Consider the following 56,962-nt stretch of genomic DNA (forward strand, 5'->3'; position numbering starts at 1 on the left):
CGTGGCCGAGCACGGGCAGCATCTGAAGGCCGATCACCGCGGCCGAACCGTGGGTGTAGTGGCGCAGCTGCGCGAACGTGGGGTAGTCGGTGACGGTCAGGTCGGCCCGCATCGAGGCCATGAAGTCGGTGAAGTGCCGGTGGTCGATGCGGTGGACGGCGGCGGTGTGCGCGAGCGCGCGGACGACCGGCTCGTCGCTGCGGCCGGTGCGCAGGGCCCGGGACAGCTCGTCGGCCAACCGGTCCAGGCAGGCTTCGCGTGGCGCGCTGCCGCCGGAGCCTTCGAGGTCGTCCACGATGTCGTCGGCCCAGCGGGCGAAGCCGTAGAGCGCGTGCACGGCGGGGCGCCGGGCGGCGGGCAGGAGCCGGGTGGCCAGGAAGTACGTCCTGCCGTGGCGGGCGTTGAGCTGTCTGCACCGCAGGTAGTCGGTGCGCAGCGCCGGGTCGTGGATACCGGCGGCGTCGAGTTCGTGTCGGGTCATGGGAGTCCTTGCCGATGGAGGACCCGCGGCCGGGTGCGGCGGGGGTCGGGGTGGACGTGGCGGGGACCGGGGCGGGCGGGGCCGGTGATGCGGGCGGCGGCCAGCTTTCCGGAGATCAGCACGGTCGGGACGCCCACCCCGGGGGTGGTGCCGCAGCCCGCCAGCACCACGTTCTCCGTTCCGCGGACGAGGTTGGCCGGGCGGAACGGTCCGGTCTGGCCGAAGGTGTGGGCGAGCGAGAACGGACTGCCCGCGGCGTGCCCTTGGGCGGTCCAGTCGGCCGGGGTGACCAGGCATTCCTGTTCGATGGCCGCGCCGAGCCCGGCCAGGCCGCGGCGCTCCAGTTCGGTGAGGACGTGGTCCCGGTAGCGCGGGCCGAGGGTGTGCCATTCGGCGGCGCCGGGCCCGATGTCGGTGTTGGGGCAGGGCGCGAGGATGTAGTGGACGTGGCGGCCGGGCGGGGCGAGGGCGGGGTCGTGGGTGGTGGGCCGGGTGATGAGCAGCGAGGGGTCGCTCATCGGCCGCCCGGATACGGTCAGTTCCTCGAACGTGGCGCGCCAGGCGGCGCCGAAGGAGAGGGTGTGGTGGGCCAGTTGCGGCCAGGTGCGGTCGGTGCCGGTGTGCAGGACGACGGCCGAGGGTGAGCGCCGGTGGCGCAGCGGGCGGCGCGGGGCGCGGCCCAGCAGCCGGTACGCCTCCGTCAGCTCGCAGCTGAGGACGACGGCGTCGCAGGGAACGCGGCCGTGCGTGGTGACGACGGCGGTGACCCGCCCGGCCCGCCGCTCCAGCCCGGTGACCCGCTGGCCGTAGCGCAGGTCGGCACCGGCGTCGGCGGCCGCGGCGGCCAGCGCGCGGGGCACGGCGTGCATGCCGCCGCGGGGGAAGTACACGCCCGCGACGGTGTCCATGTAGGCGATGACGGCGTACGCGGCCAGGGCGCGGGCCGGTGGCACGCCCGCGTAGAGGGCCTGGAAGGTGAACACGCGGCGCAGCCGCTCGTCCCGGAGGAAACGGCCGATGCCGGGGTCGAGCCGTCCGAAGCCGCCGAGCGCTGCCAGCCGGGCCAGGTCGGGGTGGAGCAGCTGGAGCGGCGAGTCGAAGTTGGCGTCGATGAAGCGGGACATCTGGGCGCGGTGGAGTGCCTCCAGCCAGGCCCGCAGCCGCCGGTATCCGGCCGCTTCGCGCGGTCCGGCGAAGGCGCGTACGGACTCCTCCATGGCGTCCGCACCGGTGTGGACGTCGAGGCTGCTGCCGTCGGCGAACCGGGCCCGGTAGGCGGGGTGCAACGGGATCAGGTCGAGCCGGTCGGACACCTCCTCCCCCACGGCGGCCAGCGGCTCGGCCAGCAGGCCCGGCATGGTGAGCACGGTGGGGCCGGTGTCGAAGCGGTACCCGCCCCGCTCCAGGCACCCGGCCCGGCCGCCGGGCCGGGTGGCGCTTTCCACGAGGGTCACCCGGCGCCCGGCGCCGAGCAGGTGCAGGGTGGCGGCGAGCCCGGACAGGCCCGCGCCGACGACCACGACGTGGCTCGTGGGCCCGGGGACGAGGCGCATGGTTTCAGTCTTCTGACGTCCGGGCCGGGCACCCGCGCGAGGGGCCGTACGGCCGAACGAATTCGACCGTGCGTGAGCCGCGCCCTGCCGGACCGACCCCCGACACGCTTTTGGTTATCATTTTCATTTAACTGCTACGGTGGAGCTCACATCCCAGAACACCACCAGGACGACCGGAGAGGCCCCATGTCCGCCCACTGCCAACTCACCGGCCGACAGCCCGGCTTCGGCAACCATGTCTCCCACTCCCACCGCCGCACCAAGCGCCGGTTCGACCCCAACATCCAGCGCAAGCGGTACTGGCTGCCCAGCGAGGGGCGCCACGTCCGGCTCACCCTCAGCGCCAGGGCCGTCAAGACCGTCGACAGCATCGGCATCGAAGCCGCCGTGACCCGCATCCGCGCCCGGGGAGGGAAGGTCTGATGGCGAAGCAGAGCAAGATCGCCAAGAATGAGCAACGGCGCGCGATCGTCGTCCGTTACGCCGAGCGCCGCGCCCAGCTGAAGGCGCTCATCGCCGCTCCCCACACCCCGGAGGAGGAACGCCTCGCCGCCGAGCGGGAGCTGCGCCGCCAGCCGCGCGACGCCAGCGCCACGCGCGTACGCAACCGCGACTCCGTCGACGGCCGCCCCCGCGGCCATCTGCGCGCCTTCGGCCTCTCCCGCGTCCGGATGCGACAGATGGCGCACGCGGGCGAGCTTCCCGGGGTGACCAAGAGCAGCTGGTGACCGCGCCCGCGCGGCGCACGAAGGTCACGAAATACGCCACCACCCCCGGCCGGGCCGGGGGTGGTGGCGTGATGTGCGGGGTGGGTCAGCCTGCCCCGGCCGTGGCTTCGGGCTGGATCCGGGGCGCGGGGTCCGGACGTTCCGCGGTGCGGGTGGCGGCGGAAACGGCCAGCATCACCACGGTGTTGAGGACCAGGGCGATGACACCCACGTTCAGGTCCTTGATGGCCTGCGGAAGAGCCGGCATCAGACTGCCGACCGTGACACCGGAGAGGGTGACGACGGCGACCGTGACCACACCGACGACGATGCCCGCGGCGGCCCCCTGCTTGGTGACGAACCGCCGCGCACTCAGGCTCGAGAGCAGGGCGGGGAAGAGCTGGGTCACCAGGGCGTAGCCCATCAGCAGCAGGGACACGATCGAGTCGCCGCCGTTGAAGGTGAAGTACAGGGAGACCAGCGCGAGGGTGGGGACCAGCCACTGCGCCAGGCGGGTCACCTGGCGGTCGGTGCTCTGCGGGCGGGCGAGGCGGTAGACGTTCTTCGCCAGGCAGGTCGCGGACGTCATGAGGAGCAGCGATCCGGGGACCAGCGCGGTGAGCAGTCCCGCGCCGCCGACTATGCCCACGAACCACGACGGGAACGTGGCGGTGGTGATGCGCAGCAGCGAGAGGTCGGCGTCGGCGCCCTTGAGGCCCGGTACGACGAGGATGGCCGCGAAGCCGGCGAAGAAGACGAAGAGCAGGATGAGCTGGTAGAGCGGCATGAAGATGGCGTTGCGGCGGAAGACACGTTCGTTCTGGGCAGTGTAGGAGGCACTGAAGGTGTGCGGCCACATGTAGAAGCCCAGCGCGGAGAGCAGCACGGTGGAGGAGAACCACGAGGTGCTCATGCCGCTGGTGGGCAGCGTGATGAAGTCCGGATGGGCCTTGTCGACCGCCTGGAACATGTCCTCGAAGCCGCCGAAGTAGTGGATCGGCAGGTAGATGCCCAGGATCAGGACGACCGCGAGGATGGCGACGTCCTTCATGACGGCCGTCCACGCCGAGCCGTGGATGCCCGAGATGGTGACGTACACGGTCAGCGCGACGGTGCCGATCAGGATGGCCCAGTGCGAGGGGATCTTGCCGTCGGAGGAGACGGACACGATGATCCCGAGCCCCTTCAGCTGCAGCACCAGGTACGGCACCATCGCGATGACGCCGACCAGGGCCACGAGCGCGCCGAGCAGCGGGCTTTCGAACTTGGCGACGAAGAAGTCGGACTGCGAGATGAGCCGGTGCTGTTTGGCGTACCGCCACACGGCCGGGAGCAGCCAGTAGGACAGCACATAGGCGAGTGAGGCGTAACAGAGGATGTAGTACGCCGGGGCGCCCTTGCCGTACGCCCAGCCCGAGGCGCCGAGGAAGGTGAAGGTCGTGTAGATCTCACCGGCCAGCAGCAGGAAGACGAAGATCGTTCCGAAGCCGCGGCCACCGACCGACCACTGCTCGAGGTCCATGTCCCGGCCGCGGCGGGCGCGCAGGCCCAGCAGGAGCGAGGCGGCGAGGAAGACGAAGATGATGCCGAGGGCGATCACGCGGCGTCCTCCTCACGGTTGGCGGGGTCGAGCCGGTAGATGACGGCCATGGTCGCCGAGATCAGGACGACCCACAGGACCAGCCAGAAGAGGATGAACGGCATGCCGAGGACATAGGGCGTCACCCGGTTCACGAAGAAGATCCCCCCGAGGATCCCGAGAAACGGGATCGCGCCGAGCAGATGGATGGGTTTCACGTCTTGAACCTCCTGGGGCGGGCCAGCACTCCACAGACGGGGCGGGGCTCCTCTGGGGATGACACGAGCGTGGGACGGTCCCGCCGGGGCGATGCCACCGGGGGACGGCTCGGCCCATGAGGAGGGGGTGGGCACCTCTCCTCGATCCAGGCCATTCCACTTCGCGGAAAACTTTTTTCAACCTGGGAGATGTATAGGTCGGCCGCGAAGCCATGTCAACGCCTCACACGCAGCGGCTTGATCAAACATTTTGTTGAAGTGGGACCCATCGGCATCAACCGCCGCCAGGGGCTTGACGCCGACGCACCACAAGAGTTGTTATTCCACTAAGCAAAAACAGTTATCCGCATCGTGGAAGTTACGATGCAGTGGACGTAGCAGCCCGGCGTTCCAGAGGCGCCCCCACCGTGCGAGGTCAGCCCCATGCCCACCCCGAGTCCCGGATTCGCCCTCACCCTGCGTGCGGAAGCCCCCGCCGACGCCACCTCCACCCGGCGGCTGGCCACGGCGGTGGGCGACGCCGGGGGCGTGCTCACCGCGCTCGACGTCGTCGAGACCGGCCCCGACCACATCCTGGTCGAGCTCACCTGCGACGCCGTCGACAGTGACCACATCCAGGTGATCGCCGACGCCGTCGCGGCGCTCGACGGGGTGGCCGTGCGCACGGTCGGCGACGCCACGTTCCTCATGCACATCGGCGGCAAGCTGGAGGTCACCCCCCGGGTCGAGCTGCGCCACCGCGACGACCTCTCCCGCGCCTACACCCCCGGTGTCGCGCGCGTCTGCCGGGCCATCGCCGACGACCCGGAGGAGGCCCGGCGCCTCACCGTGAAGCGCAATACGGTCGCGGTCGTGACCGACGGATCGGCCGTGCTCGGTCTGGGCAATCTCGGTCCCGCGGCGGCCCTCCCCGTCATGGAGGGCAAGGCCGCCCTGTTCAAGCGGTTCGCCGACGTGGACGCGTGGCCGGTGTGCCTGGACACCCAGGACACCGACGAGATCGTCCGGGCCGTGGAGCTGATCGCCCCGGTGTACGGAGGCGTCAACCTCGAGGACATCTCCGCACCGCGCTGCTTCGAGATCGAACGGCGGCTGCGCGAGAAGCTGGACATCCCGGTCTTCCACGACGACCAGCACGGTACGGCCGTCGTCGTCCTCGCCGCCCTCACCAACGCCCTGCGCGTGGTCGGCAAGAAGCTCGCCGACACGACGATCGTGGTGAGCGGGGTGGGCGCCGCGGGGACCGCCATCATCCGGCTGCTGACCGCCGAGGGCGCCGGTGACATCGTGGCCTGCGACCGGGTCGGTGTCATCCACCGCGACCGGGACGGTCTGGACGCCTCCCGCCGTCGGCTCGCGGAGCAGACCAACGCCGGAAACCGCTCCGGCAGCGTGGCGGACGCCCTGCGCGGCGCCGATGTCTTCATCGGCGTGTCCGCGCCCGACATCCTCGACGGAGCGGACGTGGCGGCGATGGCGGACGACGCGATCGTCTTCGCCCTGGCCAACCCCGACCCCGAGGTCGATCCGGTCCAGGCGCGGCGCTACGCCACCGTCGTCGCGACCGGCCGCAGCGACTACCCCAACCAGATCAACAACGTCCTGGCCTTCCCCGGAATCTTCCGCGGACTCCTCGACGCGGGCGCCCACGAGATCTCCGACGCGATGCTCATCGCCGCGGCCCGCGCCATCGCCGACACGGTGGCGGCCGACGCGCTGCACGCCGGACACATCGTCCCCAGCGTCTTCGACCCGGAGGTCGCGCCCGCGGTCGCCGCGGCGGTCCGGGACGCGAGCCGCACCGCCTGACCTGTTCCCTCCCCGTACGAAATCCGATCCGTAAAACCACTTCCCGGGATGTGAGAAATGAGCGCCCACCGTCTCCCGTACACGGTCAACCTGTCGATCCTCTTCACCGAGCTGCCGCTGCTGGAGCGCCCGGCCGCGGCGAAGGCCGCCGGGTTCGACGCGGTCGAGTTCTGGTGGCCCCACAGCGTGGCGGTGCCGGAGGACAAGGACGTCGACGCCTTCGTCGGGGCGGTGCGCGACGCCGGGGTCCAGCTGACCGGGCTGAACTTCTTCGCCGGGGACATGCCGGGCGGCGACCGCGGCCTGGTGTCCTGGCCCGCCCGCAGCAAGGAGTTCCGCGACAACATCGACGTGACCGTGGCGATCGGCGAACAGCTCGGCTGCCGCGCATTCAACGCCCTGTACGGCAACCGCGTCGAGGGAGCCGACCCGGCGGAGCAGGACGCCCTGGGCGCCGAGAACCTGGCGCTGGCGGCCGAGGCGGCGCAGCGCGTCGGCGGCGTGGTCCTGGTGGAGCCGGTCAGCGGCGCCCCCGCGTACCCGCTGCTCACCGCGGCGGACACGCTCGGCGTCATCGACCGGGTGGAGCGCGCGTCCGGCGCCCGCAATGTGCGCTTCCTCGCCGACCTCTACCACCTGGCCGTGAACGGCGACGACGTGGCCGGTGTGATCGCCGACCACGCCGAAACCATCGGCCATGTGCAGATCGCGGACGCGCCCGGCCGGGGCGCGCCGGGCAGCGGCGGGCTGGACCTCGACGGGCTGCTCGCCGCGATCGAGGCGTCGGGCTACGACGGCTGGGTGGGCCTGGAGTACAAGGCCCAGGGCCCGACCGTCGACAGCTTCGACTGGCTCCCGCGCGAGCGGCGCGGCAGCACCAGCCACGCCTGACCCCGCTTACGGAACCGGCGAACCGCGCCCCAAAAACAAGGAGGACAGAATGACCACGCATCGGAAGATCGCCTTCATCGGCCTGGGCATCATGGGCGGCCCGATGGCCGCCAACCTGGTCAAGGCCGGGCACACCGTCACCGGCTACAACCGCAGCCGCGCCGCCGTCGACACGCTCGTCGCGGCCGGTGGCAAGGGCGCGGACAGCATCGCGGAGGCGGTGCGCGACGCCGAGGTCGTCATCACCATGGTCCCGGCCGACCCGCAGGTGAAGGAGGTCGTCCTCGGCGAGGGCGGCGTCCTGGCGAACGCCGCGTCGGGCGCCCTGTTGATCGACATGAGCAGCATCACCCCGCAGACGTCCCTGGAGGTCGAGGCTGCCGCGAAGGAGAAGGGCATCCGCACGCTGGACGCCCCGGTCTCCGGCGGCGAGGCCGGGGCGATCGAGGCCGTGCTGTCCATCATGGTCGGCGGCGAGACGGACGACTTCGCCGAGGCGGGGCCGGTGTTCGAGGCGCTGGGCACCACCATCGTGCACGTCGGCCCGCACGGCGCCGGGCAGACGGTCAAGGCCGCCAACCAGCTGATGGTGGCCATCCACCTCGAGGCCCTGGCCGAGGCCGTGGTGTTCCTGGAGAACGCCGGGGTGGACCTCAAGGCGGCGCTGGATGTCCTGGGCGGCGGCCTGGCCGGGTCGACCGTGCTGGCCCGCAAGAAGGACGCGGTGCTGAGCCGTTCGTTCCAGCCCGGCTTCCGCATCGACCTGCACCACAAGGACATGGGCATCGTCACCGACGCCGCCCGGGCGGTCGGCGCACCGCTGCCCGTCGGCTCCGTCGTCGCCCAGCTGGTGGCCTCCGCCCGCGCGTGCGGCGACGGCGGCCTGGACCACTCCGCACTGCTGCGCGGCGTCGAGCGCCTGGCCGGCCGCGACAACCACTGAATCCCCCGGAACCACAGGAGAACCCCATGGCGCGTATGACAGCGGCTCAGGCGGCGGTCGAGATCCTGAAACGTGAGGGCGCTACTCACCTCTTCGGCCTCCCCGGCGCGGCGATCAACCCCTTCTACGCCGCGATGCGCAGCAACGGCGGCCTCAACCACGTCCTGGCCCGGCATGTCGAGGGCGCCTCGCACATGGCCGAGGGCTACACCCGGGCCAAGGCCGGGAACATCGGAGTCTGCGTGGGCACCAGCGGCCCCGCGGGCACCGACATGATCACCGGTCTGTACTCGGCGAGCGCCGACTCGATCCCGATCCTGTGCATCACCGGCCAGGCGGCCGTGTCCAAGCTGCACAAGGAGGACTTCCAGGCGGTCGACATCGCCTCGATCGCGGCGCCGCTGACCAAGATGGCCATGACCGTGCTGGAGCCCGCCCAGGTGCCGGGCGCGTTCCAGCAGGCGTTCCACCTGATGCGGTCCGGCCGCCCCGGGCCGGTCCTGATCGACCTGCCCATCGACGTCCAGATGGCCGAGATCGAGTTCGACCCGGACACGTACGAGCCGCTGCCGATCCACAAGCCCGCCGCGACCCGGGCGCAGATCGACAAGGCGATCGGCATGCTCCAGGCCGCCCAGCGGCCGCTGCTGGTCGCCGGTGGCGGCATCATCAACGCCGACGCGGCCGATCTGCTGGTGGAGTTCGCGGAGCTGACCGGGGTGCCGGTCGTGCCCACCCTGATGGGCTGGGGCACCATCCCGGACGACCACCCGCTGATGGCGGGCATGGTCGGCCTCCAGACCTCCCACCGCTACGGCAACGCCACCCTGCTGGAGTCGGACTTCGTCCTCGGCATCGGCAACCGCTGGGCCAACCGCCACACCGGTGGCGTCGACACGTACACCAAGGACCGTACGTTCGTCCACGTCGACATCGAGCCCACCCAGATCGGCCGGGTGTTCGCGCCCGACTACGGGATCGTCTCCGACGCCCGGGCCGCGCTGGAGCTGTTCGTCGAGGCCGCCAGGGAACTCAAGGCGGCCGGAAAGCTCCATGACCGTGCCGACTGGGCCGACAGCTGCCGTCGGCGCAAGGGCTCGATGCTGCGCAAGACCCACTTCGACCAGGTGCCGGTGAAGCCGCAGCGGGTCTACGAGGAGATGAACAGGGCGTTCGGGCAGGACACCCGCTATGTCTCCACGATCGGCCTCTCCCAGATCCAGGCCGCCCAGATGCTGCACGTCTACCGCCCCCGGCACTGGATCAACGCCGGTCAGGCCGGGCCGCTGGGCTGGACCGTCCCGGCCGCGCTGGGCGTGGCGACCGCCGACCCGGACTCCCCCGTCGTCGCCCTCTCCGGCGACTACGACTTCCAGTTCATGATCGAGGAACTCGCCGTCGGGGCCCAGTTCCAGATCCCCTACCTCCATGTCGTCGTCAACAACGCCTACCTGGGGCTGATCCGCCAGGCGCAGCGCGGTTTCGACATGGACTACTGCGTCCAGCTCTCCTTCGACAACGTCAACGCGCCCGAGGTCGGCGGCTACGGCGTCGACCACGTTAAGGTCGCCGAGGGGCTCGGCTGCAAGGCCATCCGGGTCTTCGAACCCGACCGCATCGCGCCCGCGCTGGAAGAGGCCAAGAAGCTCATGGCCGAATTCCGGGTCCCGGTCATCGTCGAGATCATCCTGGAGCGCGTCACCAACGTGTCCATGGGCACCGAACTCGACAACGTCAACGAGTTCGAGGAGCTGGCCACCAGCCCCGAGCACGCTCCCACGGCGGTCCGCACCGCCCTCGGATGACCCCCGGGCAGCACCGCCCGGCACCCCACAGCTCCTCCCGGCGGCGTGATCCACGCGGTCGAAGCCGCGCCGCCGGGAGGTCTCAAGGCAACGGCTCCCCAGCCGAGGAGAGATATGACGGACTTCACCCTTCTGCCCGACCTCGCGGCCCGTGCGCTCGGCGGCGGTGTCATCGCGGCCAACGACGAGTTCTTCGCCGAGAAGGAGAACCTGCTGCGCCCCGCGGCACCGGTCTTCCAGGCCCACACCTTCGGCCACAAGGGCCAGATCATGGATGGCTGGGAGACCCGGCGCCGTCGTCCCGAGTTCGAGGACGGGGACCACGACTGGGCGATCGTCCGTCTCGGCACCCCCGGTGTGGTCCACGGCGTCGTCGTGGACACGGCCCACTTCACCGGCAATTACCCCGAACACTGCTCGGTCGAGGCGTGTGCGGTCGAGGGCCATCCCACGCCCGAGGCCATCGCCGGCGCCACATGGGTGACCATCGTCCCGAAGAGCGCCCTGCGCGGCGACAGCGAGCACCACTTCGCCGTGGACGTGGAGCAGCGCTTCACCCATGTCCGGCTGAACATCCACCCCGACGGCGGGGTGGCCCGGCTGCGCGTCCACGGACAGGTGGTGCCGGACCCGCGGTTCCTCACCACCACGTCCTTCGACCTGGCCGCCGTGGAGAACGGCGGGCAGGTCGTCGACGCCAGCAACCGTTTCTACTCCTCGCCCAACAACGTCCTGGCCCCCGGGCTGCCCAGGGTCATGGGCGACGGCTGGGAGACCAGCCGGCGCCGCGACGACGGCAACGACTGGATCGTCGCGCAGCTCGCCGCACGCGGGCGCATCACCCACGCGACGATCGACACCTCGTACTTCATCGGCAACTCCCCCGGCTCGGCCCGGCTGCAGGGCATCGACGCCACCGCCGGGGATCTGGACTCCCCCGACGCGTGGTTCGACCTGCTGCCGCGCACCCGGCTCCAGCGCGACACCCCGCACCGCTTCCGGGTCACCACCACCCAGCCGGTCACCCACATCCGGCTGGACATCCACCCCGACGGCGGCCTGGCCCGCCTCCGGCTCTCCGGCAGCCCCACCCCGGACGGCCTCGCCGCGCTCGGGCTGCGCTGGTTCGATCTGCTGCCCGCGACGCAGGCGGCGGCCGTCCTCACCGCCGAGTGTGGCGCCCCGGCGGACCGGGCGCGGGACCTCGCGGCAGCCCGGCCGTTCTCCGACGCGGCCGGGCTGCACAAGGCGCTGGAGGGCGCCGACCCGCTCATCGCCGGGCGGGTACGCAGCCTCCTGGGCGTGAACCCGGCCTGATCCGGGGCGGGTTCACCAGGCCACGGGCAGTTCGTAGACGCCGTAGACCGATCCGTCGTGCTTGAACGGGATCTTCTCCAGACCGGTGGCCAGCCGGAGGGTGGGGATGCGGCGGTAGAGCGTGCTGTAGACGACCTGAAGCTCCATCCGGGCCAGCGGCTGGCCCAGGCACTGGTGCACCCCGAAGCCGAAGGCCACGTGGCGGCGGGCGTCCCGCCGGATGTCCAGCCGGTCGGGGTCCGGGAAGACCTCCGGGTCGCGGTTGGCGATGTCGTTGGCCAGGATGATCCCCTCACCGGCCCGGATGACCCGGCCCCCGACCTCGATGTCCGCCAGCGCCACCCGGCGCCGCCCGCTGTGCGTGATGTTGAGGTAGCGCAGCAGCTCCTCCACCGCGGAGGCGACCAGCTTCGGATCGTCGCTCTCACGCAGCAGGGCGAGCTGGCCGGGGTTCTCCAGCAGGGCGAGGGTGCCCAGCGCGATCATGTTCGCGGTGGTCTCGTGGCCCGCGAGCAGGAGCAGCACGCCCATCTGGGCCGCCTCCTCGCGGGTCATCTCGCCCGCCGTGACCCGCCTGGCCAGCCCGGACAGCAGATCGTCCACGGGGTGGGCGATCTTCTCGCGCATCAGGTCGTCCAGATAGCCGAGCAGCGCTCCGTGGGCGGCCGTCCGCCGCTCGGGGGCCACCTCACGGTTGATGAGGACCTGGCTGTTGTCCTGGAAGAAGTCGTGGTCGGCGTACGGCACTCCGAGCAGCTCGCAGATCACCAGCGACGGGACCGGCAGGGCGAACGCCCGCACCAGGTCGACCGGCGTGGGACCGGCCAGCAGCTCGTCGATGAGGTCGTCCACGATCTTCTGCACGGCCGGGCGCATCGCCGCCACCCGCTTGATGGCGAACGGTGCCGTGACCATGCGCCGGAGCCGGGCGTGTTCGGGGTCGTCCATCAGGATGAAGCTGATGGCGGTGCCGCCCTTGGGCAGCGGCGCCTGACTCGGATATCCGGGCCGGGTGACGTCGGCGCTGACCCTCGGGTCGCCCAGCAGGGCCCGCTGGTCGGCGTGCCGGGTCACCAGCCACGGTGTGCTGCCGTCCCACAGGCGGACCTTCGCGAGTGACCCTTCCTCCGTCGTCTCCCGCAGGGCGGGCGGCGGGTCGAACGGGCAGCCCGCCGCCCTGGCCATCGGAAACTCCGCAAGCGTCATGCCTGTTTCTCCCTCTGCTGTGTCTCGCACCTTCTCCTCCGATTCGGGCGTCATCCGGTGATCAGGCAACCTGATCCGGTATCTTAAGTCAACCAGCTGATTTAATTTTGCCCGAAGCACCAGACGGAGGCCCCGCCATGCCCGACGCCGCTCCCAGACCCGCCGCCGGGGTCTCCGGCCCGCCGCCGCGGGCGAACACCGTCGTGGCGGTTCTGGCCTTCGCCGGGATCGTGGTCTCGCTGATGCAGACCCTGGTGATCCCGCTGATCCCCGAACTCCCCCGTCTCCTGGACGCCTCGGCGGCGGACGCCACCTGGGCGATTACCGCCACCCTGCTGGCGGGCGCCGTCGCGACCCCGGTGGTGGGGCGGCTGGGAGACATGTACGGCAAGCGGCGCATGCTGCTGATCAGCCTGTGCCTGCTGGTGACCGGCTCGGCCGTCGGCGCCCTCAGCGACTCCCTGGCCCCCATGGTCGTCGGACGGGCCCTGCAGGGCCTGGCGGCCGGGGTCATACCGCTCGGCATCAGCATCATGCGCGACGAACTGCCCGCGGAGCGGCTCGGCGCGGCGACCGCGCTGATGAGCGCCTCGCTCGGGGTCGGCGGCGCCCTCGGCCTGCCCGCCGCCGCGCTGCTGGCCGAACGCGCCGACTGGCATGTGCTGTTCTGGACCGCGGCCGGTCTCGGCGCGGTCGCCACGGCGCTGGTGGCGAAGCTCGTACCGGAATCAGCGGTGCGCAGCGGCGGACGGTTCGACGTGGCGGGGGCGGCCGGTCTGTCGGTCGCGCTGGTGTGCCTGCTGCTGGCGATCTCCAAGGGCGCCACCTGGGGCTGGACCAGCGGGCTCACCGGCGGGCTGTTCCTCACCTCCGCGGTCACGCTGGCGCTGTGGGGCCGGTGGGAGCTGCGCTCCGCGCGCCCGCTGGTGGATCTGCGCACCACCGCACGGCGTCAGGTGCTGCTCACCAACCTCGCCTCCGCGGTGTTCGGCTTCTCCATGTTCGCGATGTCCCTGCTGATGCCGCAGCTGCTCCAGCTGCCGAAGGCCACCGGCTACGGCCTCGGCGAGTCGATGCTGACCGTCGGCCTGGTGATGGCGCCGTCGGGCCTGGTGATGATGGCCATGGCGCCGCTGTCCGCGCGCATCTCCAAGAACCAGGGCCCCAAGGTGACGCTGATGGCCGGCGCCGTCGTGGTCGCCGCCGGTTACGGCCTCAACATCGCGCTGATGTCCGCCCTCTGGCACCTCGTCCTCGTGTCCTGCGTCATCGGCGCCGGAATCGGGCTCGCCTACGGGGCCATGCCCGCGCTCGTCATGGCGGCCGTGCCGGTCTCCGAGACGGCCGCGGCCAACAGCCTCAACACCCTGATGCGGTCCATCGGCACCTCGATATCCAGCGCGGTGGCGGGCGTCGTCCTGGCGGAGATGACTCTCACGCTCGGCACCGTCGAACTCCCGGCCCAGAACGGCTTCCGGGTGGTCATGGCCGTCGGCGCCGGGGCCGCCCTGCTCGCCTTCGTCCTCGCCTCGTTCCTCCCCCGGCAGCGCCCGGCGCCCGCCATGGCGGCCGCGACCGCGACGGCCGGGCATGAGGCGTCGCGTGCCGGGTAGGCGGATGCCCGACCAGTCCGCTGTCCGGCAGTCACACCACCCGAGGAGAGCCCCCATGCTGATGGCCCACCCCGCCGTGTTGCGCAATCTCATCGAGCAGTACGAGACCCTGCACGCCCTGCACGCCGACGTGGGCAGCCCGGAGGTACGGCAGCGGATGGACGACGTGGCCTACTCCCTGTGCGTCTCCACCGGGACCCGGGACGTGGACACCGCCCTGATCGCGGCCCGCCACCAGCTCCCCGGCGCCCGCGTCGAGGACGACTCCGTGCTGAGCGGCTGACGGTGGGCACCTGACGCCGGGCATGAGGCCCGAGGTGATGCGCCGGGGCGCGGTACGGAGCGTCCCGGCGTCGCGTGGGTCCGCCGCTAGCGGCCCACGGGGACCTCGGCGAGAACGCGGGCCATGGTGCGTTCCGCCAGGGCCGTGATCGTCACGAAGGGGTTGACGCCGATGGAGCCCGGGATGAGGGATCCGTCGGTCACATAGAGCCGCGGGTAACCGGCCACCCGGCCGTAGGTGTCCGTGGCGCGGCCCAGTACGCAGCCGCCCAGCGGGTGGTAGCAGAAGTCGGCGGCGAAGGCACGGGTGTCGCCGAAGAGGTCGTAGCGGTAGATGGTGACGTTGGCCGCGTTGACCCGGTCGAAGAGGGACTTCGCGGCGGCGATGGCCGGTCCGCTCTGAGCCGCGGTCCAGTTCAGTACGGCGGCGTCCTTGGCGGCGTCGTAGGTGAAGGTGCCGCGCTCGGGGTTCTTGGTGATCGCCAGGTAGAGACTGGCCCAGGTCTCGGTCCCGGCGGGCAGCGGGGCGATCTCGGCGAAGACCGGATTGGCCGCGTTGGACCAGTCGTCGATGGCCGTCACCGGGATCGTGGACTGATGGGCCCCGGTGGGGTTCCAGATGTGGTTGGCGCGGCCCAGCATGACATTGCCGTTGCCGCCCCAGCCCCGGCCGATCTCCGCGTTCAGCCCGGGCAGCGTGCCGGTCTCGCGGGCGCGCAGCAGGAGTTCGGTCGTACCGAGGCTGCCCGCGCCGAGGAAGAGGGCGCCGCAGCCGATCTCGTCCGTCGCGGTGACCGCGCCGGTCTCGTCGATGCGGTCGACGGTGACGACGTACGTCCCGTCGGCCGCCCGCCGCACCGCCCGGGCGCGGCTGAGGGTGTGGATGGTGACGTTGCCGGTGCCGAGGGCGGCCGCGAGGTAGGTCTTGTCGAGGCTGCGCTTGCCGTAGTTGTTGCCGTAGATGACCTCCTGGGCGAGCGCGGACTTGGTGGCGGTCCCGGCGGCCTCGCGCCGCATGTAGCCGAAGTCGTAGACGCTGGGCACGAAGACGGTCTTCAGCCCGGCCGCGCTCGCCTGGGCGCGGGCGACCCGCGCGTACTGGTACCACTCCGTGGTCTCGAACCAGTCGGAGGGGATGGTGGCGGTGCCGAGCATGCGGTTGGCACGGGGGAAGTACGTCCCGTACATCGCGTCCGCGTCGACGCCCGGCAGCACCTCCTCGAAGTACGCGCGGGGCGGGGTGACCGCGATACCGCCGTTGACCAGCGATCCGCCGCCGACCCCGCGCCCGACGTAGACGGACATGTTCGGGTGCCGGACACGGTCCAGAACACCGGGGTAGGGGGTGATGTCCTTGTTGATGACGTCCAGCCACAGGAACGTGGACAGCGGCGCCTCGGTCCTGCGCTTGAACCACATGGAGCGCTGGTCGGGGGCGGTCATCGAGCAGAACACCGACCCGCCCGGGGCCGGTGTCTCCCACAGCCGCCCCATCTCGATGACGAGGGTCCGGATGCCCGCCTCGCCCAGCCGGAGCGCGGCGACCGCCGCGCCGTAGCCGGATCCGATGACGAGGGCGGGGGCGTAGTCGGCGCTCTCGGCGGCGGCTGCCGGGGTGAGGCCGATCCGCCTGAGTCCGAGGGCGGCGGCCGCCTGGAGGGCCGCCAGCCCTAAAAAGTGACGACGCGTCAGTTTTACTTCCATGGCCGCATCATGGGCGGAATGAGCTACTCCGCCCATCCTGCGCGCACATGGTCTTTTGACGCTACGTCAGATCCTTTTCGAGTGCCTCGGGTGACCGCTTGCGCCGCATCTCTCGGACCAGGGCGACACCGAGCACGAGGGCCGCGGCGAGCAGCGACAGAATCATCTGCTCACGGCCGGTCGAATCGGTGAACATGTAGCCCACCACGAAGACGATCATGCCGATGGTGACCCAGGTCAGATACGGGTACGCCCACATCTTCACGGTCAGCCGCTCGGGGGACTCACGCTCCAGGGTGCGGCGCATCCGCAGCTGGGAGAAGCAGATCACCAGCCAGACGAAGAGCGCCACCGCACCGGAGGAGTTCAGCAGGAACTGGAACACGGTGTCGGGGTAGGCGTAGTTGAAGAAGACCGCGACGAAACCGAAGACGACCGAGGCGAGGATCGCCGTGGCGGGTACACCGCGCCCGGTGGTGCGGCTGAATGCCTTCGGCGCGTCCCCGCGCCCGCCGAGCGAGAACGCCATCCGGGAGGCCGTGTACAGACCGGAGTTGAGACAGGAGAGCACGGCGGTCAGCACGATCACGTCCATCAGCTGACCGGCGTGGGCGATGCCGATGTGGTCCAGCACGGCCACGTACGGGCTCTTCTTCACCTCGGGGGAATTCCACGGCAGCAGCGTCACCACGATGGCGATCGAACCGAGGTAGAAGACCGCGATCCGCCAGATCACACTGTTGGTGGCGCGGGCGACCGCCTTGCGCGGGTTGGCGGACTCCGCCGCCGCGAGCGTGACGATCTCACTGCCCATGAAGGAGAACACGACCATCAGCACCCCGGTGAGCACGGCACCGGGCCCGTTCGGCAAGAAGCCACCGTGGCCGGTCAGATTGGTCGCTCCGACCGCGCCGCCGGAAGTACCCGGCAGCAGACCGAACACCGCCAGCCCGCCGACCACGATGAACACGGCGATCGCGACCACCTTGATGCCCGCGAACCAGAACTCGAACTCCCCGTAGGAGCCGACGGAGAACAGGTTCGTCGCGGTCAGCACCACCATCACGATGAGCGCCCAGGCCCACTGCGGCACCGCGGGCACCCATCCGGTGAGAATGGCCGCCCCCGCGGTGGCCTCCACCGCCAGCACCACGACCCAGAAGAACCAGTACAGCCAGCCGATCGTGAACCCCGCCCAGCGGCCGAGCGCCCGGTCCGCGTACGACGAGAAGGAACCGGAGACCGGATCGGCCGCGGCCATCTCGCCGAGCATCCGCATCACCAGCACGACCAGGGTGCCCACCAGGGCGTACGAGAGCAGAATGGCGGGGCCCGCCGCGGCGATGCCCGCACCGGAGCCGACGAACAGCCCGGCCCCGATCACCCCGCCGATGGCGATCATCGACAGATGACGGTTCTTCAGTCCGGCCTGCAGGCCGTTGCCGTTGCCACTGCCGGAGCCGGTACCCCCGGGCGGGGATCCCCCCGGCGGCGAGTCGGCGCCACCGGGGGCGCGGGCGTCCGTGGTGATCGGCTTCTGGGCGCTCATGATCATTCCTCGTCTTTCATGACGGCGGGAGGCCGGCGCCACGGACGAACCCCTGTGGGGGCGCGAGGGGCGTCACCGGCAGTGAGCCGTGTCCCCGATCGGTGACACGAAAAGGGGGTCCCGAGCAGGACCGGAGCCCGGTGAAGGCGGATGTGGGGTGGGTTGCGGTTCAGTGGAATCTAGGTGTCACGCCAGACCCCGGCCATCGACAGACGTCACGCATCGACCCCCCCGGTTTCATACAGATGTAATAAAGCGAGCCCTTCACTCCGGGGAACCGGCACTCGGCAAAAGTGGCGCGCGCCCGGCCGCTTTATACATCGAAGGATGTACCGGCCTTTCATCATCGATCACGAGGCCCGGAGCGGCGCGGGGCATGAGGATGGCGGGGATATCGTCCATGGCTCGACGCAGCGCTTGAGGATCCCCATGCCCCGGCTTCACCCTGCCCCGCCCGCCCCCACGGCCGCCCTCGCCCTCGGCCGGGCCCTCCTCGGCGGGCTGGTGATGGCCGTGGCCCTGGGGGTGGGGACCGGGGTGGGCGCGGCGGTCGGAGCGGCGGGGTTCACGGGGCGGCTGGTGGCGGCCGCGCTGGTGAGCGCGGTGGCCGTACCCGTGGTGTGGCTGCTGATGCGGCGGGCGGGGCGACCATCGGCGTCGCTGGGGTTCGGCGGGGCGCGGGCGAGTGCGCGAGCCCTGCTGACCGGGGTGGGGGTGACGGCCGGGGCGGCCGCGCTGGTCCTGGGGGCAGGGACGGCGGCGGGCATGCTGCGGTGGTCCACGGCCGACCCCCTCGTCCTCGCCCGGTTCCTGCTCTCCAACGCGGTGGTGGCGCTGCTGCTCGAAGCGCTTCCGGAGGAGACGACGCTGCGCGGCTACGCCTGGTCCTCGCTGCGGGAGCGGTTCGGCGGCGCGGTGGCGGCGCTCGGCACGACGGGAGTGTTCCTGCTGGTGCCCGGGGCCTCGACGGTGGTGGAAGCCGCGACGTCGCGGCTCCTCGGCGGGGCGCCGGGGCCGGTCGGATGGGCGCCGGACGGGCAGAACCCGGTGGACTACCTGATCCTGCTGACCGTCTTCGGGCTGACGCTGGTCGCGGCGAGGGCAGCGGTGCGGCAGGCACCCCTGTGGGCCGCCATCGGCACCCATCTGACGTTTCTGACCGTCAACCGCGTCGCGCTGGACGGCGAGCGGCGCGACACGGGCTGGCCCGTCGAGGCGACGACACCGGACGCGGTGCTGCTGGTGCCCGCGTATCTTCTGGTGGCCGCTGCCGGGTTCGCGCTCTACAGATGGGCCGGGAGGGGCAGTTGGGCTCGCGCCGCCATGACCGAATTGGGGTGACGGGCCCTTCCCGGACCCGTATGAAGGGGACATGAACACGACGCATGATGCCGCGGGCCCCCGAGGACGGCTCGGGGTGCTGAGGCAACGGGACTTCCGGCTGCTCTGGCTGGGCGAGACCACCAGTGGGCTGGGCGCCAGCATCACCACGGTCGCGCTACCCCTGGTCGCGGTGGTGGAGCTGCGGGCCGACACCTTCGCCGTCGGGCTGCTCGCCGCCGCGGTGTGGCTGCCGTGGCTGGTCATCGGGCTACCGGCGGGGGCCTGGGTGGACCGGGTCCGGCGGCGGCCGCTGCTGATCGCCTGCGATCTGGTGTCGGCGGCGCTGTATGTGAGCGTCCCGGTGGCGGCCTGGTGCGATGTGCTGACGCTTGCCCACCTGCTCGTGGTGGCGGTGATGTGCGGGGTGTCGGCGGTGTTCTTCGACACCGCGTACCACGCGTACATACCCGCGGTGCTGGACGAGCGCGATCTGCTGGAGGGGAACGCCAAGCTCCAGGGCAGCGAGGCCGGTACCCGCGTGGTCGGCCGCGGAACGGCCGGGCTGATCGCCCAGGCGTTCGGCGCGGTCGCCGGACTGCTGATCGACGCCATGACCTTCGCGGTCTCGGCGGTGTGCCTGCTGATGATCCGGGTCCGGGAACCGGCCCCGTCGGCCCCCGACCCGTCGGCCACGCTGCGGCGGCGGATCGGCGAGGGGCTGCGCTTCGTCCGCCATGACCCGTATCTGCGGCCGATGGTGATGTACGGGGCCATGCTCAACATGGCGCTGATGGGGTATCAGGCGGTGCAGATCGTGTTCCTGGTCCGCACGGTGGGGGTGTCCGAGGCGACGGTCGGCGCCCTGATCATGGCCGGGAGCCTCGGCGGTGTCCTCGGCGCCCTGCTGGCCACGGCCGTCGGCCGCCGCTTCGGATCGGCCCGCGGCATGCTCGTTCTGCAGGCGCTCACCAGCCCGTTCGCGCTGCTGATGCCGCTGGCCACGCCCGGCGCCGGGCTGCTGCTGTTCGCGGGCGGGGCGTTCATGGTGGGGACGGGCGTCGCGGTGTGCAACGTGGTGCTGGGCAGCTTCCGGCAGCGCTACTGCCCGCCCGAACTGCTGGGCCGGGTGGTCGCGACGACGATGATGCTCAACCACAGCACCATTCCGCTCGGTTCGCTGCTCGGCGGGCTCCTCGGCGGCGCGCTCGGGCTGCGCCCCACCATGTGGATCATGACGGGGCTGGTGGCGTGCTGCTGGCTGATCCTGGCGCTGGGGCCGATGCGGCGGCGCCGCGATCTGCCCGACGCGTACGAGGCGGGGCCGGAGCCGGGAATCCGGCTCAGCCCTCGCGCAGCAGCGCCAGCGCGAACGCGAACCGAACGTCCAGCCAGTCGGCCTGAGGCCGATACGTCCTGATGCCCTGGGGGTGGCCGGAAACGAGGGCCACTTCGTCGTCCGCCCGCCAGGTCACGGGCCTTGCACCGCGCCGATCCCTCGTCGGGCCGGACGATGTGCACGGCGGGCGCGAAATACCGGTCCCCCTCGACCACCGTGTGGACGCGCACGGCGCGCCCGCCCGTCAGCCGTCGCCCAGCTGCCGGGAGAGGACGGTGGCCAGCTCGACGCTGTGCAGATAGCCGTAGCCCTGGGTGCGGAGGGTGCCCAGCCCCAGCCCCTCGCACTGGATGTTGACCGAGATGCCCTCGAACCGCTCCGTCAGATCGCGCGGGACGGCCAGCGGATCGTCGATGCCCGCGAGGTTCACCCAGCGCCGTACGCCCGGGGGGCGTCGGCCTTTGCCGTCGACGGGGGCGGGTTCCAGCCGCTCGAAGACCGCGTCCGGACCGAGCGGCGCGCCCAGGGTCACCAGCAGGTCCACCGAGAGGTCCGGCCGCTCCCAGAGCGCCTCGTAGGCGACCAGGCCGCCCAGGGAGTGGGCGATCACCACGTCCGGCCGCTGTCCGGCGATGGCCTCGGCGACGATGTGCCGCGCCCGGGCCCGCTGCGCGGGCTCGTTCAGATAGGTGTGCAACTCCCGCCCGATGCCGGGCAGCAGGGAGTTCGGCAGGCCCACGGCCCGCGCGAGGGCGTCCGCGAGGCGGCGCAGCCGTCCGCGGCCGTAGCCGCTCTCGGTCTTCTCGCCCGTGGTGCGCAGGGCGTGGCCGTAGTGGGCGACGCTCATGTCGAACGGCGCCGGGGGCCCGGTGTGGCCGACCCGCTCCAGGCCATCGCGCAGGGCCAGCAGCCACTGCTGCGACAGCTCCGTGGGGCTGTGCCGGCCGTGGCCGAAGCCATGGACGCCCAGCACCCTGGGCACGGCGGTGAACGGCTCACCGGCAGGGGTACGGTCGTCCAGATGCCAGGCCCGGGGGGCGCCCTTCTCGTTCACCGCGGCCGCCAGGGGGCGCCCGCCCACGCTCATGGTGGCGGTGAACGCCTCGATGGGGCCCAGGTCTTCGGGCATGCGGATCTCCAGGTGCGCCGAACCGGTCAGCGGCCACACGGTGCAGTACTGCCGGGAGCTGCGCATCAGCGCCCGTTGGCCCCGCCAGTCGACGAACCGCAGCCGCGGAAGAGGCTGGGACGGCCCCCGCGCGACGGGCACCGTCCGGGGCACCTCGCCCGGGGCCACGGAGGCGCGCATCAGCAGCGGGGTGCCCGATCCCATGAAGTAGAGCGCAGGTCCGGGCCCGGCCGCGGCGGCCATCGCCGCCACCGGGCCCGGGCAGGACCCCAGGCCGACCGGCTCCGACCACAGCCGCCGGGGCGACGGCTCGCCCGCGGGGCCGATGCCCTGTGCCTGCCGTATCTGCGCCGCGACGGACGAGGCCGCCAGGTGGTACAGCGTCCTGCCCCGGGAGTCGGTGACGGAGGCGAGCAGCCCGCGTACGGGGGCCAGGGCCTCCCGTACCTCGTAGAGCGAGAGCGGTCCGCAGCGCCGCTGGATATCGATGTCCGTCAGCACCTCGTCCCCGGCCGCCGCCAGCGTGGTGAGGACCGGCAGGGTCCAGGGGTTACGGGCGTCCGCGAGCAGCAGGGCCGCGACATCCGCGCTGGTGCGCGGCACACCGGAACCCACCCAGCGCGCTTCCTCGGGGTCCTCCAGGGGGTCGCCCCGGGAGGCGATGAAGCCGGTGTAGGCGCGGGCGATGAGGACCTGTTCGGGGAACGCGCTCCGTTCGACGAGCGCCGTGGCGACGGCCTCGCCGAACGCCTCGCGCACGGGGGCGGCGGAGGCGGCACGGTAGGCGGGGGCGTCGGCCAGCACGCGGTCGCACATCTCGCGCAGGGAGCGGTGCCGGAACGCGGGGAAGGGCGCGAGGGTGATGTGGGCGTACTGGCGGACGCCGCGCGTCAGCGTGGCCGTGGGGCGGTCCGGGCGGGTGGCGACCACCAGTCGGCACGTTCCGGAATCGAGGAGCGGGCGCAGCAGTCCGGCCATGACGTCCTCGGGGTCCCGCGCCTCGTCCAGGGCGTCGACCACGATGACGGGCGGGATCATGAGGCGGCGGAGCCGCGCGGCCAGATCGTCGGGCGTGCCCGGGACCGGGTCGTCGGACATGGCGATCTCTTGCGCGAGGACCCGCGTCAGCTCCGTCTCGTCACGTCCGTGGGCGGAGACCGTCAGGGGGGTGGGACGGCCGGCCTGGCGCCGCATCCGCGTGTTCAGCGCGGCCAGCAGGGTCGTCTTGCCGCTCCCGGGCTCCCCGGTGACCAGGGCGAGCCCGCCCGCGGACGGGGTGTCGATCCACTGCGCCAGTTGCCGGAAGGCCGGTGTCTCGGCCGGCTCCCCCGCTTCCTGGTCGAAGAGGGGGGTCAGGAGCGGGGCGTAGCGGGGGTTGGGCAGGAACTCGTCGTTGTCCCGCAGCGACAGCACGACGCTGTTGGAGGTACGTCCGTCGGTCAGTTCGTGGGCGAGGGCCAGCACGTCCCCGAAGGGGATGAACTCCTCGTAGCGCGCGAGCCGTGCCGCCCCGGTCCTGAAGCGGTGCAGCGCCTGGCCGAGCGCGAGGGTGAGGTCCCAGGCGGGGGCCCGCTCGGGCGGCCCGGACATGATGACGGCGTCGAAGCCGAAGACCGGGACGAGGGCGTGCCGCACGGCCGGGCAGTCGTCCACGATCATCAGGCGCCGCCCCCTCGATTCGCCGGTGGGCAGCGTCCTGAACAGCGTCTCGCTGTCCGCCGACTGGCCCGCCACATGGACGATCAGGACGTCGGTGCCGGCGAGTCCGGCCGCGGCCTCCTCGACCGTGCGCCGGAACTCCCGTGCCGAGACGTCCAGGGCGACCCGGGTCCGGCAGCCGAACTCCTCGAAGCCCTGGGCGAGCCCACGGCAGGCGGGTTCCAGTGAGGGGTCGGTGGCGGCGCCGAAGCCGAAGCTGAGCAGGACGGGGTGCCCGGCGCTCCGGGGCGCGCCCGCGTGCGCCGTATCGCCGAGGACCAGTTGGGCGGACTCCAGCACCCGGCCGCGGACGACGCCTTCGGTGTCACCCGTGAACAGCTGGGACCGGCCGCCGTCGGTCAGCAGCGCCAGCGCGCTCACCTGCTCGGCCACCGGGACGGTGGGCAGGAAGGTGGCGCCGCTGTCGAGGTCCAGCAGGCTGATCCCGTCCGGGCCGAGAACCGCCACGACCGGCTGGCCCATGATGTCGTGGCAGGCCAGCAGGGGCGGGTGCGCGGTACCGCCCGGCCGGACGTCGCGCCGCCAGACGTCCACCCGCAGGTCGGGCGCCTCGGCCACGGCGGCGCCGAGGTCGGTGGCGGCGAGCGTTCCGTCGATGGACAGCGTCACGGCGAGGCTGCGGCCGGAGGCCGTGGTGGCGCAGGCGAGGGCGGTGATGCCCAGGTCGCCCCGGTGGGTGGCGAGCCTGCCGTGGCCGGTGGCCACGTCCCAGAGCCACAGCTCGCTGCCGGACGTCGTCACGACCACGTCGCGGCTGTCCACCCGGGCGCACTCCACGCACACGGTTCCGTCGGCCGCTCCCCCGCCCCCGGCCGGGTGGCGGCCCCGCAGCGCCGCGTGGATGGCCTTGGCGTACGGGGCGAGTTCGCCGCCCAGACCGCCCAGCACCGATGCGGCCACGGTGGCGAACGCGCGGCCGCCGGTCAGTGCGAGCGGGCCCGTGGGGTCGGCGGCCAGCACCCGGAAATCGAGGGAGCCGCCGAAGGGCGCGGCGAGCGCCTCGGGGGCCTGGATGAGGGTGGTGAGCACCTGGTAGGCGCGGGTGCGGGTGAGCCCGGCGGCCAGTTCGTCGCGTACGCCGTCGCGGAACGCGTACACCACCTGGTCCGGGTCCTCCCCGCGACGGCGGTCCGTGGTGCGCACCAGCAGATCGGAGAGGAACACCTCCGCGAGGTGGGCGGGGCCGGTGGCGGGCAGCAGGTGCTGCTGGAGCCAGCGCATCAGCGGCAGCGTGAGCGGGGCGGCGGACAGCAGGAACGCCAGGTTCAGCGCGTCCGGCGTGGCCCAGGTGCGGAACTCCTCGACCAGCTCCGGGGCCCCGGTGTGGTCCGGGAGCAGGCCCGCGGCGTCGGCGGCGGCCTCGGGGCGGCCGTGCCAGGGCTCCCGGCCGAGGTCGACGGCCGAGCCGGGCCGCCAGGTGGTGCGGCTGCCGGACAGCGCCTGGGCCCAGGGGCGCAGCCATTCGGGGTCGAGGGTGACCAGCGGCGCCAGATCGGCGGCACCTCCGGAAGCCACGGCGGGACCGACGAGGCCGACGGGGCGCACGGTCAGCCGGGCGGGGCCGGTGGCGCGCAGGGCGGCGCGCACCGGGGGCAGCCAGGTGCGGTGCCACAGTTCGGGCGGCAGCATCTGCACGACGGCCAGCGGCGACCGGCGCGCCCACTCCCGTACGGTCGCGGTCATGGCGGGGGTGCCCCACAGCGCGCCGACCCCGTCGGTGAGGACGAGGATCAGCCGTCGGCCGGAGGGATCGTGCAGCTCGGCGGGGTTACGGCCCTCAGCGGCCTGGTCGGCGCGGTCCTCACCCGCGGTGCCGTAGCGGAGGACGAGGGCGGGGTCGTCGGCGTCGAACCGCCACATCCGTACGTCCCGGAAGGCGCCGTGCCCCTCGGCGAGTTCGCGGAAGTCGTCCACGGTACGGCGCCACACGGACATCGACACGCTGTCGTCCACCACCAGCGCCAGCTCCAGCCAGCGTTCGCCCGCGTGGCGCAGGGCGGGGACCGGGCGGCGGGCCCGGGCGGAGCGGTCGGCGGTCAGCGGCTCGTCCAGGATGCCCCGCCCGGGGGCCCGGACCCGCCGCTTGAGCGGGCGCAGCGCGCGGGCCAGCTCCAGCCGCCGGGGCAGCGCGGGCGGGCGGCGCACCGGCAGGGCCTTGGCCCGCGTGGCGGGCGTGCCGCATCCGCCGGGGGTGCTCCCGCCGTCTCCGGTGCCGTCCGCCGGGGTGGCGCCGGGGCTGAGGAGCGGGGTGGGCGGGGCCGGTGGCGGCTGATGCGGCTCCGGTGCGGCGGTGGGCTCGCCGGGCGGCTGCTCGGCGGGCGGCGGCGGGGCCGGTGGCCCGGTCGGCGGTGCGGTGCGGTCGCCGGGCGGCGGGTCCGGGGGCGCGGCGGCGGGCGGCCGGGCGGGGGTGATCTGCCCGGCCAGCCAGAGGAGTTCGGCGACCTCGCGGACCGTCAGGTCCTCGTCGCCGCTGAATCGCCTCGCCAGGGCGAGCGCCTCGGTGATGTCGGTCATGCCATGTCGTTCAGCGGCCGCAGCAGTTCGCTCAGGACCGTGGGCCATTCGGGGTCGCCGCCGTGGTCGGCGGTGTGTTCCAGCCGGAGGGTGTTGAGCAGCTGGTCGGTGGCGAGGAGTTTGCGGCCCTCCGCCAGGTCCTTCGCGAAGCTCTCCAGCCGGGGTCCCGAGGCGCGCAGCACCTCGGAGCCGAGGTGGGCTTCGACGATGCGCTCCAGCTTGTCCCGGGAGGGCGGCCGGATGTCCAGCCGGACGCAGCGGCGGACGAAGGCGGGCGGGAACTCGCGCTCGCCGTTGCTGGTGAGGACGACGAGGGGGAACTCGGCGCAGCGCACCTGCCCGTGCCGGACCGGCTCGCGGCGCAGTCCGTCGTCGGTCATCACATGGACGTCGCAGACGGGGTACCGCTGGAGTTCGGGGATGGTGAACTGCCCGTCCTCCAGCACCGAGAGCAGGTCGTTGGGCAGGTCGACGTCGCCCTTGTCGAGTTCGTCGATGAGCAGGACGCGGGGGCGGTCGGAGGGGAGCAGCGCGGTGCCGAGGGGGCCGAGCCGCACATACTTGCCGATGTCGAGGGGGGCTTTTCCGATATCGAGGGGGGCTTTTCCGATATCGAGGGGAGATGTCGCTTTCCGCGGTCGGGTGCCCTCGGTGTCCTGGCTGCGGCCCTCGTCCTGGAGGCGGCCGATGGCGTCGTACGCGTACAGGCCGTCGGCGAGGGTGGTGCGGCTGGTGACGGACCAGTGGAGGACGCGGCCGAGGCCCAGTTCATGGGCGATGCCATGGGCGAGGGTGGACTTTCCGGTGCCGGGCTTGCCGGTGACCAGCAGCGGGCGGCGCAGATGGATGGCGGCGTTGACCATCCGGGCCTCTTCGGGCTCGGCGCGGTAGGTGGTGGCCACGCCGGTGCGGCCGGGGACCTCCGCGGAGTGACCGTCGCAGCAGGGTTCGGCCGCCGGTGGCGAGTCGGCGTCGGCTTCGGGGCGGGCGCCGTTGAAGCGGCGCCAGGGCGGGGGCTCGGGCAGGGTCCAGTCGGTGCGGCGGACGCCGTCGCCGTAGTAGATCCACCAGGCGGGCGGCCCGGGCCGTTCGTGGTCGGTGACGGGCGGCTGCCGGTCGTCCGCGTTCATCGCATGCCTCCTTGGCGGGCCCGTGGGCCACCGAGTCGTCTGAGTCGTTCGGGGTGCCAGCCGGGGTCGTCCCAGAGGACCGCGATGCCGCTTCCGTCGTGGGCCTCCGCCGGGCGCTCCGCCGCCTGCTTGCGCAGCGCCAGTACGGTGCCGGGCAGCCCGGCCAGGCCCCGGTCCGCGGCGACCTGGCCGGCCACCCGCCGGTGCCGTCCGGGCTCGGCGGCGCCATTCCGGCCGGGCCGCCACCACACGGCGGCGGGTACGCCCTCCTGGATGGCGCACAGCAGGGCGTCCGGGACGGCGGTGAGGCACGGGTAGGGGTAGGTGAGGAACAGGCAGCTGATGTCCTTGCGGGAGGCCAGCCGTCCGGCGAGCGCCTGGAGCCCGGAGCCGTCCGCGATCAGGGGTTCCCGCTCCGGGCCGGGAGGTCCGTCCGCCGGATCGTCCGCTTCGGTCTCCTCGGGCGGGGTGCCGTCGCCGTGCAGCCAGTGCGGTCCGGGCGGCGGGTCCTCGCCCGCGGCCGCCTCGCCCAGCCGCTCCCAGCGGGCCAGCCACTGGGCGGTGGACCAGCCGTCCCGCAGCCGGTCCAGGGAGCGGACGACGACCGGCCCGCAGCGGCCGATGGGGCGGTGTACGGGCAGCTGGCCGCCGCCCCGCAGGTTCCACTCGTCGACCGGCCAGCCGAGCGCCTCCCACGGCAACAGGAACTCGAACAGCAGGGCCGCGGGGTCGAGATGCTGGACGAAGGGCTGCAGCCGGGCGATCAGCTCCTCGGCCGCGGCGGGTATCGCCTCCACCGGGCGCGGGGTGTCGTCCTGGAGCTTGATGCCCAGGCAGCGGCCCCCGCGGTAGAGCCAGGCGGCGAGCCGGTAGCGGTCGCCGCCGGGGTCGCAGCGCTCGGCCCGGACCAGGCAGCTGGTGTACGGGGGCGGCGGGGCCCCGGCCGCGGAGGTGGCGGCGGTCCGCTCCGCGGTGAGCGGCGCGGCGGGCATGCGGCCGGGGCGGCGGCGGGCCGCGGCGTCGATCCAGGCCCGCAGTTCGTCGCGTACGGGGTCCTCCGCGCGGGCGGCGAGGTGTTCCAGGAAGACGAGCAGCGGCGGCACCCGGGTGTCGGGGCTGTTGCGCGCGTCCAGGTCGTCCACGAGGGCGGTCACGCTCCTGGCCTGTTCGGCGGCGAGCAGACCGTCCTTGGCCACCAGGATCCCGAGGGAGGAGGCCGCGGCCCACAGCACCTCGCACAGCTGGTCCGGGTCGGTGGGGCAGCGGGGGTCGGCCAGCAGCACGTCGAGGTCCCGGCGCTCGTCGGCGTCGAGCAGCCCGGCGGCGACGGCGGGCAGCGGGGCCGGGGCGCTGCCGGTGAGGGCGTCGTAACCGTGCCGCAGCTCGGTCACCCAGGGCGGCGCGTCGTACTCCCGCTCCAGGGCGTCGAACAGCCGCCGCATGACGTCGGGCCGATGCACCCGGTGCCGGAGCGCGCGGTACAGCAGCGCCCCCAGCGGGCCGCGGTCCGCTGGCCAGTCGACCTCGATCCCGGCGCGGGCGAGCAGGAGCTGGGCGCGGTCGGCGGTCTCCAGACGGCGGGCCAGCTCCGTCGTGAAGTCGGGGCACCACTGGAAACGGGCCCGCTCGGCCAGGACCTCTCGTTCCGGCCCGATGGGAAGTGCCACGCTCACCGTGGCCTCAGGAGGTGAGGGTGGCGAGCAGCTCGGCCAGCCATCGCACCGGGACGCCCTCGTTGCTGTACACGTGCCCGGCGCCGTCCGGGGCCGGGAGGTTGCCGCCCGCGCGGTGCACGGCGGCGACCCGCCACCGGTCGTCGAAGGCCGGGGAGCCGGAGGAGCCGGGGAGGGTGTCGGTGAGGTAGAGCATCCGGTGCTCGTCGGCGTGGGTGACCACGTTGTGGTAGAGCGCGATCTTCTTGGGGGCACCGCCGGGGTGCTGCACGATGTTGACCCGCTGGAGCTTCGGCGCCCGGGGCGGGGCGAGGGTGAGCGCGCCCCACTCCTCGGTCAGCGGCTCCCGTGCGCGTACGGCGGTGAGGTCATGGCGCTCGGAGGTGGCGAAGCCCCGGTCCGGGGCCAGTGCGTACGAGGTTCCCCCGGCGATCTCGCCGTCCGGCCCCTCCTGGTAGCCGAGGACGAGGCGGGCTCCGGCGGCGGCCGCCTCGTCGGGGAGGACATGCCCGGCGGTGACGACGATGTCCCCCGCCACCAGGAAACCGGTGCCCAGGGCCTGCACATCGTCCCGCAACAGCCCGACGGCGCGCGCCGCCCGCAGCCCGCTCTCCAGGAACGCCAGCGGCAGCAGGGTGCTCTGAGCGCCCATGAGCTTCTCGGCCCCCGCGACGGACACCGAGCCGCCCGGGGCGGCGAGGGCGGGCGCGGCGGGATCGGCGAGCGCCTGGGACAGGGCCCGGCGCAGCACCTCGTCCTCCGGGAACTCGCCGACGGCGTAGGTGAGCAGGGCCGCCCGCTTGCCCCGGTTGTCCGTCTCGCGCAGTGTGGCGTGCCACATGTCCCGCGCGCCGCCGCCGAAGTCCACCATGTCGGTGGGGATTCCGGCCGTCTCCGTGAGCCGCCGGATGGAACTCTCCATTGGGTACAGCTTCGCCAGCCTGGCGATCAACGTGCCCCGGTCGGGCCCCCCTTGCAACAACGTGACCTCCCGCGCGCCGCCCGATGAGCGGACAGCTTAGCGCCGCGTCGACACCGATATTCCGTTTGTCCACAAGATGGCATCAACACCCGCTCCGCTCCCCAGGGGGCGCTTCGTCCCTGTCCTCAATGTGACAGGTCGTGGGCCCGGACGGCGGGCAGCGGCCCGTCGTGACGTTCGGCCTCGACCCGGGTGAGCTGGCCGGTGCAGCCCTGGGTGAGCCGGGAGGTGCCGGTGTCGCGGGTCACCGCGTTGGGGTTGCCGTGGACGCAGGTGGCCACGTCGGGCGCTGAGGGGTCGAACCAGGCGCCGGTGGCGAGTTGGATCACGCCGGGCCGCACCGCGTCGCTGAGCACGGCCCCGGCCAGGCAGCTGCCCACGGTGCTGCGGATGCGCACCACATCGCCGTCCCGGATGCCGCGCGCGGCGGCGTCGCCGGGGTGCATCCGGGCCGGTTCGCGCCCGTTGACCTTGGAGGAGGCGCTGAGTTCGCCCTGGTCGAGCTGGCTGTGCAGGCGGGTGGGCGGGTTGTTGGCGACCAGGTAGAGGGGGTACGCGCCCGCGTCGTCGGCGTCGTGCAGCTCCGACGGCAGCCACGCCGGGTGGCCCGGGCAGTCGTCGTAGCCGTAGGAGGCGATGGTGGCCGAGTACAGCTCGATGCGGCCGCTCGGCGTGGGCAGCGCCGCGGCGTCGGGGTCGGCGCGGAACCCGGCGTACAGGGTGCGCTGTTCGCGCAGGGCCCGCAGCGGGACGCGGCCCGCGCGCCAGAAGGTCTTGAAGTCCTCCTCGGGCGCGTACTCCGGCGGCAGGCCCCGGCGCCAGCCCTCGTAGAGGTGTTCCAGCCAGCCGTTCGCGTCGCGGCCCCGGGTGAAGGCGTGCCCGATGCCGAGTTCGGCGGCCAGGTCGCTGAGGATCCGGTAGTCGTCGCGGGCCTCGCCCACCGGGTCGGCGACGCGGTGCATGGCGATGAGCGCGGTGTCCTGTTTGGCGCCGCCGATGTCGTCGCGCTCCAGGGTGGTGGTGGCGGGCAGCACGATGTCGGCGTGGCGGGCAGTGGCCGTCCAGTGCGGCTCGTGGACCACGACCGTGTCCGGGCGGGCGAAGGCCCGGCGCAGCCGCCCGAGGTCCTGATGGTGGTGGAAGGGGTTGCCCCCGGCCCAGTGGACGAGCCGGATGTCGGGGTAGGTGTGGCGCCCGCCGTCGTACGCGAACTCCTCGCCCGGGTGCAGCAGCAGATCGGCGATCCGGGCGACGGGGATGAAGTCGGGGACCGGGTTGGTGCCCTGGTCGAGGGTGGGCAGCTTGTACGGGAGCGTCCCGGCGCCGGTGCCTCCGGTGGCGCCGTAGCCGTGGCCGAATCCGCCGCCCGGCAGCCCGATCTGGCCGAGCAGGCAGGCCAGCGCGATGCCTGCCCACAGCGGCTGCTCGCCGCGGTGGGCCCGCTGGAGCGACCAGCTGAGGGAGACCATGGTGCGGTGTGCGGTCAGCTCCCGGGCCAGGGCGGCGATCCGGGCGGCCGGGATGCCGCAGATCTCCTCGGCCCAGTGCGGGGTCTTGGCGGCGGAGCCGTCCCGGCCGAGGACGTAACCGGCGAAGGCGTCGAAGCCCTCGCAGTGGCGGCGGCAGAAGTCCGCGTCGTACCGGCCCTCCTCGATCAGCACATGGCACAGCGCCAGCATCAGCGCCGTGTCGGTGCCGGGTACCGGGGCCAGCCACTCGGCGTCCAACTCGTCGGCGAGGTCGTCGCGCAGGGGGCTCACCAGGATGAAGCGGGCGCCCCGGCCGCGGGCCGCGCGCAGCAGTCCCGCGGTCCGGTGGCGGCTGATGCCGCCTGCGTTGACCTGCGTGTTCTTGGCGGGCATCCCGCCGAAGCAGAGAAAGAGGCCGGTGTGTTCGGCCAGTACGGACAGCGGCGTGGGCGTGCTGATCGGGGCGTCGTCGCCCACGACGTGGCGCAGCAGGGTGCGGGCGGCGCCGAGGCTGTAGGTGTTGACGGAGCGGGTGTAGCCGCCGAGGCAGTTGAGGAACCGGTGGATCTGGCTCTGCGCGTGGTGGAAGCGGCCCGCGCTGCCCCAGCCGTACGACCCGCCGAAGATCGCCCGGTTTCCGTGGGCGGTGCGGACCCGGTCGAATTCGCGGGCCAGCAGCGGGATCATCTCGTCCCAGGGGACGGGCACATGGCCGTCGGTGCCGCGGGCCGGGTCGGGTCCGGGGCCGTGTTCCAGCCAGCCGCGGCGGACGTACGGGGTGAGCACCCGGTCGCGGGGGCCGAGCGCCGCGGGCACGTTGCGCAGCAGCGCTGCCGGGTGGGGGTCACGGGGGTCGGGGGTGACGTCGAGGCCGCCGTCGGGGCGGACGGTGGCCTCGAAGGCGCCCCAGTGCGAGCTGTGGGGGTGGCCGTGCGGGGTGGCGTCCGGGTGCGGCCGCGCGCCGTCGCCGTCGTGGGCCGGGTCGTCGGCTCCGTTGCTCGCTGCCCTGCTCATGCGGTGTTCTCGCCTTTCGTCGGTCTCTCCCTTTCTCCAGTTCCTCTCTTTTCCCCGCTCACTCCCCCTCGGCCGGTCCGAGGCCCTACGCTGGCGGCCCGGCACCAGCCGGTCGGCCCAGCGGGAGGGGCCGCACGGAGGGAGACTGGGGGGGAGGGGTCACACGCCGACTGCTCAGCGTTATCGTCGATCCCGTTCCCCGTATGCCGATATTCGGCCACCGATGGCATACTTGAACGCGCGACCAAATGGGTTCACTCCCCGCCAGGGCCGCGGCGGTGGAGGCCGTCACCTGCCCATGGCGGAAGTCCGAGGGCAAGGGTGAGATGACCACATGACGCGACCGGACACGCCGCCGCACGAGCAGCCCGTCCGGTCGGACGACCTCATCGACGAGGCGTCCACAGCCAGGGCCACTGTCGACGAGCACGGCATCGTCACCCAGTGGAACGAGGGGGCCGAAGGGCTGCTCGGATACCGGCCCGAGGAGATCGTGGGCAGATCGGCGGCCGTGCTGCTCGCCGACGAGGCGCATCCGCCGTCGGTGGCCGAAACCCTGCGCGCCCTGAATCCGCCCGACCGGTTCCGCGGACGGGTGGCGCTGCGGCGCCGCGACGGCTCCCGGACGACGGCCGGGCTGCTGGCGCACCGCGGCACCGCGCCCGGCGGCGCCGTCGAATGGCTCGTCGTCTCCCCGCTGCCCCGGGCGGAGCGTCCACTCGCGGACGAGGAGTTGCTGAAGCGCTGCTTCGTCCAGGGGCCGTGCACGATGGCGGTGTACGACACCGGGCTGCGGCTGCGGTGGGCCAACCAGGACATGGAGCGGGTCCTGGGCCTCACCCAGGAGGAGATCCGCGGACTGCGGATCACGGAGATCACCCCCGGGCCCGAGGCGGAGGAGACCGAGACGCGGATGCTCCGGGTGCTGGAGACCGGCGAGGACCAGCACCTCGAGCTGTTCCTGCGGATGCCTGGGCACGACCGCCCGGTCGCCTGGTCGACCTCGCTGGCCCCGCTGCGGGACGGCGACGGCGGGGTGGCGGCCGTGATGCTGTCCGCGCACGACCGGACCTCGCAGCACACCACCCGGCGTCGCCTGCTACTGCTCAACGAGGCGAGCATCCGGATCGGCTCCACCCTGGACATCGACCGGACCGCGCAGGAGCTGGCCGATGTGGCGGTCCCGGAGCTGGCCGACTTCGTCACCCTCGACCTGCTGCCCTCGGTGCACGGCGGCAGCGAACCGCGCCCGGGCCCCCTCAGCGGCCATGTCATGCTGCGCCGGGTCGCCGCCCGGTCGGTCTTCGCGGGCACCCCGGAGGCCGTGGTGGAGGTGGGGAAGGTGGCCGCGTACCCCGATTTCTCCCCCGCCGCCGAGTGCCTGAAGGCGGAGCGGGGGCTGCTGAACCGGGTGACGGACCCGGCGGTGTCCCGGTGGGCGGCGGAGGCCCCGGACCGGGCCGCGATGATCCATCAGTTCGGCTTCCACTCCACGATGGCCATCCCGCTGCGCGCCCGCGGCACCACCCTCGGCGTGGCGACGTTCTCCCGGCACCAGCGCCCCGAGCCGTTCGAGGAGGACGATCTCCTGCTCGCCGAGGAGATGACGGCCCGGGCGGCGGTCTGCATCGACAACGCCCGCCGCTACACCCGGGAGCGGAACACCGCGCTGGCCCTCCAGCGCAGCCTGCTGCCGCGGACCCTGCCGCGCAGCGCGGCCGTCGACGTCGCCTCCCGCTATCTGCCCGCGGGCCCGCAGGCCGGGGTGGGCGGCGACTGGTTCGATGTGATCCCGCTGTCCGGGGCGCGGGTCGCGCTCGTGGTGGGCGACGTGGTCGGCCATGGGGTGCAGGCCTCGGCGACCATGGGACGGCTGCGCACGGCGGTCCGTACCCTCGCCGATGTCGATCTGGCCCCCGACGAGCTGCTGACCCATCTCGACGACATGGTCAACCATCTGTCGGCGGAGGCGGAGAGCGCCCAGGGCCCGACGAGCACGGGTGCCACCAGCGGGGACATCGGCGCCACCTGCCTGTACGCGGTCTACGACCCGGTCTCCCGGCGCTGTTCGATCGCCCGGGCGGGGCATCCGCCGCCCGCGGTGGTGTCCCCCGACGGCTCGGTCGACCTGCTCGACCTGCCGGGCGGCCCACCCCTGGGGCTGGGCAGTCTGCCGTTCGAGACGGTCGAGGTGGAGCTGGCGGAGGGCAGTCTGCTCGCGCTGTACACGGACGGTCTGATCGAGTCCCGCGACCAGGACGTCGACCGGGCGCTGGACACGCTGCGCTCCGCGCTGGCCCAGCCGGCGGAGTCGCTGGACGCCACCTGTGACGTCGTGCTCAGCAAGATGCTGCCCAGCCGCCCGGAGGACGACGTGGCGCTGCTGCTCGCCCGCACCCGGGCGCTGGACGCCGACCACGTGGCCACCTGGGACCTGCCGTCCGACCCCGCCATGGTGGCGCAGGCCCGCCGGGACTGCTCCGCGCAGCTGGCGGCGTGGGGTCTGGACGAGGCCGTCTTCACCACCGAGCTGGTGGTCAGCGAGCTGATCACCAACGCCATCCGGCATGCCAAGGCGCCCATCCAGCTGCGGCTGATCCACGACCGCACCCTGATCTGCGAGGTGTCCGACGGCAGCGGCACCGCCCCGCATCTGCGCCGCGCCCGCACCTTCGACGAGGGCGGCCGCGGGCTGCTGCTGGTGGCTCAGCTGACGCAGAGCTGGGGCACCCGGCAGACCGGCAGCGGCAAGACGATCTGGGCGGAGCAGTCCCTGTCCCCGGGCGGCGGCTGACCCCACCCGCCTCGGGTCCGTACCGCGTCCCCGGCTTCACTACAATCGGCGGCAAAGAAGCCCTGTTCAGTACGGACTTGAGGCTGCACCATGGCATTCGGCGTCAGGGGGGACGCCGCTGCCCGTCGGCGTGACGGGCCCCGCGGCGGAACGAAAGGCCGCAATCCATGCGAACTGAAGCCACGCGCCCCGGCGACTCCCTGGCCGCACTGAGCCCCGCCGAGTCGGCCCGGCTGATGGCGGTCATGCGGGACGCCGCGCTGAGCCGCGGCAGGCTCCCGTTACCCGCGCGCCCGGTGATCGGCCAGTCCTGGGACCGGATGCTGCGGCTGGGCCTGGACCCGGACCGCGGCCACGACCGGGGGCTGCTCAGCCTGGACGAACTGGAGCGGCGCAGGCAGGCGACCCGGCTGGCGGACGTGCTGCCCACACTGCACAGCGGGCTGCTGGAGGCGGCCGAGGCGGCAGGCCACATCATGATCATCGCGGATGCCGACGGCCGGGTGCTGTGGATCGACGGCCACCGCGGCATCCGTCGGCACGCGGAGGGAATCTCCCTCACCGAAGGGGCGCACTGGGCCGAGGAGACGGCCGGGACCAGCGGAATCGGCACCGCGCTCAAGGTCCGGGCGCCCGTGCGGGTGCATTCCGCCGAGCACTTCGTCCGCGCCTTCCACACCTGGAGCTGCGCCGCCGCGCCGGTGCGCGACCCCCGGGACGGGCAACTGCTCGGCGTCATCGACATCAGCGGCCCGGCTCCCACCGCCCACCCCACCGTGCTCTCCCTGGTCACGGCCACCGCCCGGTGGGCCGAGGGCGAACTGCGGCTGGCCCACAGCCGCGAGCTGGACGCGCTGCGCGCCCTCGCCGCCCCCGTCCTCGCCCGCATCCCGGGCAAGGCCGCCGTGGTGGACCGGCACGGCTGGGTCGCCGCCGTCACCGGCATCAGCCCGCAGGACCACCGGCTGCCGCTGCCGAAGGCGGCGCGGGAGGCGCCGTACGGGCCGGTCTGGCTGCCCTCGCTCGGCACCTGCACGGTGGAACCGCTGCCCGGCGGCCATCTGCTGCGGGTGCTCGACGGCGAGGACGGCGACCCGGCGGCGCCCGCCGGCTCCGGTCACCTGGTGCTGGACGTACGTCAGCGGCACCACTGGTCGCTGACCTTCTCGGGCCCCTCCGGCACCTGGACGCACGGACTCAGCGCCCGCCACGCCGAACTGCTGCTGGTGCTCGCCGCGCACCCCGAGGGGCGCACCGCGGCGCAGCTCGCCCACGACCTGTTCGGCGACCCGACCCGGACGGTCACCGTGCGGGCGGAGATGTCCCGGCTGCGCGGACGGCTCGGGGCGGTGCTCACGCACCGCCCCTACCGGTTCGCGGACCGGATCCGCGTCGAGGTGCGGAGGCCGGACCGCCGACAGGACCTCCTGCCGTTCAGCGCGGCCCCCGCGGTCACCCGGCTGCGCGCGGAGTCCTAGGGGGTGTCCGCACAGTCCCGTCGGGCCCGCGACGCCTGGCACGCACGCTCGCTGCGTTGTCGGGCGCGTCCAAGTAGGCCCACTACGAGGACGACCCTCCGCCTTGCGATCGCACGCTCCCCCAGCTACCGCTGGGAGGTGCCCCCTGACGCCGCGGGCTGATCCAACGCGACTGTGCGGACACCCCCTAGCGACGGCCCGCGATCTCCTCCGGGCTGAGCACCTCGGCGAGGCGTTCGGCGGGCAGCAGGCCCTTCTCCAGCACGAGTTCGGCGACGCCGCGCCCGGTGGCGAGGGCCTCCTTGGCGATGCTGGTGGCCGCGCTGTAGCCGATGTACGGGTTGAGGGCGGTGACCAGGCCGATGGAGTTCTCGACGGTGGCGCGCAGCTCGTCGGCGTTGGCGGTGATGCCCGCGACGCACCGGTCGGCGAGCACCAGGCAGGCGGCCCGCAGATGGGTGACGCTCTCCGAGAGGGAGTGCAGGATGATCGGCTCGAAGGCGTTCAGCTGGAGCTGTCCGGCCTCGGCGGCCATGGTGATGGCCACGTCGTTGCCGATCACCTCGAAGGCCACCTGGTTGACGACCTCGGGAATGACCGGGTTGACCTTGCCGGGCATGATGCTGGAACCCGCCTGCACCGGCGGCAGGTTGATCTCGTTCAGCCCCGCGCGCGGGCCCGAGGAGAGCAGCCGCAGGTCGTTGCAGCTCTTGGAGAGCTTGACCGCGATGCGCTTGAGGACACCGGACAGATGGACGAACGCCCCGCAGTCCTGGGTGGCCTCGACCAGGTTGGCGGCGGTGATCAGCGGCAGCCCGGTGATGTCCTCCAGGTGGCCGCGGGCGGCCTCGGCGTAGCCCTTGGGGGCGTTGAGGCCGGTGCCGATCGCGGTCGCGCCGAGGTTGATCTCGTGCACCAGGCCGGAGGCTTCCAGCAGGCGGCTCTGGTCCTCCTCCAGCATCACGGCGTACGCGGAGAACTCCTGACCGAGCGTCATGGGCACCGCGTCCTGGAGCTGGGTGCGGCCCATCTTCAGGATGTCGCCGAACTCCTCGGCCTTGGCGGCGAAGGCCAGGCGCAGCGCCTCCATGGCCACGTGCAGCTCACGGACGGCGATGATCGTGGCGACGTTGACGGCGGTCGGGTAGACGTCGTTGGTGGACTGGCTGAGGTTGACGTCCTCGTTGGGGTGGAGGATGCCGTACTCGCCCTTTTCGTGGCCCAGGATCTCCAGGGCACGGTTGGCGATGACCTCGTTGGCGTTCATGTTCGTCGAGGTCCCGGCGCCGCCCTGGATCACGTCCACGGTGAACTGGTCGTGCAGTTCCCCGCGGCGTATCTCCTGGCAGGCGGCGGCGATGGCGTCGGCCTTGACCGAGGAGAGCAGGCCCAGGTCCTCGTTCGCCCGGGCAGCCGCCTCCTTGACGGCCGCCAAGGCGCTGATGAGGTGCGGGTAGGCGGCGATGGGGGTGCCGGTGATGGGGAAGTTCTCGGAGGCGCGCAGGGTGTGGATGCCCCAGTACGCGTCGGCGGGTACGTCGCGATCGCCGAGCAGGTCGTGTTCGCGGCGGGAGCCGGAGTCAGCGGTCATGGCTGTGCGGGGTTCCTTGGGTGAGGGTGGGGCGGGCGGATCAGACGGCGGGCAGGGCGAGGGCATCGGTGGCACGCAGCGAGCCGACCGTGGTGCCGCCGCCGTGGACCGGGGCGGTGGCGAACTCGGCGAGGACGCCGGGGTCGATGCCGCAGTGGGCGAGGGCGGCCGCGGTGACCGGCATCCGGGCGCGGTCGGCCCCGTCTGCGATCTTGACGACGAGGGCTTGGCCGTCGGCCAGACCGACCAGCTGCACGCCCTCGAAGCCGTCCTTGGCGAGCAGTCCGGGGACCTTGCGCATCAGCCGGGCGACGTCCCGGTCGTCGCCGGACGCCATCTCGGGGTAGGTGCGCATGGCGTCCGCGACACGGCCCTCCGGGGTGTCCGGGGCGGCCGAGGCGATGGCGGCCGCGGCACGGGCCAGGCCGAGCGGGGAGACGGAGAACAGCGGCGCGCCGCAGCCGTCGACGGTCACCCGGGCGACGCGCTGTCCGGTCAGGTCCTCCACGGTCTCGGCGATCACCTGCTGGAGCGGGTGGGCCGGGTCGAGGTAGTCCTCCAGCGACCAGCCGCGCAGCTTCGCGGTGTACAGCATCGCGGCGTGCTTGCCGGAGCAGTTCTGGGCCAGCCGCGATGCCTGGCGGTCGGCCCGCAGCCACTGCTCGCGCATGGCGGAGCCGTACGGCAGGTCGGGGGTGTTGCGCAGCTCGTCCTCGGTGAGACCGGCCTCCTGGAGGATGCGCCGGGAACCGGCCAGGTGCTCGTCCTGGCCGGAGTGGCTGGCGGCGGTGAGCGAGAGCAGCGCGCCGTCCAGCGGCAGCCCGGCGCGGAGCAGGGCGACGGCCTGTACGGGCTTGAGCGCGGACCGCGGGTAGAACGCGGCGTCGATGTCACCGGCCTGGAACGCGACCTTGCCGTCGGCGCCCAGGACGACCGCCGACCCGTGGTGCACGCCCTCGATCACACCGGCACGTATGACATGGGCGAGCGGCACATGGCGGGGTTCGCGGATGACGGGGGGCTCGGCCGGGGTGTGGCGAGCGTCGTCGGTGTGCTGCCCGGTGGTGGTGTTCATGGTGGTGGTGATGCTCCGGTCGTCGGGGTGGTTCACGAGGGGGTTCATCCGCCTGGTTCGGGTCGGTGGCTGTCCTGGCCCGGCCGGTCTATCGCTCGGCCGCCGCCTCGTCGCGGACGGCGTTCACCCGGCCCCTGGTACAGAACCAGCCGATGACCAGCGCCAGGGCTATTCCGGGGAGCGCCATGACGGTGAGCCGGCTGGGTCCGCCGTCGGCCCACATCAGGACCATGACGGAGAAGAGGAAGCCGAGGGTGACGATTTCGGTGTACGGCGACCCGGGCAGCTGGTAGCCGGGCCGGGTGACCTGACCGGCCTTGGCGCGGCGCCAGAAGAGCAGATGGCAGAGCATGATGATCGCCCAGGTGGAGAGGATGCCGAGCGCCGCGAAGTTGAGCACGATCTCGAACGCCTTGCTGGGCACGACGTAGTTGAGGCCGACGCCCAGCACACAGATGCCTGAGGTGAGGAGGATGCCGCCGTAGGGCACCTGGGTGCGGCTCATCGCGCCGGTGAACTTGGGCGCGGAGCCCGCCATGGCCATCGAGCGCAGGATCCGGCCGGTGGAGTAGAGGCCGGAGTTGAGGCTGGACATCGCGGCGGTCAGCACGACGAGGTTCATCACGTCGCTGGCCGCGGGCACCCCGAGCTTGGAGAGCACGGTGACGAAGGGGCTCTGGTCGCCGGAGTAGGCGCCGGAGGGCATCAGCATGGAGAGCAGCACCACGGAGCCGACGTAGAAGACCGCGACGCGCCACATGATGGAGTTGATCGCCTTGGGCATGATCTTCTCCGGCTCCAGGGTCTCGCCCGCGGTGACGCCGACGAGTTCGACGGAGGCGTAGGCGAAGACGACGCCCTGGATGACCAGCAGCATGGGCAGCGCACCGTGCGGGAACAGGCCGCCGTGCTCGGTGATCAGGCTGGGGCCGGTGGTGTGGCCGTCCACGGGGTGGCGGCTGACCAGCAGGAAGATGCCGATCGCCATGAAGAGGACGAGCGCGCTGACCTTGATGATCGCGAACCAGAACTCCAGCTCACCGAAGATCTTCACGGAGATGAGGTTCACCGCCAGCACGACGGCGAGCGCGATCAGCGCGATCACCCACTGCGGGATGTCGCTGAACATTCCCCAGTAGTGGGTGTAGGTCGCGACGGCGGTGATGTCGGCGATGCCGGTGGTGGACCAGTTGAGGAAGTACATCCACCCGGCGACGTAGGCGCCCTTCTCGCCGAGGAACTCGCGGGCGTAGGAGACGAACGCGCCCGAGGACGGCCGGTGCAGCACCAGCTCGCCCAGGGCCCGCACCACGAGGAAGGCGAAGAGTCCGCAGACCGCGTACGCGAGGGCCAGCGAGGGCCCGGCGTCCTTCAGGCGCCCTCCGGCGCCCAGAAACAGCCCGGTGCCGATGGCACCGCCGATGGCGATCATGTTGACATGCCGGGCCTTGAGGGACTTGCTGTAGCCGGCATCACCGGCGTCGACATGCTGGGGCTGATCGGGCCCTTGGTCGTGGCTTTCTTCCTGCCGGAGGGACTGCTCGCTCACGCCTGCTGTCCGCCTTCCGTTGGTACGTATCACACGCCGTCCGCCGAAGCGGGGCGCACGATGGAGGTCAGGGTGGTCTCGACCCGATCGAGGTGGTGGGTCATCGCCGCCACCGCGTCGTGTTCGGACCCGTCGGCGAGCGCCTCGACGATCGCCCGGTGTTCTCGGTTGGACTGCTCCCGGCGACCGCCGAGTTCGTTGAGAAATGCCGACTGCCGTGCCAGGGCGTCGCGGATCTCCTCGATGACCCTGCGGAAGACCGGGTTCTGCGCCGCCTGGGCGACGGCGAGATGGAACGTGGTGTCCATCGCCACCCAGACGGTGGTGTCGGTCTCCCGCTCCATCCGGTCGAGCAGATGGGACAGGTGATCGAGGTCCTCGGCGGAACGGCGCAGGGCCGCGTACCCCGCGACGGGGATCTCGATGTGCCGCCGCACCTCCAGCAGGTCACTCGCGGCGTATTCGCCGAAGGTGGGGTCCTCCACCGGACCGCTGGAGATGACGAAGGTGCCCTTGCCGGTGCGCGAGGCGGTGAGCCCCATGGTCTGCAAGGCCCGCAGGGCCTCGCGGAGCACCGGTCGGCTCACCTCCAGCCGACGGCACAGCTCTGCCTCGGAGGGGAGTTTGTCCCCCACCGCGTAGTCGCCGCGCTCGATAGCGTCCCGGAGGTGGCCGAGTACCGCTTCCATGGCACTCACTCGGCGAGGAAACGATTCATCGCCTGTCTGGCTGTCTGACAAGTTCACCCGAGGATCCTGTGTCGTGCGCCAAAGCGTTGTCAAGACTTCTGATGCGGCGAATGATCCGGTCGCGGAGCGGAGGAAACCAGCCACCCAATGCCCGTTTCTTCCGTATATGGACTTTTCGTCGTCCGGGTCGGAGACTGCGACTGAGGGGGCGAAGGGACGGGGCGTGATGCGCGATGGCGACGGTACGGCGGACCGCACGCACTGCGACGAGGGCGCGGATCACCGCACTCGAGACCCATGACATCCGCTTCCCCACCTCACGCTGGCTCCATGGCTCGGACGCCACCCACCCCGACCCGGACTACTCGGCCGCGTACGTGATCGTCCGCACCGACGCCGGGGACGGCCTGGAAGGCCACGGCTTCTGCTTCACCATCGGCCGCGGCAACGAGGTCGAGGTCGCGGCGATCGACGCGCTGCGCCCGCGGCTGGTCGGCGCCGAACTGCCCGGCCTGCCCGCCGGGCTGGCCGACCTCTACCGCGCCTTCGCCGACGACGGGCAGCTGCGCTGGCTGGGCCCCGAGAAGGGCGTCACCCACATGGCCGTCGCGGCGGTGATGAACGCCCTGTGGGACCTCACCGCCAAGCGGGCGGGCAAACCGCTGTGGAAGCTGCTGTCCGACCTGGCCCCCGAGGAGCTGGTCGCGCTGGCCGACTTCCGCTACCTCACCGACGCGCTGACCCCCGACGACGCCCTGCGGATCCTGCGCCGCGCCGCGCCCGGCAAGGCCGGGCGCGAGGCCAGGCTGCGGGCCGAGGGCTACCCGGCGTACCTCACCTCCTGCGGCTGGCTCGGCTACGACGACGACCGGCTCGCCCGGACCGCGCGGGCCGCCGTCGCCGACGGCTTCACCCAGATCAAGCTGAAGGTCGGCGCCTCCCCGGGCGACGACATCCGGCGCTGCCGGATCGCGCGCGAGGCCATCGGCCCGGACATCCGGCTGGCGCTCGACGCCAATCAGCGCTGGGAGGTCGGCGAGGCGGTCGAGCGGACCCGCCTCCTGGCCCGGTTCGACCCGTACTGGATCGAGGAGCCCACCAGCCCGGACGAGATCATCGGGCTGGCCGCGATCCGTCGCGCCGTCGCACCCGTGAAGGTCGCGGCGGGTGAGCACACCGCCAACCGGGTCGTCTTCAAGCAGCTGCTGCAAGCGGGTGCGCTCGATGTGCTGCAGCTGGATGCCTGCCGGGTCGGCGGGGTCAACGAAAACCTCGCGATCCTGTTGCTGGCCGCCGAGTTCGGGGTTCCGGTGTGGCCGCACGCGGGTGGCGTCGGGCTGTCCGAACTGGTCCGGCACCTGGCCATGTTCGACTACGTCGCGGTCTCCGGGACCCGGCGGGAGCGGGCCATCGAGTACACCGCGCATTTGCATGAGCACTTCCTCGATCCGGCGTTCGTCACCGGCGGCCGCTACCGCGTCCCCACCGCCCCCGGCTTCAGCTCGGCCCTGCGGCCCGAGGCGCTGCGGGTGTACGCCTACCCGGGCGGGACGGCCTGGACCTAGGCGCGGCGCGGTCCCCCCTGCGGGGGGCTTGTCCCCTACCCGCCCCTTCCCACAACCGGGGCTCCGCCCCGGACCCCGGTCCTCAATCGCCGGACGGGCTGCAAAATGCAGCCCGTCCGGCGATTGAGGACACGCCCGAAGGGCGGGTGTGGGGGAAAAGGGGGCACTGCCGGGGGTAGCGGCGTGGCCGCGGTGGTCCGGGGGGTGGGCGGCCTTATGGTCGCCACAGCCGTCCGCGACCTGGAGCCGCACGATGCGCCACCGCCTCGCCACCGCCGCCGCGGTCCTCGTGCTGGTCTGTGGCCCGGCCGCCGCGGGCTGCTCCGAGGGGTCCGGCGGCGGGCGGCGGGTGGGCGTGGTGGTGCCGTTCCTCACCTCGCCGTTCTGGGAGGCGTACGACCACGACATCCCGCGGCAGGCCGCGAAGGCGGGCGTCCGGGTGCTGCCGACCGTGAACTCCAACAACGACGCGAGCCAGCAGGTCAGCGACATCCGCAATCTGCTCGCCCAGAACATCGGCGGGCTGGTCGTCTCCCCCATCGACTCGGCCGCCATCGTCACCGGGCTGAGGGCCGCACAGCGGCGGCACGTCCCGGTCGTGGCGGTCGATGTGGCGCCCGACCGGGGCAAGGTGGCGATCGTGGTGCGGGCCGACAACCGGGCGTACGGCGAGAAGGCGTGCCGGAGCCTCGGGCGGGCCGTACGGGGGCGCGGCAAGGTCGTACAGATCGAGGGCGATCTGGCGTCGGTCAACGGGCGCGACCGCACCACCGCGTTCAGCCAGTGCGTGCGGCGCCGCTATCCGCACATCAGGGTCCTCGACATCGCCGCCGGATGGCAGGCGGAGAAGGCGGCGGCCGGGCTGGAGGCGCTGTACAGCGCCAATCCGGACATCAAGGGCATCTATCTGCAGGCAGGCGGCGTGTATCTCGCGCCCACGCTGCGTACGCTGCAGCGCCATCACGCGCTGCGTCCCGCGGGCCGTCGCGGCCATATCGCGATCGTCTCCAACGACGGGATCCCGCAGGAGCTGGACGCGATCCGCAAGGGGTGGATCGACGCGACCGTCTCCCAGCCCACCGATCTGTACGCCCGGTACGCCATGGTCTACATCAAGCAGGCCATGGCCGGGAGGCCGTTCCGGAAGGGGCGGACCGGTCACGGCAGCCGCATCGTCGAAGTGCGCAAGGGCATCCTGGAGGATCAGCTTCCGGCCCCGCTGGTGACCCGGGCCAATGTGAACGACCCCGCGCTGTGGGGCAATCGCGGATGAACGGCGAGGGGCGGCCGCCGCTGTGCGAGGCGCGCGGGATCACCAAGCGGTACGGGCCGACCGTGGCCCTGCGGGAGGCGGGGATCACCGTACGGGCGGGCGAGACGCACGCCCTGGTCGGGCGCAACGGCGCGGGCAAGTCCACGCTGGTGGCCGTGGTCACCGGGCTGGCGCGGCCGGACGCGGGCACGGTGTGGTTCGAGGGGGAGCCCGCCCCCGCCGCCGCGGACCGGGCGGCCTGGGACCGCCGCGTGGCCTGCGTCTACCAGCAGTCCATGATCGTCAACGAGCTGACGGTGGCGGAGAACCTGTTCCTGGGCCATCAGCCCCTCCTCCCCCGCACCTCGGTGATCAGCTGGCGGCGGACCCGCCGCCGGGCCCGCGCGCTGCTGGACGCCTGGGGCGTACCGGTGCACGAGGGGGCGCGGGCCGGGGATCTGACCGTCGAGGACGCCAAGATGGTGGAGATCGCGCGGGCGCTCTCCCGGGGCACCCGCTTCGTCATCCTGGACGAGCCCACGGCGCAGCTCGACAGCCGGGCGACGGCGCGGCTGTTCGCGCACATGCGGCGGCTCCAGGGCTCCGGGGTCACGTTTCTGCACATCTCGCACCATCTGCGGGAGGTGTACGAGGTCTGCCAGGCCGTCACCGTCTTCCGGGACGCCCGCAGGATCGTCACCGCGCCCGTCGGCGAGCTGCCCACCCGGGCCCTGATCGAGGAGATGACCGGCGAACCGGCCGCCCCCGCCCGGCCCGGCGCACCGCCCCGGCCGGGCCCCGCCCGGCCGGTGGCGGTACGGGTCGAGCGGCTCAGCAGCGCGTACTTCCACGACGTCAGCCTCACCGTCGGGGCCGGTGAGGTGGTGGGGCTGGCCGGGCTCGCCGGTTCCGGCAGCCATCAGCTCGGCGAGGCGCTGGCCGGGCTGCACCGGCCGACCGCGGGCCGGATCGAGATCTTCGGCCGTCCGCTGCGGACCGGCAGCGTGACCGCGGCGCTCGCCGCCGGGGTCGGCTGTGTGCCGCGCGACCGGCGGGTGCAGGGGCTGATCCCGCAGCTGTCGGTGGCGGACAACATCACGCTGCCCCTCGGCGACCGGCTCGGCCCCCGGGGGCTGATCCGGCCGTCCGCCCGGGACGCGGTGGCCCGCCACGCCATCGAGCGGCTCGGCATCACCACCCGGGGCCCGGCCCAGCCGGTGACCGCGCTGTCCGGCGGCAACCAGCAGAAGGTCGTCATGGCCCGGGCGCTGGCCACGGATCCCCGGGTGCTGGTGCTGATCGACCCGACGGCGGGGGTGGACGTACGGTCCCAGCGCGATCTGCTGGAGACCGCGCTGCGGGCCCGGGCCGAGGGGCGCGCGGTGCTGATCGTCTCCGACCAGCTGGGGGATCTGCGGGCGTGCGACCGGGTGCTGGTGCTGGTGGGCGGCTCCGTCACCGTCACGCACCGGGCGGGCTGGACCGACCGGGAACTCGTCGCCTCGATCGAAGGGGTCGCCCTCGGCCATGAATGACCGCGCACATGAACCCCATGAATGACCTCGCCACGTCGCGGGCCGACCGCGCCCGGCGCCTCGTACCGGCCCGGATCCGCGATCTGGCGCTGCTGCCCGCGGTGGTGCTGCTGCTGGTCATCGGCGCGATCGGCAACCCCGACTTCCTCGACCGGGACAACCTGGTGAACATCCTGGGGGCGTCCTCGGCGCTCGGGCTGCTGGTGCTCGCCGAGGCGATGATCCTGATCAGCGGCAGGATGGATCTCTCGCTGGAGTCGATCGCGGGCCTGGCCCCGGCCCTCGGCTTCCTGGTCGTCATCCCCGCCTCCTCCTCCGGCTTCGGCACCGAGCTGCCCACCTGGGTGGGGCTGCTGCTCATCCCGCTGGCGGGCGCGGCGCTGGGGGCGGTCAACGGGGCGCTGATCGTGGGGCTCGGGCTCAACGGGTTCATCGTGACGCTGGCGATGAACATCGTGCTGCGCGGCGTGCTGATCGGCCTGGTCTCCGGAAAGACGCTGTTCAACGCGCCGGACGCGTTCTTCGTGCTCGGCTCGCGGGAGTGGCTGGGGGCGCCGGTCTCGGTGTGGGTGACCGCGCTGTGCTTCGCGCTGGCCGGGTTCGTGCTGCGCTACCACCGGCTCGGCCGCGCGGTGTACGCGATCGGAGGCAGCACCCCGGCCGCCCGGGCGGCGGGCATCCGTACCGCGCGGGTGGGCTGGACGGTGCTGGTGGTCGGCGGGGCGCTGGCGGGGCTGGCCGGGCTGGTCATCGCGGGGCGGGTCGGCGCGGTGGGCGCCAACCAGGGCAGTGGTCTGATCTTCACGGTGTTCGCGGCCGCGGTGATCGGCGGCATCAGTCTGCGCGGCGGCCGGGGGTCCCTGCTGGGCGCGCTGCTGGGCACCCTGTTGCTGGGCATGCTGGAGAACCTGCTCACCCTCGCCCAGGTGTCGTCCTTCTGGATCCAGGCGATCTACGGCGGGATCATCCTGCTCGCTCTGGTCGTCGCACGACTGACGACCGGGGAGGCCCAGGAGTCATAGTATTAAAGGAAATGTCTTGGCAGATGGGACGGGTGCGATGGCCATCCCCGAGGGAATCGCGCCGACCGAAGCGCATGTCCCCTTCGACATGGCCGATGCGGCGACGGCCCTGCTCGATGCCACGGGGACCATCGTCGGCTGGACCATGGCGGCGGAACGGCTGCTCGGCTATCCGGCGCCGGAGGTGCTGAAGCGGCCGGGCACGATGCTGCTGGCGGCGGAGGAGGACGCGGCGAAGGCCGTGTCCATCGCCGAACAGTGCGGTGAGCACGGCGGCTGGGGCGGGCTGCTGGAGGTGCGGCACCAGGACGGGCACCGGCTCGCGGTGGGCCTGCGGGTCTCCCCCGTCACCGGGCTGAGCGACCGCGCCTGCTGGCTGATCTCGGCGATCGACGTGGCGACGATCCCGACCTGGGCGGTCAGCGGATCGCTGCTCCAGGCGTTCCTGACCCGCTCCCCCATCGGCATGGCCGTGCTCAGCCCGGACCTGCGGTACGTATGGATGAACGACACCCTGGAGCGCTACGGCGGCGTCCCGCGCGACCAGCGGCTGGGCCGCCGGATGGCGGACTCGCTGCCGGGCCTGGACACCGCGGCGCTGGAGGGGAAGATGCACGAGGTGCTGGAGTCCGGCGTCCCGGTGATCGACTACGAGTACCGGGGCTGGACCATGGCCGAGCCGCACCACGAGCACGCGTACTCGACGTCCTTCTTCCGCCTCGACAACGCGGACGGCCACCCGGTCGGCGTCTGCTACATGGGCATCGACGTCACCGACCGCTGGCGCGCCCGGGAGCGGCTGGCCCTGCTCAGCGGGGCCAGCGAGCACATCGGCAGCACGCTGGACGTGATGCGGACAGCGCAGGAGCTGGCCGAGTTCGCGGTGCCCCGGCTAGCCGACTTCGTCACCGTCGACCTGCTGGACTCCGTACTGCGCGGCGAGGAGCCCTCGGCCCAGCGGACCCGGATCCTGCCCCCGTTCCGGCGGGCGGGCCAGGCGTCCATCCACGAGGGCTGTCCGGAGTCGATCGCCTCCCCCGGGGATGCGGTCGCCATCTCCCCGACGTCGCCGTTCGCGTGCAGCTTCCTGGAGGGGGAGGCGATCCTGGACCCGGAGCTGGACGCCTCGCTGGGCGCGTGGACCGGCGACGACCCGGCCCGGACGCGGAAGGTCCACGAGTTCGGGATGCGCTCCCTGATGGTGGTCCCGATCTGCGCGCGCGGCGCCATCCTGGGTGTGGCCTCGTTCGTCCGCACCCGGCATCCGGACCCCTTCGAGGGCGACGACCTGGTGCTTGCCGAGGAGCTGGTGACGCGCGCCGCGCTGTGCGTGGACAACGCCCGCCGCTACAGCCGCGAGCACACCGCGGCCCTCGCGCTCCAGCGCAGCCTGCTGCCGCACGCCCTCTCCGGCGGCCAGGCCCTCGACGTGGCCTCGCGCTATCTGCCCACCGACGCGCGCAACGGGGTCGGCGGCGACTGGTTCGACGTCATTCCGCTGTCCGGGGCCCGGGTGGCGCTGGTGGTCGGCGACGTGGTCGGGCACGGCATCACCGCGGCGGCCACCATGGGGCGGCTGCGCACCGCCGTGCACACCCTCGCCGACATGGATCTGCCGCCCGAGGAACTGCTGGCCCATCTGGACGACCTGGTCATCCGGCTCACCGAGGAGGAGTCCGCCCAGGAGGGGGTGGGCGCCGCGGTGCTGGGTGCCACGTGTCTGTACGCGGTGTACGACCCGGTCACCCGGCGCTGCACGATGGCCCGGGCCGGTCACCCCACGCCCGCGGTGGTGGACCCGGGCGGCGCGGTCTCCTATCCGCCGCTGCCCGCCGGTCCCCCGCTGGGGCTGGGCTCGCTGCCGTTCGAGTCGGCGGAGCTGGAGCTGCCCGCGGGCAGTCTGATCGCGCTGTTCACGGACGGCCTGATCGAGACCTGCGACCAGGACATCGACGTCGGGCTCGGCCGGCTGAGCAACGCCCTGGCCCAGCCCGGGCTGCCGCTGGAGGAGCTGTGCTCGACGGTCATCGACACCCTGCTGACCCGCCCGCCGTCGGACGACGTGGCACTGCTGCTGGCCCGTACCAACGCGCTGGGCGCGGGCCATGTCGTCTCCTGGGACCTGCCGTCCGATCCGGCCGTGGTCGCCAACGCCCGCTCGCTCGCCATCCACCAGCTCACCGAATGGGGCCTGGAGGAGCTGGTGATGACCACCGAGCTGATCGTCAGCGAACTGGTCACCAACGCCATACGGCACGGCACCGGCCCCATCCGGCTCCGGCTGATCCGGCATGACGTGCTGATCTGCGAGGTCTCGGACGCGAGCAACACCTCCCCGCGGCTGCGCCACGCCCGTACCACCGACGAGGGCGGCCGCGGCCTGTTCCTCGTCGCGCAGCTGACCCGCCGCTGGGGCACCCGCTACACCGAGGGCGGCAAGCTCATCTGGGCCGAACAAGACCTTCCGGATCAGGCATGAGGCACGCTCCGGCCCGTCCCCGCCCTACCCATGATCGGTTTCCTCCCGCACACTGGCCGTATGCCAACGGGAGGGGGGCATCCGGCGTGCGCGGAGGGGTCGGCGACGGGGATCGGCGGAGGCGGCGGCTCGCTTCCCGGTGGGTGCGCGGCGGCGCCGCGGTGTGCGCGGGGGCGCTGCCCGCGCTGGCGTTTCCCGCGCCGTCGCTGTGGTGGTTCGCGTACGCCGCCCTGGTGCCCTGGCTGCTGCTGATCCGCTCGGCGCCCACCCTCCGGCGGGCGGCGTACGACGGCTGGCTGGGCGGGACCGGGTTCCTGCTCGCGGCGCATCACTGGCTGATGCCGAGCCTCCATGTGTTCATCGTGCTGCTGGCGCTGCTGCTGGGGCTGCTGTGGGTGCCGTTCGGCGCGCTGACGCACCGGCTGCTGCAGGGCCGCCCCGGACCCGGCCGGGCGGGCGCCGCGCTGGTGCTGCTGCCGTCGGCGTGGCTGCTGGCCGAGCTCGTACGGTCCTGGCAGTACCTCGGCGGGCCCTGGGCACTGCTGGGGGCGAGCCAGTGGCAGGTGCCCGCCGCGCTGCGGCTGGCGTCGGTGGGCGGGGTGTGGCTGGTCGGCTTCCTGCTGGTCCTGGTGAACGTCGCGCTCACCATGCTGATCACGCTCCCCCGGGCCCGTATCGTCGCGGTGGCCGGGCTCACCGCCTGCGGAGCCGCGGCGGCCGGGGTGTGGGCGTGGGCGCCGGTGCCGCAGGAGACCGGGACCGCGCGGATCGCGGTGGTGCAGCCCGGGGTGATCAAGGGACCGGGGCCGCGGCTGGAGCGCAGCGTCGAGCTGACCCGGCAGCTGGCCGCCCGCCATCCCGACCTCGTGGTGTGGGGCGAGAGCAGCGTCGGCACGGATCTCGGCGACCGGCCGGCGCTGGCGAAGCGGCTGGGCGCGCTGTCCCGTTCGGTGGGTGCGGACCTGCTGGTCAACGTGGACGCGCGGCGCAGCGACCAGCCGGGGATCTACAAGAGTTCGGTGCTGATCGGGCCGAACGGTCCGACCGGCGACCGCTACGACAAGATGCGGCTGGTGCCGTTCGGCGAGTACATCCCGGCCCGGCCGCTGCTGGGCTGGGCCACCTCGGTGGGCAAGGCGGCCGGTGAGGACCGGCACCGCGGCACGAAGCAAGTGGTGATGCGGCTGCCGGGCGGCCTGCGGATCGGGCCGGAGGTCTGCTTCGAGTCGGCGTTCCCGGACATGAGCCGCAATCTGGCGCGGCACGGGGCGCAGGTGCTCGTCGTCCAGTCGTCGACCTCGACGTTCCAGCAGAGCTGGGCGCCCGAGCAGCACGCCACGCTGGCCGCGCTGCGCGCCGCGGAGACCGGGCGGCCGATGGTGCACGCGACGCTGACCGGGGTGAGCGCGGTCTTCGGTCCGCGGGGCGAGCCGGTGGGCGAGCGGCTGGGTACGGACGCCAGCACGGCGGCGGTCTACTCGGTGCCGCTGGCGAAGGGCATCAGCCCGTACGTGCGGACCGGGCCGCTGACGGTGTACGGGGCGCTGGCGGCGCTCGCCGTGTACGGCGTGGTGGAAGGGGCGCGGATGGTCAGGCCGCGCTCGGGTTCCCGAACCCCTCCGCGTCCCTGATCACCCGCTCGCACAGCTCATGGGTGCGCAGCGCGTCCTCGGCGCCGAGCCGCCTGCCGGTGCGCACGGCGTCGAGGAAGGCGTCGGTGATCTGCTCGATGCCGCGCTGCCGGGCGACCGGCACCCAGTCGCCGCGGCGGCGCACGCTCGGCTGCCCCTTGTGGTCCACGACCTCGGCGAGGTTCGTCACCTGCCGCTTGGTGTCCTGGCCGGAGACCTCAAGGATCTCCTCGGCGGAGCCGCTCATCCGGTTCATCACGCCGAGCGCGGTGAACCCGTCGCCGGACAGCTGGAGGACGACGTGGTGCAGCAGCCCGTCGCGGATCCTGGTCCGCACGTCGATGTGGTCGACCGGGCCGGGGACGAGGAAGCGCAGGGTGTCGACGACATGGATGAAGTCGTCCAGGACGAGGGTGCGCGGGTTCTCCGGGAGGCCGACGCGGTTCTTCTGCATCAGGATCAGATCGCGCGGATGGTCCAGACACTGCGCGTACCCGGGGGCGTAGCGCCGGTTGAAGCCGACCATCAGGCCGACGCCGCGGTCCTCGGCCAGCCGCACCAGCCGCTCGCTCTCCCCGAGTTCGTACGCGAGCGGCTTGTCGACGTAGGTGGGCACCCCGGCGTCGAGGAGCCGGGTGACGAGCCCGGCGTGCTCGGCGGTCGGAGCGTGCACGAACGCGGCGTCCAGATCCGCCGCGAGCAGCGAGTCGAGGGTGGTGTGGCGCTGGTCCCGCGGCACCCGGTGGATGTCGGCGACCCGCTGGAGGGTGGCGGGGGTGCGGGTGTGCAGATGCGGTTCCAGCCCGGGCCGCGCCATGAGCACGGGCAGATAGGCCTTCTGCGCGATGTCGCCGAGCCCGATGCAGCCGACCCTCACGATGCCTCCTGGTGTTCCCCGTCCGGCGGTGTCCGGCAGCCGCGTCCACCCTACTCAGGACGGCTGTCGGGGTGCCGGGGCCGGGGTGCCGGGCGGGCTCCAGTCGGCTATGCCGTCGAAGCCGCGCAGCAGCAGACCTGGGGCGAGGCGGGTGGCGGCCGCGACGGCGGTGTTGCGGAGGGCCGCCCCGGGGGCGCTGACCAGGGAGATCGCGCGGGCGGCGCGCGCGGAGCGGCGTACGACGTCCATGGTGCGCGGCAGCCGGTCGCGGGTGTACGCGGCGAGCGCGTCCGTGAACGGGTCGGCGGGCGGGGACACGTGATGGGCGAGGACGACGGCGTCCTCGATGGCCTGGTTGCCGCCCTGCCCCAGGGTGGGGGCCATGGCGTGGGCCGCGTCGCCGAGGAGGGCGGTCCGGCCCCGGTGGTAGGCGGGCAGCGGTTCGGTCATGGCCAGGACGTCATGGCGCAGGACGGCGCCCGGCGCGGTGGCCGCGAGGATGTCGGGGACCGGCCGGTGCCAGTCGCCGAAGAGCCGGAGCAGTTCGGCCTTCTCGTCGTCGGGGGCGCGGCCGTCGGGCGGGGTGAAGGCCGCCGCGTACGCGTAGACCCGGCCGTCCCGCAGCGGCTGGCTGCCCCAGAGCCGCCCGCGGCCCCAGGTCTCATGGGGTGCGAAGGGGCGCTCGGGGGCGGGGACGACGACGCGCCAGGTGGTGAATCCGGCGTAGCGGGGCCCGGGGTGGCCGGGGAAGAGCGCGCGGCGGACCGCCGAATGGACGCCGTCGGCGCCGACCACGAGATCGGCCTCGTACTCCCCCTCCGCCGTGGCCACGCGGGCCGGGCGGCGGGCGTCGCCGGGGTCGGTCAGCTCGGCGGCGGCCCCGGTGCGTACGCGTCCCTCAGGCAGCCGGGAGGCGAGCAGGCCGACGAGGGTGGCGCGGTGGAGCAGGACCACCGGGCCGCCGAACCGCTCGGCCGCCGCCGCGCTGTCCATCCGGGCCAGCCATCGCCCGCCGGGGGCGCGCAGCCCGCCGCCGCCCTGCCAGGCGGCCAGTGCGCGGACGTCGTCGCCGAGGCCGAGGGTGTCGAGGGCGCGCTGCGCGTTGGGTGCCAGCGCGATCCCGGCGCCCACGGGGTCGAGGCCGGCGGCGCGCTCCAGGACGGTGACGGACCAGCCGCGGCGGTGCAGGGCCGCGGCGGCGGTGAGCCCGCCGACTCCGGCTCCGATGACGACGGCACGGGGCTGTTCCATGGGCCCTCCCAGGGTCACTACAGGTGTAGTAACCGCCACGCTACTACACCTGTAGTGAGGGCGGTAGGTTGGCCGTATGACCGCTGATCACACCCCCGCCCGAGAGCGTCGCGCCGAGCTGATCGCCGACACCGCCCTCGCCCTGCTGGCCGGGCGCGGCATGCGCGGGCTGACGCACCGCGCGGTGGACGAGGCGGCCGGACTCCCGCCCGGCTCGACGTCGAACCACGCCCGCACCCGCGCCGCCCTGCTCAAGGCGGCCGTCCGGCGGCTGGCCGAGCGGGAGGCGCAGGTGCTGCGGCCCGGCGAGATGCCCCACCCGGGCGGCGGTCCCGGCGGGCTCGGCGACCCCGGCGCCGATCCGGTTCCCCCACTGGCCGACGCGCTCGCCCTCGCGCTGCACCGCTCGCTCACGCAGGCGCGCGATCTGCTGATCGCGCGGTACGAACTGGCGCTGGAGGCGACGCGCCGCCCCGAACTGCGGGAGTTCTACGACGCGACGGGGCGCGGCTTCCGCGAACCGCTGGAGGCCCTGATGACCGCCGTGGGATCCGGCGAACCGCGGCGGCACGCCCAGTCGCTGGTCGCCTGGTGCGAAGGGCAGATGTTCAGCTGCGCGGCCGGGGCGGACCATGCCGCGGTGCCCGAACACGCCGCGCTGCGCGCCGGGTTCGAGGAGCTGCTGCGCGGCATGCTGGGCCGATAATCCGTGGCGTGGCGGTGAACCGGTCGTCATGATGCTCGGCATGACGACTGCCGAACGCCACGACGCACCCCGCACCGCCGACGAACGCACCAGCCTGGAAGGGTGGCTGGACTTCCACCGCGAGACCCTGGCCCTCAAGTGCGAGGGACTGGACGACAAGCAGCTGCGCGAGGCGTCCGCGCCGCCGTCCGGGCTCACCCTGCTCGGGCTCGTACGGCACATGGCCGAGGTCGAGCGCAGCTGGTTCCGGCGGGTGCTGGACGGTCAGGACGCGCCGCCCATCTGGTACAGCGACGAGGATCCGGACGGCGATTTCCGGGTCACCGAGGCGGACACCGGCGAGGCCGCCTTCGCGCTGTGGCGGGGCGAGATCGCCGAGGCCCGCGCGGCCGCCGCGGGCCATTCCCTGGACGACGTCGTCACCCGCCGCGACGGCCGCGGGGACTACAACCTGCGCTGGATCTACCTCCACATGATCGAGGAGTACGCCCGCCACAACGGCCACGCCGACCTCATCCGCGAGCGCGTCGACGGCGTCACGGGCGACTAGAGTCCGCGGAGATTCAGCGAGATTCAGGGAGATTCAGGGGGCGAGCCGCTGCGCCAGCCGGGCGATCCCGGCCCGCACCCGGTCCCCGTACGGATCGTCGCCCAGCGTGCCCGCGCTCTCCCGGGCCAGCGCCAGCTGGCTGCGCGCCGCCGCCTCCTGGCCGAGCTTGGCGTAGTCGACGGCCAGGTTGAGGTGCAGGGCCGGATAGAAGGCGCGCAGCCGGGGGGCCGCGGTGCGGGCGCCGGGCCGGTCGGCCGCGGCCAGGGCCAGCAGATCCCACAGCAGCTCATCGGCCGGATCGTCCTGGGTGTCGGCGAGATAGTGGGCGAGGGCGCAGCGGTGGAACGGGTCGCCGTCGCCGTCGATCTCCCCCCACAGCGCGGCCAGCCGGTTGCGCGCCTCCTCCCGGTCACCGCCCCGGTGCAGCATGACCGCCTGCCCGATCCGGGTCAGCACGGCGTCGTCCTCCGGCGCCTCCCGCCGTACGTCGCCCATCCGGTCCTCCCGCCTGCGCACCGCCGGTTCACACCGCCGCCTGGGGCCGACGCTAGCCGGGGAGCCGGACAACCCCCGTCAGGCGGGCCCATCGGGTCAGTCCGGCGGCCCGTACCGCTCGGCCAGTTCGGTGACGGCGCGGGCGACGGCCGCCCGCAGCTCGGGGGGTTTGAGCACCTCGGCGTCGGTGCCCAGCCGCAGCATGTCGTCGACCGCGACGGGCAGCGACTCCACGGGCAGCACCACCCGCACCCGCCCCCGGTCGTCGGGCGGGCCCGCCCCGGCGGCCGCCACCGCGCCGACCGCGCCGAACTTCATCGGCAGCAGCGCGAGACCCCGCCCGGTCAGCAGCAGTTCGGCCTCGCCCCGGAAGCGCGCGGCCTCCATGGCGCGCGCCGACTCCTGCCAGTAGGCGGCGAGATCGAACCCGGCGGGCCGCTCGAAGACGTCCGCGAGCACCTCGGCGGACAGGATCCGCGCCACCCGGTAGCTGCGGATGGTGTCCTCCGCCCTGGCCACGAGGTACCAGATGCCGCCCTTGAGGACGAGCCCGAGGGCGTGCAGATCGCGGTGCACCTCGCCGCGCCAGCGCCGGTAGTGCACCCGCAGCACCCGGCACCGCCAGGCGGCCTCGGCCGCCGCCGCGAGGTGGGGCACCGGCTCGGCGTCCCGGAACCAGCCGGGCGCGTCGAGGTGGAAGCGCTCCTGGATGCGGCGGGACCGCTCGTCCAGCTCGGGCGGCAGCGCGGCCCGCAGCTTGAGCTGGGCGGTGGTGAGGTCCGCGCCGAGGCCCAGTTCGGCGGCCGGGCCGGGCATCCCGGCGAGGAAGAGCGAGTCGGCCTCGTCGCCGGTGAGCCCGGTCAGCCGGGTGCGGTAGCCGTCCAGCAGCCGGTAGCCACCGGCCGGGCCGCGGTCGGCGTACACCGGCACGCCGGACGCGCTCAGCGCGTCGACGTCGCGGTAGACGGTACGGACCGACACCTCCAGCTCCGCGGCGATCTCCGGCGCGGTCATCCGGCCCCGGTTCTGCAGCAGAAGGAGCAGGGAGAGCAGGCGGTCGGCACGCATGCGGTCCATTGTGCGCCCGTACCTGACAGAAGGTGTCAGGTACGGCGGGCAGAGTCCTTCCCACCAGCACGGCCTGATCGAAAGCACGGCCCGATCGAAAGGACCCGCCATGACCACGCACGCCACCGGTACCTTCACCTTCGCCGACTGGCAGGAGAAGCCGGTCGGGGAGGCCGCGGGCGGGGCGAAGCTCGCCCACGCCACCGTGACCAACGGCTACTCGGGCGCGATCGAGGCGTCCCCCACCGCCTGTCAGTACGCCATCGTCTACCTCGCCGACAAGACCGGTGGCTTCTCGGGCCATGAGCTGGTGGACGGGCGGCTCGACGGCCGCCGGGGCAGCTTCGTCCTCGCCCAGCACGGCACCTTCGGCGCGGACGGAACCGTGACGTGCGCCTTCGAGGTGGTGCCGGGCTCGGGCACCGGCGAGCTGGCGGGGCTCACCGGTGCGGGCTCCTTCACCGCCCCGCAGGGCGCCCGGGCCGTCTCCTACGCCTTCGACTACGACGTGGCCTGAGCCGCTACGACGTGGCCCGAGCCGCCGCGAGGTCGGGGATCCGCCAGTCGATCGGCGTGTGCCCCTGGGCCTTCACCGCCTCGTCGATCTGGGTGAAGGGGCGCGATCCGAAGAACTTCTTCGCCGACAGCGGCGAGGGGTGCGCCCCCTTCACCACCGCGTGCCGCTCCTCGTCGATCAGCGGCAGCTTCTTCTGGGCGTAATTCCCCCACAGGACGAAGACGGCCGGGTCGGGGCGGCCCGCGACCGCGCGGATCACCGCGTCGGTGAACTTCTCCCACCCCTTGCTCTTGTGGGAGTTGGCCTCGCCGCCCCGGACCGTCAGCACCGCGTTGAGCAGCAGCACGCCCTGCCGGGCCCACGGCATCAGATAGCCGTTGTCCGGGACGGGGTGGCCCAGCTCCTCCTTCATCTCCTTGTAGATGTTCCGCAGCGACGGCGGGGTCTTGACGCCCGGCCGCACCGAGAAGCACAGCCCGTGCCCCTGGCCCTCGCCGTGGTACGGGTCCTGCCCGAGGATCAGCACCTTCACCTGGTCGTACGGCGTGGCCTCCAGGGCGGCGAAGACCTCGTCACGCGGCGGGTGGACCGGCCCCTTGGCCCGCTCCTCCTCCACGAACTCGGTGAGTTCCTTGAAGTAGGGCTTCTCCAGCTCCTCGCCGAGGACGCCGCGCCAGGACTCGGGCAGCTCGTAGGGCACGTCAACAACCTCCGGTCGTGTTCCGTTTACGGGCACGAACCTACCGGCGGCCACCGACAACGCCGCACGCGGCGTGGGGAGAACGGGCGCGGGGGAGGGGCAATTCTCCCGTGCTTGGGGGGCCCCCGCACCCCGAGACACCGCGTGGGTGGGGGGTCCCCTACCCACCCACTGTGGGGGAAACAACCCCCT

The 56,962-nt window shown here is 72.9% G+C and carries 43 protein-coding genes (1 of these 43 only partly in view); 22 read left to right on the plus strand and 21 right to left on the minus strand.

The window, feature by feature from the left end:
* Positions 1-481: the 5' portion of a phytoene/squalene synthase family protein gene (locus tag ACZ59A_RS32930; protein ID WP_470966324.1), read on the minus strand. Its footprint begins 527 nt before the window's first position; 481 of the gene's 1,008 nt are visible here — the first part of the coding sequence; the start codon lies at positions 479-481; its stop codon lies beyond the left edge, outside the window.
* Positions 478-2,034, minus strand: a complete 1,557-nt coding sequence (gene crtI, locus ACZ59A_RS32935) for a phytoene desaturase family protein (RefSeq protein WP_470966327.1) — start codon at positions 2,032-2,034, stop codon at positions 478-480. Before crtI ends, ACZ59A_RS32930 begins: the two co-directional genes overlap by 4 nt.
* A 186-nt stretch (positions 2,035-2,220) precedes the next feature.
* Between crtI and rpmB the strand changes: the two genes are divergently transcribed.
* Together rpmB and rpsN are read left to right on the plus strand one after the other, a co-directional pair.
* The gene (gene rpmB, locus ACZ59A_RS32940) at positions 2,221-2,457 is read left to right on the plus strand and encodes a 50S ribosomal protein L28 (RefSeq protein WP_470966330.1); all 237 of its coding nucleotides are present in this window, start codon (positions 2,221-2,223) and stop codon (positions 2,455-2,457) included.
* A complete protein-coding gene (gene rpsN, locus ACZ59A_RS32945; RefSeq protein WP_470966332.1) occupies positions 2,457-2,762 on the plus strand; it encodes a 30S ribosomal protein S14 in 306 nt (101 codons plus the stop codon). Before rpmB ends, rpsN begins: the two co-directional genes overlap by 1 nt.
* Positions 2,763-2,847: 85 nt before the next feature.
* Here rpsN and ACZ59A_RS32950 read toward each other — a convergent pair whose 3' ends face one another.
* Together ACZ59A_RS32950 and ACZ59A_RS32955 are read right to left on the minus strand one after the other, a co-directional pair.
* Positions 2,848-4,341 carry a sodium:solute symporter family protein gene (locus ACZ59A_RS32950; protein ID WP_470966335.1) on the minus strand — a complete coding sequence of 498 codons (1,494 nt, stop codon included), beginning with the start codon at positions 4,339-4,341 and terminating at the stop codon, positions 2,848-2,850.
* Entirely contained in the window at positions 4,338-4,538 is a 201-nt protein-coding gene (locus ACZ59A_RS32955) for a DUF3311 domain-containing protein (RefSeq protein WP_039936607.1), read from the minus strand. The genes ACZ59A_RS32950 and ACZ59A_RS32955 overlap by 4 nt, the downstream gene beginning before the upstream one ends.
* Before the next feature lie 423 nt (positions 4,539-4,961).
* Here ACZ59A_RS32955 and ACZ59A_RS32960 point away from each other — a divergent pair, with 423 nt between their 5' ends.
* The 5 genes from ACZ59A_RS32960 to alc all read left to right on the plus strand — a co-directional run bounded on the left by ACZ59A_RS32960 (position 4,962) and on the right by alc (position 11,303).
* The gene (locus ACZ59A_RS32960) at positions 4,962-6,347 is read left to right on the plus strand and encodes an NAD-dependent malic enzyme (RefSeq protein ID WP_470966338.1); all 1,386 of its coding nucleotides are present in this window, start codon (positions 4,962-4,964) and stop codon (positions 6,345-6,347) included.
* A 57-nt stretch (positions 6,348-6,404) separates the two neighbouring features.
* The gene (locus ACZ59A_RS32965) at positions 6,405-7,238 is read left to right on the plus strand and encodes a hydroxypyruvate isomerase family protein (RefSeq protein WP_470966340.1); all 834 of its coding nucleotides are present in this window, start codon (positions 6,405-6,407) and stop codon (positions 7,236-7,238) included.
* 49 nt (positions 7,239-7,287) lie between these two features.
* Entirely contained in the window at positions 7,288-8,181 is an 894-nt protein-coding gene (locus ACZ59A_RS32970) for a 2-hydroxy-3-oxopropionate reductase (protein WP_470966343.1), read from the plus strand.
* A gap of 26 nt (positions 8,182-8,207) precedes the next feature.
* A complete protein-coding gene (gene gcl, locus ACZ59A_RS32975; protein WP_470966345.1) occupies positions 8,208-9,986 on the plus strand; it encodes a glyoxylate carboligase in 1,779 nt (592 codons plus the stop codon).
* A 114-nt stretch (positions 9,987-10,100) separates the two neighbouring features.
* Positions 10,101-11,303, plus strand: a complete 1,203-nt coding sequence (gene alc / locus ACZ59A_RS32980) for an allantoicase (protein WP_470966347.1) — start codon at positions 10,101-10,103, stop codon at positions 11,301-11,303.
* A gap of 12 nt (positions 11,304-11,315) precedes the next feature.
* Here the strand turns inward: alc and ACZ59A_RS32985 are convergent, their stop codons facing one another.
* Positions 11,316-12,509, minus strand: a complete 1,194-nt coding sequence (locus ACZ59A_RS32985) for a cytochrome P450 (RefSeq protein WP_470966349.1) — start codon at positions 12,507-12,509, stop codon at positions 11,316-11,318.
* A 137-nt stretch (positions 12,510-12,646) separates the two neighbouring features.
* Here ACZ59A_RS32985 and ACZ59A_RS32990 point away from each other — a divergent pair, with 137 nt between their 5' ends.
* Together ACZ59A_RS32990 and ACZ59A_RS32995 are read left to right on the plus strand one after the other, a co-directional pair.
* Complete coding sequence (locus tag ACZ59A_RS32990) at positions 12,647-14,122, plus strand: MFS transporter (protein ID WP_470966351.1); 1,476 nt, start codon at positions 12,647-12,649, stop codon at positions 14,120-14,122.
* 55 nt (positions 14,123-14,177) lie between these two features.
* Positions 14,178-14,405 carry a DUF5133 domain-containing protein gene (locus ACZ59A_RS32995; protein ID WP_470966354.1) on the plus strand — a complete coding sequence of 76 codons (228 nt, stop codon included), beginning with the start codon at positions 14,178-14,180 and terminating at the stop codon, positions 14,403-14,405.
* 86 nt (positions 14,406-14,491) lie between these two features.
* On the opposite strand, the gene ACZ59A_RS33000 is transcribed toward ACZ59A_RS32995, so the two are convergent.
* Together ACZ59A_RS33000 and ACZ59A_RS33005 are read right to left on the minus strand one after the other, a co-directional pair.
* Positions 14,492-16,108 carry a GMC oxidoreductase gene (locus ACZ59A_RS33000; RefSeq protein WP_470966356.1) on the minus strand — a complete coding sequence of 539 codons (1,617 nt, stop codon included), beginning with the start codon at positions 16,106-16,108 and terminating at the stop codon, positions 14,492-14,494.
* A gap of 61 nt (positions 16,109-16,169) precedes the next feature.
* Positions 16,170-17,657 (minus strand): amino acid permease, encoded by a 1,488-nt coding sequence (locus ACZ59A_RS33005; protein WP_470966358.1) that lies wholly within the window; start codon positions 17,655-17,657, stop codon positions 16,170-16,172.
* A 429-nt stretch (positions 17,658-18,086) separates the two neighbouring features.
* Between ACZ59A_RS33005 and ACZ59A_RS33010 the strand changes: the two genes are divergently transcribed.
* Together ACZ59A_RS33010 and ACZ59A_RS33015 are read left to right on the plus strand one after the other, a co-directional pair.
* Complete coding sequence (locus tag ACZ59A_RS33010) at positions 18,087-18,998, plus strand: CPBP family glutamic-type intramembrane protease (protein ID WP_470966361.1); 912 nt, start codon at positions 18,087-18,089, stop codon at positions 18,996-18,998.
* 31 nt (positions 18,999-19,029) lie between these two features.
* The gene (locus tag ACZ59A_RS33015; RefSeq protein WP_470966363.1) at positions 19,030-20,397 is read left to right on the plus strand and encodes an MFS transporter; all 1,368 of its coding nucleotides are present in this window, start codon (positions 19,030-19,032) and stop codon (positions 20,395-20,397) included.
* Positions 20,398-20,560: 163 nt separating this feature from the next.
* On the opposite strand, the gene ACZ59A_RS33020 is transcribed toward ACZ59A_RS33015, so the two are convergent.
* The 5 genes from ACZ59A_RS33020 to ACZ59A_RS33040 form a co-directional block, all read right to left on the minus strand.
* Positions 20,561-25,678 (minus strand): SAV_2336 N-terminal domain-related protein, encoded by a 5,118-nt coding sequence (locus ACZ59A_RS33020; RefSeq protein ID WP_470966365.1) that lies wholly within the window; start codon positions 25,676-25,678, stop codon positions 20,561-20,563.
* Entirely contained in the window at positions 25,675-26,808 is a 1,134-nt protein-coding gene (locus ACZ59A_RS33025) for an AAA family ATPase (protein ID WP_470966368.1), read from the minus strand. Before ACZ59A_RS33025 ends, ACZ59A_RS33020 begins: the two co-directional genes overlap by 4 nt.
* The gene (locus ACZ59A_RS33030) at positions 26,805-28,475 is read right to left on the minus strand and encodes a VMAP-C domain-containing protein (RefSeq protein ID WP_470966370.1); all 1,671 of its coding nucleotides are present in this window, start codon (positions 28,473-28,475) and stop codon (positions 26,805-26,807) included. The genes ACZ59A_RS33025 and ACZ59A_RS33030 overlap by 4 nt, the downstream gene beginning before the upstream one ends.
* Positions 28,476-28,488: 13 nt before the next feature.
* A complete protein-coding gene (locus tag ACZ59A_RS33035; RefSeq protein ID WP_468044765.1) occupies positions 28,489-29,463 on the minus strand; it encodes a trypsin-like peptidase domain-containing protein in 975 nt (324 codons plus the stop codon).
* Between the two features lie 125 nt (positions 29,464-29,588).
* Positions 29,589-31,946, minus strand: a complete 2,358-nt coding sequence (locus tag ACZ59A_RS33040; protein WP_470966373.1) for a molybdopterin-dependent oxidoreductase — start codon at positions 31,944-31,946, stop codon at positions 29,589-29,591.
* 334 nt (positions 31,947-32,280) lie between these two features.
* On the opposite strand from ACZ59A_RS33040, the gene ACZ59A_RS33045 reads away from it, so the two are divergent.
* Together ACZ59A_RS33045 and ACZ59A_RS33050 are read left to right on the plus strand one after the other, a co-directional pair.
* Positions 32,281-34,740, plus strand: coding sequence for a SpoIIE family protein phosphatase (locus ACZ59A_RS33045; protein ID WP_470966375.1), 2,460 nt, complete (start codon positions 32,281-32,283; stop codon positions 34,738-34,740).
* 167 nt (positions 34,741-34,907) lie between these two features.
* Positions 34,908-36,218: a GAF domain-containing protein gene (locus ACZ59A_RS33050; RefSeq protein ID WP_470966378.1), complete on the plus strand. Its 1,311-nt coding sequence runs from the start codon at positions 34,908-34,910 to the stop codon at positions 36,216-36,218.
* A 187-nt stretch (positions 36,219-36,405) separates the two neighbouring features.
* On the opposite strand, the gene aspA is transcribed toward ACZ59A_RS33050, so the two are convergent.
* From aspA to ACZ59A_RS33070, 4 genes are all read right to left on the minus strand, one after another.
* Positions 36,406-37,809 (minus strand): aspartate ammonia-lyase, encoded by a 1,404-nt coding sequence (gene aspA, locus ACZ59A_RS33055; protein WP_470966380.1) that lies wholly within the window; start codon positions 37,807-37,809, stop codon positions 36,406-36,408.
* A 40-nt stretch (positions 37,810-37,849) separates the two neighbouring features.
* A complete protein-coding gene (locus ACZ59A_RS33060; protein ID WP_470966547.1) occupies positions 37,850-38,884 on the minus strand; it encodes an asparaginase in 1,035 nt (344 codons plus the stop codon).
* Positions 38,885-38,972: 88 nt separating this feature from the next.
* Positions 38,973-40,433 carry an amino acid permease gene (locus ACZ59A_RS33065; RefSeq protein ID WP_470966382.1) on the minus strand — a complete coding sequence of 487 codons (1,461 nt, stop codon included), beginning with the start codon at positions 40,431-40,433 and terminating at the stop codon, positions 38,973-38,975.
* Positions 40,434-40,462: 29 nt separating this feature from the next.
* Positions 40,463-41,179, minus strand: a complete 717-nt coding sequence (locus ACZ59A_RS33070; protein WP_468044777.1) for a FadR/GntR family transcriptional regulator — start codon at positions 41,177-41,179, stop codon at positions 40,463-40,465.
* A gap of 176 nt (positions 41,180-41,355) precedes the next feature.
* Between ACZ59A_RS33070 and ACZ59A_RS33075 the strand changes: the two genes are divergently transcribed.
* The 6 genes from ACZ59A_RS33075 to lnt all read left to right on the plus strand — a co-directional run bounded on the left by ACZ59A_RS33075 (position 41,356) and on the right by lnt (position 50,606).
* Positions 41,356-42,687, plus strand: coding sequence for an enolase C-terminal domain-like protein (locus ACZ59A_RS33075; protein ID WP_470966385.1), 1,332 nt, complete (start codon positions 41,356-41,358; stop codon positions 42,685-42,687).
* A gap of 253 nt (positions 42,688-42,940) precedes the next feature.
* The gene (locus tag ACZ59A_RS33080; RefSeq protein ID WP_470966387.1) at positions 42,941-43,960 is read left to right on the plus strand and encodes a sugar ABC transporter substrate-binding protein; all 1,020 of its coding nucleotides are present in this window, start codon (positions 42,941-42,943) and stop codon (positions 43,958-43,960) included.
* Positions 43,957-45,474, plus strand: a complete 1,518-nt coding sequence (locus ACZ59A_RS33085; RefSeq protein ID WP_470966390.1) for a sugar ABC transporter ATP-binding protein — start codon at positions 43,957-43,959, stop codon at positions 45,472-45,474. Before ACZ59A_RS33080 ends, ACZ59A_RS33085 begins: the two co-directional genes overlap by 4 nt.
* A gap of 17 nt (positions 45,475-45,491) precedes the next feature.
* On the plus strand, positions 45,492-46,496 hold the full coding sequence (locus ACZ59A_RS33090) for an ABC transporter permease (RefSeq protein ID WP_470966549.1): 1,005 nt from the start codon (positions 45,492-45,494) through the stop codon (positions 46,494-46,496).
* Positions 46,497-46,533: 37 nt separating this feature from the next.
* Entirely contained in the window at positions 46,534-48,975 is a 2,442-nt protein-coding gene (locus ACZ59A_RS33095) for a SpoIIE family protein phosphatase (RefSeq protein ID WP_470966551.1), read from the plus strand.
* An 86-nt stretch (positions 48,976-49,061) separates the two neighbouring features.
* A complete protein-coding gene (gene lnt, locus ACZ59A_RS33100; protein WP_470966392.1) occupies positions 49,062-50,606 on the plus strand; it encodes an apolipoprotein N-acyltransferase in 1,545 nt (514 codons plus the stop codon).
* On the opposite strand, the gene ACZ59A_RS33105 is transcribed toward lnt, so the two are convergent.
* Complete coding sequence (locus ACZ59A_RS33105; RefSeq protein WP_470966394.1) at positions 50,566-51,483, minus strand: Gfo/Idh/MocA family protein; 918 nt, start codon at positions 51,481-51,483, stop codon at positions 50,566-50,568. The two genes, lnt and ACZ59A_RS33105, sit on opposite strands and share 41 nt — an antisense overlap.
* 54 nt (positions 51,484-51,537) lie before the next feature.
* Positions 51,538-52,734, minus strand: a complete 1,197-nt coding sequence (locus ACZ59A_RS33110) for an FAD-dependent monooxygenase (RefSeq protein WP_470966397.1) — start codon at positions 52,732-52,734, stop codon at positions 51,538-51,540.
* A gap of 76 nt (positions 52,735-52,810) precedes the next feature.
* On the opposite strand from ACZ59A_RS33110, the gene ACZ59A_RS33115 reads away from it, so the two are divergent.
* Positions 52,811-53,440 carry a TetR/AcrR family transcriptional regulator gene (locus tag ACZ59A_RS33115; RefSeq protein WP_470966399.1) on the plus strand — a complete coding sequence of 210 codons (630 nt, stop codon included), beginning with the start codon at positions 52,811-52,813 and terminating at the stop codon, positions 53,438-53,440.
* 40 nt (positions 53,441-53,480) lie between these two features.
* Positions 53,481-53,990: a DinB family protein gene (locus tag ACZ59A_RS33120; RefSeq protein WP_470966402.1), complete on the plus strand. Its 510-nt coding sequence runs from the start codon at positions 53,481-53,483 to the stop codon at positions 53,988-53,990.
* A 33-nt stretch (positions 53,991-54,023) separates the two neighbouring features.
* On the opposite strand, the gene ACZ59A_RS33125 is transcribed toward ACZ59A_RS33120, so the two are convergent.
* Both ACZ59A_RS33125 and ACZ59A_RS33130 read right to left on the minus strand, forming a co-directional pair.
* Entirely contained in the window at positions 54,024-54,485 is a 462-nt protein-coding gene (locus ACZ59A_RS33125; protein ID WP_470966404.1) for a hypothetical protein, read from the minus strand.
* 96 nt (positions 54,486-54,581) lie between these two features.
* Positions 54,582-55,553 carry a helix-turn-helix transcriptional regulator gene (locus ACZ59A_RS33130; protein WP_470966406.1) on the minus strand — a complete coding sequence of 324 codons (972 nt, stop codon included), beginning with the start codon at positions 55,551-55,553 and terminating at the stop codon, positions 54,582-54,584.
* Positions 55,554-55,662: 109 nt separating this feature from the next.
* Here ACZ59A_RS33130 and ACZ59A_RS33135 point away from each other — a divergent pair, with 109 nt between their 5' ends.
* Positions 55,663-56,070, plus strand: coding sequence for a DUF3224 domain-containing protein (locus ACZ59A_RS33135; protein WP_470966409.1), 408 nt, complete (start codon positions 55,663-55,665; stop codon positions 56,068-56,070).
* A 4-nt stretch (positions 56,071-56,074) separates the two neighbouring features.
* Here the strand turns inward: ACZ59A_RS33135 and ACZ59A_RS33140 are convergent, their stop codons facing one another.
* The gene (locus ACZ59A_RS33140; protein WP_470966412.1) at positions 56,075-56,770 is read right to left on the minus strand and encodes a uracil-DNA glycosylase; all 696 of its coding nucleotides are present in this window, start codon (positions 56,768-56,770) and stop codon (positions 56,075-56,077) included.
* Between the last annotated feature and the right edge of the window lie 192 nt (positions 56,771-56,962).

This window comes from Streptomyces sp. NPDC040405, from assembly GCF_055595765.1.

Coding starts and splice junctions, on each gene's coding strand:
- crtI (WP_470966327.1), bottom strand. CDS start 2,034: ATGCGCCTCGTCCCCGGGCCCACGAGCCACGTCGTGGTCGTCGGCGCG.
- rpmB (WP_470966330.1), top strand. CDS start 2,221: ATGTCCGCCCACTGCCAACTCACCGGCCGACAGCCCGGCTTCGGCAAC.
- rpsN (WP_470966332.1), top strand. CDS start 2,457: ATGGCGAAGCAGAGCAAGATCGCCAAGAATGAGCAACGGCGCGCGATC.
- ACZ59A_RS32960 (WP_470966338.1), top strand. CDS start 4,962: ATGCCCACCCCGAGTCCCGGATTCGCCCTCACCCTGCGTGCGGAAGCC.
- ACZ59A_RS32965 (WP_470966340.1), top strand. CDS start 6,405: ATGAGCGCCCACCGTCTCCCGTACACGGTCAACCTGTCGATCCTCTTC.
- ACZ59A_RS32970 (WP_470966343.1), top strand. CDS start 7,288: ATGACCACGCATCGGAAGATCGCCTTCATCGGCCTGGGCATCATGGGC.
- gcl (WP_470966345.1), top strand. CDS start 8,208: ATGGCGCGTATGACAGCGGCTCAGGCGGCGGTCGAGATCCTGAAACGT.
- alc (WP_470966347.1), top strand. CDS start 10,101: ATGACGGACTTCACCCTTCTGCCCGACCTCGCGGCCCGTGCGCTCGGC.
- ACZ59A_RS32985 (WP_470966349.1), bottom strand. CDS start 12,509: ATGACGCTTGCGGAGTTTCCGATGGCCAGGGCGGCGGGCTGCCCGTTC.
- ACZ59A_RS32990 (WP_470966351.1), top strand. CDS start 12,647: ATGCCCGACGCCGCTCCCAGACCCGCCGCCGGGGTCTCCGGCCCGCCG.
- ACZ59A_RS32995 (WP_470966354.1), top strand. CDS start 14,178: ATGCTGATGGCCCACCCCGCCGTGTTGCGCAATCTCATCGAGCAGTAC.
- ACZ59A_RS33000 (WP_470966356.1), bottom strand. CDS start 16,108: ATGGAAGTAAAACTGACGCGTCGTCACTTTTTAGGGCTGGCGGCCCTC.
- ACZ59A_RS33005 (WP_470966358.1), bottom strand. CDS start 17,657: ATGAGCGCCCAGAAGCCGATCACCACGGACGCCCGCGCCCCCGGTGGC.
- ACZ59A_RS33010 (WP_470966361.1), top strand. CDS start 18,087: ATGCCCCGGCTTCACCCTGCCCCGCCCGCCCCCACGGCCGCCCTCGCC.
- ACZ59A_RS33015 (WP_470966363.1), top strand. CDS start 19,030: ATGAACACGACGCATGATGCCGCGGGCCCCCGAGGACGGCTCGGGGTG.
- ACZ59A_RS33020 (WP_470966365.1), bottom strand. CDS start 25,678: ATGACCGACATCACCGAGGCGCTCGCCCTGGCGAGGCGATTCAGCGGC.
- ACZ59A_RS33025 (WP_470966368.1), bottom strand. CDS start 26,808: ATGAACGCGGACGACCGGCAGCCGCCCGTCACCGACCACGAACGGCCC.
- ACZ59A_RS33040 (WP_470966373.1), bottom strand. CDS start 31,946: ATGAGCAGGGCAGCGAGCAACGGAGCCGACGACCCGGCCCACGACGGC.
- ACZ59A_RS33045 (WP_470966375.1), top strand. CDS start 32,281: ATGACGCGACCGGACACGCCGCCGCACGAGCAGCCCGTCCGGTCGGAC.
- ACZ59A_RS33050 (WP_470966378.1), top strand. CDS start 34,908: ATGCGAACTGAAGCCACGCGCCCCGGCGACTCCCTGGCCGCACTGAGC.
- aspA (WP_470966380.1), bottom strand. CDS start 37,809: ATGACCGCTGACTCCGGCTCCCGCCGCGAACACGACCTGCTCGGCGAT.
- ACZ59A_RS33060 (WP_470966547.1), bottom strand. CDS start 38,884: ATGAACACCACCACCGGGCAGCACACCGACGACGCTCGCCACACCCCG.
- ACZ59A_RS33075 (WP_470966385.1), top strand. CDS start 41,356: ATGGCGACGGTACGGCGGACCGCACGCACTGCGACGAGGGCGCGGATC.
- ACZ59A_RS33080 (WP_470966387.1), top strand. CDS start 42,941: ATGCGCCACCGCCTCGCCACCGCCGCCGCGGTCCTCGTGCTGGTCTGT.
- ACZ59A_RS33085 (WP_470966390.1), top strand. CDS start 43,957: ATGAACGGCGAGGGGCGGCCGCCGCTGTGCGAGGCGCGCGGGATCACC.
- ACZ59A_RS33090 (WP_470966549.1), top strand. CDS start 45,492: ATGAATGACCTCGCCACGTCGCGGGCCGACCGCGCCCGGCGCCTCGTA.
- ACZ59A_RS33095 (WP_470966551.1), top strand. CDS start 46,534: ATGGCCATCCCCGAGGGAATCGCGCCGACCGAAGCGCATGTCCCCTTC.
- ACZ59A_RS33110 (WP_470966397.1), bottom strand. CDS start 52,734: ATGGAACAGCCCCGTGCCGTCGTCATCGGAGCCGGAGTCGGCGGGCTC.
- ACZ59A_RS33115 (WP_470966399.1), top strand. CDS start 52,811: ATGACCGCTGATCACACCCCCGCCCGAGAGCGTCGCGCCGAGCTGATC.
- ACZ59A_RS33120 (WP_470966402.1), top strand. CDS start 53,481: ATGACGACTGCCGAACGCCACGACGCACCCCGCACCGCCGACGAACGC.
- ACZ59A_RS33125 (WP_470966404.1), bottom strand. CDS start 54,485: ATGGGCGACGTACGGCGGGAGGCGCCGGAGGACGACGCCGTGCTGACC.
- ACZ59A_RS33130 (WP_470966406.1), bottom strand. CDS start 55,553: ATGCGTGCCGACCGCCTGCTCTCCCTGCTCCTTCTGCTGCAGAACCGG.
- ACZ59A_RS33135 (WP_470966409.1), top strand. CDS start 55,663: ATGACCACGCACGCCACCGGTACCTTCACCTTCGCCGACTGGCAGGAG.